This is a genomic window from Phormidium sp. CCY1219 (assembly GCF_055795085.1).
This window is the reverse complement of record NZ_JAYFEQ010000724.1, coordinates 57,672-104,859: the sequence shown is the minus strand read 5'-3', so window position 1 is coordinate 104,859 and position 47,188 is coordinate 57,672. Positions and strand designations below refer to the sequence as shown.

The following is a 47,188-nucleotide window of genomic DNA, read 5'->3' as shown; positions in this document are numbered from 1 at the left end:
TCTACTAACCCCACGCGACCTGATTCTTGTAACAACACATAAGCTCGCGTTGCATTGTTGGTGGCTACCAATTCTACGGGTTTATCTTCCCGGTCTGGTGTTCCTACGGGAATGTTAGCACGCAATAAATCTGAGCTACTGCCTGCTTCGATTACTGATTCGGGTGCATGGGCATTGATAATCCCAATCGCATCGGCTGTTTCTTTCGCCACTAAAGCCAGTTCCACACAAGTGGGAGTCAACTGGATTGGGGTGCTTTCTTTTTCGACAATTTCCGAATCCGTTGGTAGTGGATTCATCTGTTCTTTTTGTCGTCGAATTAAGACGATTTCAGCTTCGCCCAGAACCACTATATTGGGAACTTTGATGGCAATTTCATAGCGATTGTCTCCCAATTCAACAGAGCGTTCGGGGATTAAAATGCCGGGATAGGATTTATCTCCCACTCGAAACTCCACCGCCAAGTCTTCAAACGAACTGCCAATATCATTGAAATCGTTGAGGAAATTACTCCCATTGAGGACAACAACAGGTTCGTTATTACTAAACGTGAGTTCTGCTTGTTGCAGAACGGGTGGTGCCAGTGGGTCAGCAGGTCCAGGTGGTGGGGTATCCAGAACTGCGGTCACAGAAGGGATTCCTTCAGCGGTGAGTTCGACTCCGGCTGTTGTGACTACAGGTAAACCGACTTGGGGAATGCCGATGATTTCGAGGTCGGTTTGCAGATATTTAGCTAAGTAAGCCAACAGGTAGGTTGTGGCAACGAATTGACCGTATGTTAGAGCGGCTACACTGAACCACCCCGCATGGGCGATAAAAGAGCTAGTTGCGAGACTCAGGTTGCCAGCTAAGTTGATTCCTCCAACGGTGCGAGTTGTCAATTGACTAGCGGTGATTTGTGAGATTCCGGTTTCAACAAATCCTAAAGTGCCTAACCCGGCAGAAGGCCATGTCAACACTGCATACTGACCGCTGGCTAAAATCCCATTAAACGGCCAGGAAGTGGTTCGGATGGTGCCTTTTTCGTCTACGACACCTGCTTCTTCAATCGACCAAGTAGGATTCCATGTGCCGGTTTCATCTGGGAGGGAGCTTTTTCGCAGGAACAACACTTCGCTACCAGCAGACAAACCAGCAGGAGCGGGAATTGCCAGTTGAGCGGGTTGAGTGAGGGGTTCATCACCTAAATTCAAGCTGAAGGCACCCACTAAATCCAAACTTTCCGGTAGGGGTAGTGAGAGAGACTCTCGAAGTAAGGGGGTGAGACTGACAGCGGTTTCGGCTTCTAACCCACCGGGAGGAATCATCACCAGTGAGCCATCAACGGCTTCAACGACTCCCCCTTCTTCTCCCAATGTCACGGAACCGGCTAAGGGTTTCTGGATTGAGATGGGTATTGTCACCATCTGCGCTCCATGAATCATCGTAATGGTGGCCTCTCCTTCATCGAGTGCGGTGACTAAGCCATCTTCATCCACTTCCAGCAAGTCCGGATGGCTCACAAAGTAGCGGGTTCCGGTTTCTGTGGCGGTGATATTGGGTCGTGATTCCAACTCGTTAATGGTGAGGGAGAGTTGTCGAGTGGTTCCGGCGACTAGAGTGAGACTGTCGGGATAGGGGTCTAACCCATAAAATTCAGCTAGTGCCTGATTCAATTCTGCATCGTTTTCTGGGACTAAATTACCGACCCGAATGGCCTTGACTCCCATTAATCTGCCCGCATCTTCGGAAATTAAGTGGAGTACGTGACTGTTTCCAGCCAGGGAATTTCCCAATATTTGTTCTAAAGTCTGACGGTCTAACTCAAAACTTCCATCGGCTTGCAAGTATGCAGTTATATCGACAAATTCCTCTACTGGAGTTTCATCAAATCCAGCCCGTAACCGGATAATTGGACTGGCATCGGTAATACTTCCTCGTACTACTGGATTGAAGGGTTCGTTGCCACTATTGTCGGAGAACAATTGTGCTGTAACTATCGGGGGTTCTTTATCTGAATTGGGCGGTTCTATCTGAACTTCATTGAGGATTTCCCGTCCCACCTCAGAATCGCGCCAATCTGAATCCGGAGCAATCACTTCATACAGGTTAGTCACGATTCCGGTAGCACCAGACATCTTGAAGGTGATATCGTTAAAGTCAGTATCTCCTCCAGGGGAGCGTAAATCTTCCCAGGCAAATAAGCTTCCATCTCCAGTAACATCAACGAGTTGAGTTTGATGCAACGCGCGTTCGGGGTCAGTGGGAGTTAACGAAAGGAAAGGTTTTTTGCTCCCAGTTGCTTGCGGGTTGTCAAAGAGTTCTTGCAGAGAGCCATCGGGAATTAAAATTAACCCAAACTCGGTTCCTTCAGGTAAAGAAAAAGTTTTCTCTCCTTGTTTGATGCCGCGATTCCAATTGTACTCTTCTAATTTTCCATCGAGTTTGGCTGCTTCTGTAGAGTCGTCCAGGAGAACGTAACCTTCCTCAGAATTGGACAGGGAACGTCTGGCAATTTCTTGGAAGAATTCAGGAGACCCCCATTCATACTCCGAGAGTCCAGCCATATTGAACAAACCCACCGTGCTTTGATAGTAGCCGCCATCGAAGATGTATTCGATGTTAATCGAACCCGTTTCTCCTACGAGGAAAACCCCTTGAGAGAAGTTAGGGAAGGTCGGTTCGATTTGAGGAGCTACAGTTTGAGCAACGACGTTGATGGCGATAGAATTGTTAGAAGAGGGCGATTCCCCATCTTCTAGAACCACTGGTGCGGTTTCTATTGTTGACGATTTGGTTATCGATGAGTTAGATTGTGAAGGGGTATCGATAATAAATTCCGTTGAAGCTGATGGAGTTGTAGAGGTTACTAAGTCTGACTCAGATGAATGGAGAGATGTACTTTCATCTAAGTTCAATTCAGTTTCGGTGGAAATGTCTGAAGAAGTAATTTTTGTGGGATTGAGGGAAGATTCAGAAGAGTCAGAGGTTTCTTCTAAGACAACTGAGTTGCTTGATTCGGACGAAGCGGTAGATTCACCCAGTATATCCTCATCCGATTCGGTGGCGTTAGATTTTGGTTGTTCGCCGCTTTCATCAGGAGATTCGGTCGGCTCAACTGTATCGGAATCGGACTGAATTGAGAAGGAAGTTTCTAAGTTGGATTCGGTCGGTTCAACTGTGTCGGAGTCCGTTCCAGAGTAAGTTTCATCAGAAGATTCGGTTGGTTCAGATGTTTCAGTTGAAACTGAAGTGGATTCTGTTGGATTGGATGTGTCGGAGTTGCCAACAATTGACGGTGAGGTATCGGTTGAAACTGAGGTGGATTCTATTTCGTTGTTGGTCTCGTCAAGTAAGAAAGTTTTTGATTCAGTTTCTTCGAGGCTTGAAGTGGATTCAGTTGGCTCAACTATTGTTTCGTCAGAAAAAATAGTTTCTGATTTAGTTGGTTCGGCAATTGAGGTGGATTCTACTCCACTGTCAGTGTCATCAATGTCAAGGGTTGAATCGGACTGCGCTATTTCCTCACTACTCGGTTCTAATGCGTTCGTTGTTTCTGAAACTTCTTCTAAATCGCTCTGATGTGTCGGTTGGAATAAAGCGGATTGTTCTTGAACGTAAGTGATGATTTCCTGAGCAGTGTCAGTCGTGCGCCAATCTAAATTAGGATTGATTAATTCATCAAGAACTGTGACGGTTCCGGTGGCTCCAAAGAGGGAGAAGATGAGGTCATTGTAATCGCGATCGCTTCCCACATCCACTCGCAAATCTTCCATGACAAATAGGTTGCCTTCTCCAGTGACGTCGGCAATTTGTCCCACATGAAAGGCATCTAATGGATTGGCGGTGGCGAGGGAAAATAAGGGTCGTTTGTTCCCAGTTATTTCGGGATTTTCTTGGACTTCTTCAATCGTTCCATTAGGAACGAGAATGATGCCAAATTTATCTCCAGGCTGCATGGAGAAAGTTTGATTTTCTGAGATTTCTCCTCGATTAAAATTGTTGACTTCTCCTAAGTCTCCGGTAAATTTGGCAGCTTCGGTGGCATCAGAGATGACGATGTAACCTTGTTCGGAATGACTTAATGCTCGCTTGGCGGCTTCTTTAATAAATTCTGCACTTCCGGGGATGAGTGTTTCCATCCCGGTCAAACTAAAAATGCCAATTTCACTTTTGTAAGCACCTCCATCGTAGAGGAATTGGATGCTAACTTTTCCGGGATTGCCAACGAGGAATGTTCCGGAGGTGAAGTCGGTATTTTGGAGGGAGGCAAGTGGTTCGCCGGTGAGGGGATCGATTGCAGAATTTTGATGAGAATTGGGGAGGTTGCCTGAATTAACCCCATTCACCGCGCCTGGGTCTGAAAGCTCGGCATTCCCGACTTCATAAGGGGAATCTATGCGGGGCAAATCGCTGCCAGTTGACGGAGATTCTAAGGGTTTTATTGGGTTGTTAAATGGGTCTGCGGGCTGGTCAGCCAACCCGAATAGTAAAGGGTCTCCCTGGGAGTCAGGGAATAAAGATTCATTGTTTAAATTTGGCATGACGAGTTGCCATCCATGATTGGGGTTTAGATGGTGCTGCGTCCTGTCTTTTTTAAATAAAAAGTAGGATGCCCTGAGTGAATTTGAAATCGCTTGAAAACTACCTTAACAACTCTATTCGGTTTTTACTATCCGCAATTTTACTGAAGTTTTTTGGGAATTTTGGAGAGGTTTTCGTCACGGCGGTGTAAATTTCTCAGTGATTTTACGGAAAACAGGGGCGGTTTTAGCAATTAATTTGATAGATTTTTCTTGACGGGCTGGGGAATTGAGGCGAATTTTAATTCTTTCAAGTTAAGGCAAAGAGTGAGGGAAAACTATTTTTATTTTGGCTCGGTCAATTTTTATTGAGTAATAATACTGAAAAGTGATGCAGGATACACAATGAGTGAGAAAAGGGTGATTTAATCGCGACTGTGGAGTTGGGGGAGTTGACGAGAGAGGAACGACTCGATTGAAAAAGTGGGTGAGGTTAGCGCTCTTGGAGTCGCTTTCATTGACGAAGGATTTTGATTGCGTAAGCGATCGCCCACCAGAATGCGATCGCCCCCATGCGATCCCACCGTGAAATGTTTGCCAGTAGCCAGCTTTAGTTTCTCTTTACCTGCGACGATTCCCACCCAAGTTTGCCAACAACGACACCAGCAGGAACTGAAAATGGCAACATGAGAATCCGATCGCATCGCAACTCATCCTGTCTCGCTCGCGCCCGATATTGCGCTCCAGCTAGTGCGCTGAATCCCAAATCACTACAACCCACCCACAGCAAGCATTTCCAGGGTGAGCAGAAGTCCCCTGAAAAATGCTTTGCTTATAAATAACCCGACATCTGCTCACCCCTGCCCCAACGCATCCAGGCACGAGAGAGCGATCGCCATTGCACGGGAACGCGATCGCACGGGAACGCGATCGCCATTGCACGGATCCATCACCACATTTATGCCGATCGTCCCAACCCCGACAATGGTGCAACAAATTTCCGTCAAATCCCCGAAACCCAGTCAAAGCAATAACTTCAAGGGTGAACACAAGTCCCCTAAAAAATGCTTTCCTTATAAATACACCGACTTGTGTTCACCCTGCCTCAAAGCTGTCATGTTGGATCCTGAAGCGTGGCAACCAGAATGCGATCGCCTAACTCACTCATGGATCCACAACCAGATTCGTGCCGCCGATCGCTCGCAGCAGCAACAACGCGATCGCAACTACCCGAACGCGATCGCATCCAACAGGCGATCGCATCTCAGTCATGGCTCCACACCCAGATTGGTGCCGCCGATCGCATCGCAATAACCAGAACGCGATCGCATCAAATCACGGATCCCTTTCGCCAACATCCCCGCCGCACTCAGCCAATGGTGCAACAAATTTCTGCTAAATCGCTGTAACCCAATCAGAGCAAGCATTCCCAGGGTGAGCAGAAGTCCCCTAAAAAATGCTTTCCTTATAAATACACCGACTTGTGTTCACCCCGATCCAACGGCAAAAAACTGGCTCCCTCTTCCCACCATCACCGGCGACAACCTGCAAGACTTTGCAGTTTCCTCAGCACTCGCCTCAGTTGACCTGCCCGGTGGGTCTAAGCAAAATTTCATTCACGTTCACCCGCTGGGGTTAGGGAAGCGATCGCACTCATCACGAGGGCGCACTCAAATTAACCGCAGAGCGAACCATCAACAATTTCGGTTCAGCTTTCAGAGTGCCATCAGTGTGTTGATATTCCGGCTGCTGTTCGAGTCCTGGCAGTTCCACAAACCCCAGCTTTTCATAGAGTCTAATCGCTTCCGTCTTGCACTCGCTCACCCGCAATAGCATCGGTTTTTCGGGATACTGCCGCAATCCCAGACGTACCAACTCAGTGGCGATTCCCTGTCGCCGGTGAGTGGCTGCCACACATAAATCTGCCAAGTAAGCGCAATCGGGACTCAAACCGAACTGAGCTAAAAACTCCCAGTCCAGCCGCCGCCATTGTTGTTCGGTTTCAATCCAAGTGGGCTGACCGATGATGGAAGCGCAGGCTAACGGTTGCACTACTGCAAAAGCGATCGCCCGCTCATTCTCGAACGCCCCCAGCACGGTTCCGGTTTGGAAGTAGCGATCGAACATTTCTGCCACCGAGCGCCGCGTCCACCACTGACATGAAGGCGGTTCGGCGAACGCAGCGCGGTAGAGGGCGACCAACTCATCCAGCTTTTCTTGGAAGCGATCGCCATCCAATGTTATCCATGCAATCGAACGGGCAATCATCGGCCTACACCGGCATCGCTTCCTTAACGATTTCAAACCGGCAGACACGACCGAGGAAATCCACCTCCGCGTAGTCCACCGTGAAATCGTGCTTTTTGCGGAGCCACACCTCAGTACCCGGCTCTTTATGCCAGCGGTAGCCTCGGTTGGTATGCTCGCGCACGAGAGTATCCCGGTGAACCAAATCAGTCAACTCTCGCAGGGGTTCTTCCTCCCACAACGCCGAGATATCCTTCGCCAGCACTTCTCGCGGCGGCTTGCAGTTGGCATCGAGCGCAAACCGATTGGCTAACAGCACTTCTTGGGTGGCTTGGTCGATAATCCAGGTCGCGATATTCTTTTCGCCCAAAGCCAGCGCCGCTAACTCTGCATCGCATTCGCCAGAATGATTTGCCAACTCTGCAACTTGTTGTAAAGATAGCATATTGGTTTGACCTCCCCTATGATTTTTTTTGCGTTTTTTTGCGTTTGATTCTGATAGTTGAAAAGCTTGGAAATCTTTTGCAGTAATATTTTGGGGCGAGTCTTCCACCGTTGCCGTGCCCGGACTAACTGACATTTCCACCCAAATGGGAATGAACGGTTTGTTGGGAGTATTGTGGACGAGTTCCACCACATTCTTGCCAAAACATTTTCCCAAATTGGTCAAGTAAGGCAGATAAGACTGATTCAGCTTCCACGCTTCATCCCAACTGCCGACGCGCACCTGGAGCGTATCTCCCTTGATACCCAACCCCACGCATCTAGGAAACAACGGCGAACAAATCGAATGCTCCACACTACACCTCCTTACCGATGGCAATTTTCCGGGCAATCTTCGGAATGATTGGACTTGTCCCCAAACTGTTTTTGCCGCATCTGCTCTAGCTGCTGTACCGGAATCCCCAGCGCTGCCGCCAGCAACGTCACCTCAGTGCAAGCCGGTTCCTCTCCTCGGGCGATCGCTTTCAGCCGATGCAACGGCAAATCCACCAGACTGGCAATTTTTTCCAAGTTTTTATCGCGCAACACTTCCGCAATCGTGGGCAGCGAATCTCCCAAAATCGTCACCCGCGCTGACTCCGAACCGGCTTGCGATCGCAATCGTTCGGCGCGGTCTCGGGCAAGCGATCGCAGCGCATCGATGGTGTCAATTAACCCCTCCAAAGACAGATGCTCGCTGAGTTGTTCGATCGCACTTTGCACCGCCACCTCGGAATCCAAATCGACACTGGCCTCCCACCGTTGCGGCGTGGTGAACTCTGGAGGAATCGGGGGCAAAGCCGCCAGAAACTCGCTCGTTTCCGGGACGCCATGCAGCAAAAAGCTCTCCAATGCCGCCGCCTCCACACCGATCGCGCGAGCCAACAGCGGACGACGCGACACCCAAGGAAACTGCTGACCGAGAAACCACCGGCGCAAAGAACTCGCGCTCGTCACCGGCTCGAATCGATTCAGGTACGCCAACAACGCAGCTTCAGGAGTGCGATCGCCCGGGTGGATGCGATCGCTAAGGTAATTGAGCAAGTCGCGAAGGCGTTGCTGTTGGGATTCTTTGGACTCCACAAAAAACAAGGGCAAAAACGGCTGTTCACCCTCATTCTCTCCACAATTCGCTAAAAACGCAAAGCGCTAAAAGCACATCGGTGGTAAATCTTTCTAATTTCTTAACATTCGCCACTGCACCGCGCTCTTGCCGAAGCAGGGTGAAAGCACTCTGGTTTCCCCGTTTCTCAGGCTATTGACACTTGCACCTTTCCCGTCTAAAATTATGCCATAAACAAAAAGTGCTTTTTGCGCTTTTCGTATTTTGCATAATTGATTCCCGGTTTGAGGGATTCTCTCAGATTGCGAGTTAATTGTTTGCAACGCTTGACTCACAAAAAAAGCGGGGACTATCCCGCTCAACCAATTAAATTACTATTTCCAAACTACCATGAGCATTGCGAAATCCGCTACGGCTGTAGCGTTGAGCCAGCTTCCGCTTGATTTGCGCTTCGAGTACGACTACACCAGTTTCGGCTCGGAGATCCTGCAACGCCAAGCTCAGCAAACTCTTTCCCAGTTCCTCGGCTACGTCCGCCACACCTTCGTGACTGGCCTCGAAATCGGTCGCAGTTTCCGGCACCTTCTTCACCAACTTTGCCTGGAACGCGGCCTTACTGAAGGGGAACACCTGTTCGATCGCTGGCTGGATTCTTCCGATTTCGGTGGCTCCAACTCGATGGCGCGAGCCTTAATCCAAATTTCCGAATGGTTCGACTCGCAGCGCCAACGCATCCAACGCCTCATCCTCAACTCCGTGCAGTCCTGGAGCGTCAGTGCCCTCAAGGAACTGACGAAAATCTCTGACGACCACCTGCTTGTCAAACTCCTCAAAGCAGGCAAGCAAACCGTCAACAGCATCCGCCAAGCCCGGAGCAAATCCATCGTGCTGGGTCAGCCCGTCACAGATGCAGATTGGGAACTCGTTGTCAAGACCTTTGACGCGAACGACGATGCGATCGCCACGCTCAAGGCTGAAGCCGAACGACTCGCCCACGTTTACGAGAACCCGGTGGTGCTAACCGATTACCTCATTGAAGCGATTGGCGACCTGAGCGATTGGGACGTTTCCAAGCTGCTGGCTCCCAAACGCAGCACCCGACCCACCCAGCAAACCCAAGCCATCGCCTCGTTCATCGCCAACAGTGCCGCCCCTGAAGATGCGATCGATGACGATCGCCTGAGTTGGATCGAGCGCGGGTTGGGACTGGATGACGCCGAATCCGAGCAGTTCCGGTCTTGCGTTCAGAACTTAGCTCGTCAAGATGCCCCAGAGGAAGGCGAGGTCATCCGCCAGCACCGCCACGTCCAAAAAGCACTGCAACTGCAAAAACTCGCGCCCACCATTGCGCAACCCCAGCAGAGCGATCGCCTCGTCGAACTCGAACGGCAGGTGCGCGACCTCACCGCCCAACTCAAGGAAGCGGATAAAGCGGCGGCCATTATCAACGGACTGCAAGCCCAGCGCGATCGCCTCGAACGCGAAAACCTGAAACTGCAAGAACTCATTCAGGAGAGCGCCCAGAAAGACCTGCGGATCCACCTGCTCGAACGGCAGCTTGAGGAATTCGAGATGGCGCAATCCGATTCCGTGCTGGAGCAACTCGCCGAGCAAAACCAACAACTCAGCGCCCAACTCGAACAAATGCAGCAGCGCTACGAGGTGTTGGCCTCCGAGATGGCCGCCAAAGAGCGCAGCATGAAATACACCGACAATTCCACGTTGGTGGCTAAAGTCATGTCCTTGGAAGCGCAGTTAGCAGAAGCTCAAAATGCTCTTGTTAACAACAAGCAACAAAAACCCGTTGACCCTGCACAGCTAACCGTTGGCACCTACGTCCGCGTCGTGAAACATGACACTCCCAAATATCGCGATCGCATCGGTCAAATCCTGCAACTGCCGCTCAGTGACGACACTCTGAATCGCTACAAAGTGCGGTTCTCTGGTGAGAAATACCTCGTGACTTGTTACGCCGAGCAAATGCAGCTTGTGGATGCGTTCTTGCCGCCCGCCGACGACTATTTCACCGAAGCGCAAGTTAAGGAAAAAATCTCGCGCATCGCCGATGAAAAACAATCTCAAATCGAGCAATTGCAACAATTTTTGAAGGAAGCGCAAACTGCGATCGCGCAGTACAAAGACCCCGCGAACAACCCTGACCTGTCGCGCACTCAGCAGCAGCTTTCCGACAGCACCCTCAAGCTGCACCAAACGCACCAGCAGTTGCAGCAAATGACCGAACGGTTTAACCAATTGCAGCACGAGAATCAGAAACTCAAGGAGCAGTTGGACTGGGCATCGTCGCCGTTGGGTCAAATGCAACGGCATCAAGAGGGATAGTAAAAGTGAGAGTGAGAACGGTATAGTGAAACTCTCGCGGTGGATAACACTCACATTGAGGTGAGATTATGCAACCGATTACCCAAGCAGATTTAGCCCGATTCCAGGGCACGACGAACTACTACCGCCATTGGCTCAACCAGTTCAAATATACCGATGGCGTCAAGTATCTCGCAGATGCAGCCGAAGCGCATTGGCTGATTGATGCGATCGCCTCCTATCAACGCGACGAACGAGTGACGGGTGACGAGATGTTGCAGGAATTTCAAATCTGGCAACTTTCGGTGTCCGACGGGCGCGGCACGTTAACGCTGCTGCGCGACACCGATGACCCCGTGCTGAGCCAAGACATCGAATACACCGACTTTCCCCTAGATGAAATCAAGCTTTACCTCAGCGGTGGCGTGTTGATGCTGCCGAGCGAATACTAACGCTTTCATCCCGACATTTTCTGGCGGTTGTCTCCCCAGGCAATCGCTCCATCAACCTTGAATAAATTGCCATGAAACAATCAGAAATTAGCTGTTTTGAGACGGGCTGGCAGCAACATAGCGCACCGACTCCCGAAACGAGCATCCCTCAAATTACGCTCGTTCCTGTTGGCATTCCACCCAAAATGCTGGCGGCGTTGCAGGTGCCGAATAAACCCTCAATGCGCTACGTTTGCCTGACTTATCAAGCCACCAATTGCTATGTCGAGCATATCTGCGGTGGGCATACCAATTCGTTCTGGGTTTATTCCGCATTCATCGACCATTTTGCCGTAGCCATTCACCTGATTGGCTGCGATTTAGGCAGTGACGATAGCTATCCAACTTACGGTTTATTGCTCGACCAACAGCAAAACCAAGTGTGGTTGGCGCAGTATTCGCACATCAAAAAGTTCTTGAAAAATTGGCAAAGCTATGCGTATCCCGAACCGAAACTCACTCGCGAACAACAAGAGCAAATCTCGAAGAAAGGTTTTGAAAAGCTCATGCAAAGTGTCAAAGAATTCCGGCAACCTTCACCGAAAGAACTCTCGGCAATCGTGGAAGCGTCAATGCACCAAGAACAAGATGCGATCGCAGCGATTACCGCCTATCTGGATGCGTACCTTCCTGAAGCGATAACCATCGCCCAACGCCGAGTAGCAGCCGCAACCCAAAACCAAGATCGGGAAGTGATGAGTTACCTCAGTTTGCTGCTGGCTCGCTTCCTTAACAAGTATCAAAACAATTGATGCCAAACGTTGCAATTCTATCGTTGCTGATTGGTGTTACTTGGGTTGCCGACCTGCCGGAACCAGTGACACCAATCGCACAGGAAATCAGACCGCATAACACTCACAGAGGAAGAGGGAGAAGAGATGAAAGTTATTACCAAAAATTATCCGAGTCCGCATTTGAATCGTTGGACGACAATGGTGGTGCGTGAAGGCAAACGAGCCTGCATTTATTTGCGAGAATTGGTTGGCTTGAAACCCGGCACGGTGTTTTTGAAACTGACGGACTATTCTTCAGTGCGAGAAGCCCATCAAGCGGCGCGATAACTGCGCGTTAAACACCGCAAGAAAAACGCATTAGAAGTGATGCTGGCTCTCAAGGAAGACTTTAAAACCTTAAATCAAAACTCGAACAAAAAATCGAGAAAAAAAGGTCGATAGACAAGACCCAAACTTGATTTCGCATTGATCTGGAGAATCGCGATGTTTTGGATTGTTTATTACCTGTTTCTAATTGGCGTTGTTAGTTTAGCGATGCGGTTGCGGTTTTATCGAGGGCACTAAAATGCAACAACTTCAGTTCAATTTAGGCACTCACTTTTTGCCTGACGTTGCCGATATCAAAGGGAGCCACCAAGGATTGCATCCGGAAGCGTTACGGTTGCGGCGGGTGTGGGATGCGATCGCGTCCTCTGGGCTGGAGTATTCCAGACCAGAGCTTCCGGCTAAATTGGGAATCGGTCGCGTCCAATTTGCCAGTAGCGTTTACTGGTTGGTGGTTCTCAAGCTGGCAGAGTATCGGCAAACCAGTTTGGTGCCCACTGTTAGAGGTCGTTGGCTGTTTGAAGAGTTTGACCCCTATTTGGAATATCCAGAAACCCCTTGGCTGCTGCATTACTAGGGATTGGAACCGCCGTGCAAGATGCCAGCGTGGTGGTGGCTTTTTAACCCGTTGAACCAGCGCGAGTTTGAGGAAGATGTGGTGCGATCGCAACTGGCTGATTTCCTCCAGACCCAAACCCAACGGCGCAATTCAGCAGCCACCGCGCAGAAAGATTTGGCGATAATTTTAACTTGCTACCAACCCCCCAAACGTTTTGCTGTGGGTCGAGCGAGTTTGTTCAGTCCGCTCAAACTGATTCGCTCGACTCAACTCGAATATTTCAAGCGCTCTGGCAAGAAGGGATTTTATACTCAATATTCCTTTGCGTTCAATCAACGTCGCGTTCCTAGCAAATGGATCGCGTTGGCAACCGTGCAGTATGCCGCTCGACACAGAACCGAGCAAATCCCCCTCGCAGAACTCACCTACAAAGCGAACAGCCCCGGCCAAATTTTCAAGCTATCCGAGGATGCGATCGCCAACCATTTGGAACGAGCGGAAGGCATCGAATTAATCCTCAATGCGAATCATCGGCTGGAGGTGAAAATCTCGGATCCCTCTCGCCATATTATCGAAGAAATTCCCATAGTTTAGGAGCAATTACAATGTCTCATTCTGAATTTTCTACTGAAACTTTCGAGTCTGGCACTCGCCTCACCTGGAAGCACCGCAACGGCAGCCTGACCGAAATCAATCTCGCTCAAGGTCATGCGCTCGTTCAGTTCACCGAAGTCAGTGGCGCAAAGCATACCGTGCAACTCACCCCGGAAATGATGGCAGCGCTGGTAGCGATCGCGTCACTGGGTTTAACCTAGAATTAGGTGTTTTCTGCTATCCAGCAACAGCAGAAGCCATTGTCAGTTAACAATCTAAGGTATAAGCATTATGGCTAATTTCCAGCGAAAACGGCGCAGTCACCGCCACTCTATTTTACTCTCTCTTGGTTTACTGCTGACCGTTGGGGGCGTCAGCGCCTGTAGCCAATCCACCAACGAGGTTGGAGAAAACGCCACAACCACCCAAACCGACACCGAAAACGTTGCTAGAACTGCTGCAGAAAGCCAAGCGCCGCAAATGCCTGCCACCGCGAATCATCCTGCCCCAACCCACAACGATTTCAAATCGGTGAAAGTATTTTTTCCCGAATCTCCAGACGGGGACGGACAAATTGCCGAAGTCGAACCGGTATGGCGCAGCACCGATCGCATCGATGTGGCTGAATTTGCGATCGAGCAACTGATTGCCGGTCCGAGACCCGAAGAAAAACAACAAGGGTTAACCGACCCCTTCGAGTTTCAAGGAGAATCGAATTGTGGCGGGCAAAATTTCACCATCGGCATTTCCGAACAAGGGGAAGCCACCCTGCAATTTTGTCGCACCGTTCCTTCCGCTGGCGTAGGACAGGATGCGCGAATGACAAAGGCGATCGAAAAGACTCTCAAGCAGTTTTCTACCGTTGATTCTGTCACCATCTTGAATCAATATGGCAACTGTTTTAAAGACCTCAGTGGCAGAAATCTGTGTTTAAAAGAGGAAGACGAACGTCAGGTGAAAGTATTTTTCCCACTGACCTCGGAACAGAGCGATCGCCCCAACGAAGTACAACCCGTGTGGCGCACCACCGATCGCGTGGATGTGGCTGAATTTGCGATCGAGCAACTGGCTGCCGGTCCGCAACCTGACGAAAAACAGCAAGGCTTTATCGACCTCATCAACTTTGATGGGGAATCGATTTGCGGGAACCAAAATTTTACCATTGACATTTCAGAAGGAGGCGAAGCCACCCTGCAATTCTGTCGCACCGTGACCGCATGGGGTGTCGGTCAAGAAGCAAAAATGAAAAAAGCCATCCGCAATACTCTCCAGCAGTTTTCTACCGTCGATGCTGTCACCATTCTCGATAAAAATGGCGACTGCTTCAAGTCGCATACGGAACGGAATCTTTGTTTGGAATAATACCCGTTTTTTGTGGGATTCGTTGTTGCCCGATCGCCCAAAAAATGAGGGAGAATTGCGTGGCAACAACGAACTTTTTTCGGGATGAGAAAGACGAAATTAGTACCGAGGAACCGAGGGATCTACCATTTTTGAATAGGCATCGATTCCCCCAGCGATATTTTTAACGTCGGTGAATCCCTGCGCTTTGAGCCACTGGCACATCTGAGCCGATCGGATACCGTGATGGCACAGCACCAGGGTTTCCGCTTCCGGATCCAAGCGGCTGTAAATTTGACCGGACCATTCGGCAAATTCACTCAACGGCAGGTTATCGAACCCCGCGATCGCGCAGATCGACACTTCACTGGGTTCGCGCACGTCCACCAGTTGCAGGGTTTCCGCGCTTTTCAGCCGTTCGGCGAGTTCTTCTACAGTAATTTGGTCGATGGGTTGACGGGCAAAAGATTGAGACATGGGCTTGCATTACAGGTTAAGAGCAAACAAAACAAGTTCTTCTCTGCAATTGTGCCGCTTTTGTGCATGATTGGCTAGGGTGTTTGTGAAATAAAGCCATAAAACCCGGGCGATTGAAATCGCGCCTGGGCAGGTATTAGCGTAGCCATGCCCGAAGCGGGCTATAGTCCGCATGACAAGGACTATTTTTTAAACGATTCTTTCGGAGGCGATCTTACGCAATTGGCTGCCAATCGCTCGTTTTAACTCTAGGCGATGGTGGGCAATCCCATCGCGGGGAAAACCCGAACTATGAGGGCTGACTCTCGTTAGTTTCGCATTCAGCCAGTCGATTCGCCATTGCTTCTGCATGTCGCCACCATTTCGTGCCCCCAGACCAGACCCGGGAGGGCAAATGGCCGATTGGCGCTGTGAGAGTAAATTTTATCCCTTTATAGGGGACTGCAGGTCGGTATGTTACCCAGCCGATGCGATCGCAGAAAGTGCCGTAATTTTTCCCACATCCCTCGTAGATGCGCGCCTGCACGCTAAACCCGAACCGGGCATCGCTATATTTCACCCACAGGCGATCGATGGTGTGCAAATCCGCGCAGGGAAGTTTGGCCAAATCGTCCTCAAACAGATATCCCCGGGGCGGTTTGCCCACGGCCTGACATAACGCGGCACGAGTTTCTTCGTCGGCCAATTTCCACTTTTTCCTTGCCAACAAGTCCCGCAATTTGGTATAATCAATCCCCACTTCTGAAGTGAGAATATCGGGAGTTTCGTCCGGGGTGGATTGACCTGCCATCAGGGAGAAGAGATTGCCGATCGCCCGCTTGAAGGTTTTTATCGGTTGTGCCGGGGCAGAAGTTGGGGAAACCGGCTGAGGAGAGGGCGATCGCGTTACTGGGCGTGGGGGCGATTGTGTAGCGGGACTCGGCGAAGGAGCGATCGCGGGGGACGGCAAAGGCTCCAGGTCGCGCAACACTTGTGCCGCCGAGGCATAGCGCACGCGCGTCGCAGCTTGCACCATTTTATCCAGAATGCGACCCAGTTCGGCGCTGACGAGCTTATCGGCAGTTAAAAAATCTCGCCAAATCCAGCGATCGCGACCCTCGTCGTATAAATTGGCCGGCGAAACGCCCGTCAGCAAATGCAAGCAAGTCACCCCCAAACTGTAAATATCGCTTGCCGGAACCACCTTACCGCGCGTTTGTTCCGGTGCCATATACTCCGGCGAACCGATAATCGTCCCGGTTTGCATCATCGCCGTGGCACTGAGCAACTTAGCAATCCCAAAATCGATTAAAATTAACTGGCCCTCACCTGCACCCGCCGCACCTGTGCGCCGGATAATATTTGCCGGTTTGATATCCCGGTGGATAATTTGGCGATCGTGAATAAACGCCAAAATCCGCAGCAGATCCGCCAGCGCTTGACGAACCTGCGCCTCTTTAAACGCCCCTCGTTCTTTCAGTTCCCGAGATAACGTCGGTCCGGCGATAAACTCCTGCACTAAATAAAGCCATTGGTTCTGTTCGAAGTGCGCCAGCAGGGTGGGGATTTGCGGATGATGCCCCAACTCGTCCAGACGAACCGCCTCTTGGTAGAATAATTCCTCCGCCTTTTTGATATGGCGCGTCTGCCCTTGGTTGAAGAACAGTTGCTTGACCACGCATTTCGGTTTCGAGGGGATATCCTCATCCAGAGCCAAAAACGTGCGACCAAATCCTCCTTGTCCGATCGCCTGAATCGGACGATAGCGCTCTTTCAGCAACAGTTTGCTGCCACAGGATTGGCAAACCTTCCCCGTTGCCGGGTTTTGCGGTTGCGGACATCCGGGCATGACACAGTAGCTCATGCTGATTTACAATTGCCTGTTGTAGAGTTGATATTAAAAACCGCAGCCAAAACTGCTAGTCATTTCCATAGCATATAGGAATTGGCCGGGGTTGATAGGGTCGCGCCACCAGAGACGCGATCGCGAGGCACACCCCTAGAAATTCCCCGGCAGGCTTGACAAAATTAGACAACTATGGTAATAAACCCAGGTAGAGACCCCGAGGCTAATCTTTTTGGAACTCATAGGTGTAGAAGCTTTGGAACGCCCCCACGGTTTCAAACTGGTAAGCCGGCAGCAACGGCAAAGAAAACTCCGTTCTGTAGACACTCCACAACAGAAAATTTTGCCGTTCGGTACTCTCGCGGATCAGTTCGGCGATTTGAGGTTGCGCCGATTCCAGCGCCGCGACGCACTGACGCTGACCGAGCAGCGCCTTTTCGCAACCTTCTGCTTTTAAATATTCCGTTAGCCGTTCCGTAGCATAGTCATTATAAGCAGACGGACTGGGATTCGTGACCACCATTGCCACCCCTAGTCCCACCAATACCGCCCCTGCCACAGAGGCCACTACATTAAGATTTTTCATGGAACCTGCGTGCCACTCTCTATGCTTTAGATTACCCTAGTTTTTCCGTAAATTCCGCATCCCAGGCACCCCCGCCCAAAAAAAATTTGATTTTTTTTCAAAAGGGGTAGACCGAATCGCCAGACTATGCTAATGTAAAAAATGAACCAAATGGCGAGCGTAGCCAAGGGGTTAAGGCAGTGGATTGTGGTTCCACCATGCGCCGGTTCGAATCCGGTCGTTCGCCCTCCATCTGAAAATCAAAATAGAGACCGGGCTTGTGCCTGGTCTCTATTTTATCGATTCGATTTGCCATCGAACCTCAGAATTTACACCGTTTTTCACCGATTGGGTGAGAGAGGTTTCCGCTTCCCCCTCTTGCTTGTAGAGACGCGATTTATCGCGTCTGTGACCCAGGTCCTACTGTGACAACCTCTAACATCCCAATCGAAAAATGGTATTAGCCCCCGTCGGCGGGCGAAAGCGCGATCGGGCGGGCGCGATTTCCATCCAGTGCGTTTTATCGGCACGCCACCGGAGATGAGATTACACCCCATAATAGGAGCGATACCAGGAGACAAACCGGGGAATGCCCACCTCAAGCGGCGTCGTCGGGCGAAACCCCACATCCCCTTCCAGTTCCTCAATATCCGCATAAGTGGCGGGGACATCTCCCAGTTGCATGGGAAGAAACTCCTTTTGTGCCTTCTCACCCAGACAATCTTCCAGAATTTCGATAAACCGCAGCAATTCCACCGGCTGATTGTTGCCGATATTGTAAATTTTATACGGCACATCCACCGGTGGGGAGTGAAGGTTCGCCCCGGAGGTTTGGGGAATGCGATCGAGAACCCGCACCACCCCAGTAATAATATCGTCCACGTAAGTAAAATCCCGTTTCATCTTGCCATAATTAAACACTGGAATTGGCTTGCCTTCTAAAATCGCTTTCGCGAAGATAAATAATGCCATATCCGGACGACCCCACGGGCCATAAACCGTGAAAAAACGGAGTCCCGTAGTCGGCAACCCATAGAGATAGCTGTAGGTATGTGCCATCAGTTCGTTGGCTTTTTTGGTGGCTGCATACAAACTAATCGGACAGTCTACATTATCGCGAACGGAAAACGGCATTTTGGTATTTGCGCCATAAACCGAACTGGAAGAAGCAAACACCAAATGCTTTACATTTCCGTGACGACAGCCTTCTAAAATGTTGGTAAAGCCGACTAGGTTGCTATCCACATAGGCGTGAGGATTGGTTAAAGAATAGCGTACCCCAGCTTGAGCGGCTAAATTCACCACCCGATCCGGTTGGAACTGGGCAAACAGGTTCGCCATTCCTTGGCGATCGCTCAAGTTTAATTTGCAAAACTGAAACTGCGGGTTTTCTTGCAACTGCGCCAATCGTGCCCGTTTTAAATTCACATCGTAATAATCGTTAAGATTATCCAGACCGACAATCGCTTCCCCCCGCGCCAACAGCCGTTGACACAGATGGAAGCCAATAAAACCCGCAGCGCCCGTGACTAAAATAGGTTTCATTAACGCTTACAAACTCCAGTAGACTATTTTCTCGGGAAAAATAGTGGGTTCAAATGCCGATTTCACATCCATGAAAATCGCCTCCGGATTCATGCAGCGGATTAATTGGTTCGGCGAGAGTTCTAAATACTGGCGATGTGCCACAGCCAGAATTATGGTATCGAGAGCGAAGAGTTCTTCCCAAGGAGCGAGGGTAATGCCATATTGGCGCGAGACTTCTTCCGGATTGGCGATCGGATCGTGAACTAAAGGCGCAATGCCAAAGTTTTGGAGTTCGCGCACGATATCCGGGACGCGAGTATTGCGAGTATCCGGAACATTTTCCTTAAATGTAATCCCCAAAATCCCCACCCGAGCTTTTTTCATGGGTACGTTCTCGTAATTGCTGAGCAGTTTAATCGATCGCTCCGCGATATAGCGCCCCATGTTATCGTTGATGCGACGACCGGCGAGAATCACTTCCGGACGATAGCCCACGGATTTCGCTTTTGCGGTGAGATAATAGGGGTCAACGCCAATACAATGACCGCCCACCAGTCCCGGTTTAAACGGCAAAAAATTCCACTTGGTTCCCGCTGCAGCTAACACTTCGCGACTGGGGATATTCAGGCGATCGAAAATTAACGCCAGCTCGTTCATTAAGGCAATATTCAAATCGCGCTGAATGTTTTCGATGACCTTGGCGGATTCAGCCACTTTAATCGAAGGGGCGCGATAAACCCCCGCATCAATAATCGTTTCATAAACTGTGGCGACCCGTTCTAGGGTTTCTGGATCTTCACCGGAAACCACTTTGACAATCGTCTCCAGTCGGTGTTCTGGATCCCCGGGATTGATACGTTCGGGAGAATAGCCTAATTTGAAATCGATGCCTTGGCGCAAACCAGATTCTCGGGCTAAAATTGCGCCGCAAGTTTCTTCGGTGACGCCGGGATAAACTGTGGATTCGTAAACCACTACCACACCGGGTTGAAGCATGCGCCCGACAATTTCCGAAGCACGGATCAGCGGCGTCAGATCCGGGTAATGATTGGCATCAATGGGAGTGGGAACGGCGATAATAAAAAAATTAATGTGGGTTAAATCGTTAGGGTCGCTGGTGAATTGGAGTGTGGTGGCAGTTAAGTCATCTGCAGAGACTTCACCAGTGATGTCGATTCCCTGTTTGAGGTCGCTTATTTTTTTTGAATTGATATCAAACCCAATGGGATTGGGGAATTTTTTGGCTATGGCGATGGCTAAAGGTAGCCCCACATAACCGAGACCGATAATCGCGATTTTTTCCTGCATGATTTTTCTGGATTACATAGGGGGTTGGAAAGGTAGATGCTCCTAATCTCAGAAAAAAAACGATCGCTTTATTGCAGTTGGAGAAATGGTGGAACTGTTACAGTTCCGAACCTTCGTAAACTTGGGCAGACCGTAAGGTTTTCAATTCAGAAGCGATACCGGGAGTGGGAAAGGGAAGAGTGGATTGTCCGGTATCCGAGAGATCCACTTGCTCGAACCAGAAGAATGCCCCGATCGCCAATGTGCCGATCGCGATCGCACTCGGTAGCGCGATCGCCGGGGATGGGTTAAGGGCGATCGCCATTCCCACAACCCCACAAATGCCGGCCACTTTGTACAGTCGTGCCACCGCTTGCGGTACGCTTAAGCCAATTTTCACCAAGCGATGAGAGCTATGATCCCGACCGCCATCGGTAATTTTCAGTTGGCGACGCAGGCGCGAGAAGGTTACGAGGGTGGTGTCGAAAATCGGTACTGCCAAAATGAATATCGGCACTAACCCGATCCAGGAATATTCCGACGTGGGGGAAACCACCATCAACCCCAGTGCGGCGACCAGAAATCCGATGACCAGACTGCCGGCATCTCCCATGAAAATCGTGGCGGGATGCCAGTTAAACCGCAGGAAACCGACGGTGGCACCGAAGAGAGTCGCACAGAGTACGGAGACATGGAGCTGCCCTTGGGAGAAGGCGATCGCGCCGAAACAGAGGCAGGCGATCGCCGCCACGCCACTGGAAAGACCATCCATATTATCTAGGAGATTCATGGCGTTACAGATTCCCACCACCCAAAAGAGGGTGAGGCCGATATCCAGGGGGTCAATCCCGGTGAGATGGAGGGAAATGCCGCTGTAAATGAGGGCGATCGCCGCCACCAGTTGTCCGGCGAGTTTGGGCAGGGGATTGAGTCCGCGCAAATCGTCATACAATCCAATGCCGGCGAGCACCGTGGCCGCGATCGCCAGGGTCAACCCCTCCGACAGCAACCAGTGCGAGTCCAGAATCAATACCGTGGCCACAAATGCCCCATACATGGCGATCCCGCCCAGGACGGGAATCGGTTGGTGATGGGCCTTGTGCCGTCCCGGTTTGTCCAGCCACCGAAACCGATTTGCCGCATTGCGGGCGATATAAGTCCCGGCTAAGGCGAGGGAGACAGAGAGAATGAATCCCTGAGTTAACAGCCAATGTTCGTTCATAATTTTCCCCATGCTGGTACTTTTGCATAATTGGGCTGGTGTGAGGGGGCTGGGGGTCAGAGAAAACTGGTTAAATTAATCTAAAAAAAAGATTGATTCTGCCCTTTGAGTGTGGTATAATTCAATCTTCAGGTTAGGCTTGTGCGCTACGCGACAAAGGTTTGCGAGGTTGGCAGATGGCCAAGTGCCTTGTGGGCGCGATCGCATGGTTTCAACTCACCCCGGTTGGGCATCTGGCTCGCTCTATCCATTATATTTTTCGGGATAATTTTGTGAAGCCAGTTTTCTGACACCTGCACCCAGATGATAGCTCGTTCGTCTCATTGGAAGAGAGTCCGTGACTTTTTTCTCCCAAAAGATAAATCGATTGCCAGTAATTTCCCGGTAGATGCAGTCCAAACCTCTCACTTATATCGCAAATCACCCATTGCCTGTCCGTAAATCCACGATGGCTTCATTTCTGTAGGCTGGGCATTGCCCACCACAACCTAGATAGAGAGACTAACCCTTCTGGGTTCTCAAGACGAACTGCGTTTTGATGCGGATGCGTTCCCTGTGGCCAATTGACGATGCTGGGGCAGGTGAAGTAAAGTTTTGTAAAGCCCGTCCATGTCGGTGACTAAGCGCGCTGAGTTATATTTTTTTACCGTAAGCGTTTGTGCCTGCTGTGCCATTTCAGCGGTACGGGTTGCCTCGGCAAACCGATTGAGAATCGCGTTTGCTAAGGCGGCGGGGTCGCGCGGGGGCACCAGACGCCCGGTGTCGCCATCCCGGATCAAATCCGGAACGCCGCCGACCCGGGTAGAAATCACCGGACAACCGGCAGCCATTGCTTCAATTAACGAAGCTGGGGTGCCTTCATTATCCGAGGAAATCACCACCGCATCTAAGTCCGCATACACTTGCGCCAAATCCCGCCGCCATCCGGTGAAGATGACCGCCTTCTCCAGATGGAGTTGTTGGACGTAGGTTTCCAGGTCCGCGCGCAGTTCGCCGTCGCCGACGAGCAAAAAGCGGAGGTTGGGGTTGTGTTGATGGGCGATCGCCGCCGCATCCAGGAATAGATGCAGGTTTTTAATCGGCACCATCCGCCCCACTGCACCCACTAAACCGATATCGGGGGTTAAGCCGAATTCGGCACGAAACCGATTTGTTTCTGAGACTGCTTTGAGGCGATCGAGTTCCAAGCCTAAAGGAATGACTTGGATGTGGGTGGGATGGGTGATGCCAAACTCGAGGATTTCCGATTTGAGGCGATCGCTAATGGTGATAATGCGACTGCTGAGCTTCGCACAAATTTTCTCTAACTCGATAAAAAAACGAGTTTTTGCCCGACCGAAATATCCGTGAAAAACATGGCCGTGAAACGTATGCACCACCAGAGGCACACCCGCCAACCGCGCCGCAAGTCGCCCCACAAACCCCGCCTTCGCCGTATGGGTATGGACGATATCCGGTTTCCACTGTCGCATCAAGCGATAGAGTTTCATCAAGGTGACGATATCCTGACGGGGATCGATGGCCCGTCCCAGATCCGGAATGATTTCCATCGAGAGGTGACGGGCGGCGAATTCATCTTTCAGGGTGCCTTCGCGACTGGTTTCCATTCCCGTGACCAGGAGACATTCGTAACCGAGACGAGTTAACCCTTCATTGAGTAAGGTGACATGGGTAGCAGGCCCACCGATATTCATGCGGGCGATAATTCGCATCACGCGGATGGGGGGGGAGGGAGAGGAAGAAAGCATGGTTATGTGGAAGTTATTAAAGGTAGTTTGAAAACCAGACGGTTAGTAATGAATTGGGAGGAAAAGATTCTCCCGGGTTCAATATTATTTATTTTTGGCTAGAAATTCCCAACACCTCCTCGTAAACGGCGATCGTTTTTTGTACCATGCGTTCTACAGTAAATTCTTGTTCCAATCTTTGCCTTCCAGCTATGCCAAATTGCTGGCATAAACTTGGATTTTCTATCAGCTTTAATAGTGCTTGCGCTAAGGCATCAGCGTTGTCCGGGGGCACCAGCAATCCCGTTTTTCCATCAATAACAATTTCAGGGATCGCCATAACATTGGAAGCAACGACGGGTTTACTCACAGCCATTGCCTCTAGCAAAACCAATCCAAATCCTTCGCCAAAAGTAGGAAAAGCAAAGATATCAAACTCTGACACCACGGCACTTAGTCTGGGTTGATGGACATAGCCAAGAAAATGAGTCTGTTCTGCAATTCCCAAGGTACGAGCTTGTTCTTCCAATTTGGTGCGATATGGCCCGTCCCCAACAATTACGAGAGAAGCTTGTGGGTGCTGTTCGAGACATTTTGCAAAAGCATCAAGCAGAACGTGGACGCCTTTTTGGTGCAGCAGACGGCTGACTGTGCCGACGATCGGTTTGGGAAGGTTAACCAGTTCTGAATTACCTTGAGTTCCCGCCAGGAATTGTTCCATTTCTAGGGCATAGTGAATCACCCGCATTTTTTGAGAGGGAAGTTTTTCGGTTTGCACCAGCCATTCACCGATCGCTTGAGAGATAATGATTAATTGTTGTTGCCATTGGGCAGCCATTCGGTCTAAAAAACCGTACAGTTTTTGAGAACGCCAAGGATTAAAACCATGCTTCGTGGAAACAATGGCTTGAATCCCTGCTAATCTTGCCGCCAAAGTACCGTAGATATCGGCATGAAATAAATGAGTGTGGATTAAGTCAAAAGAGTTGGATCTCAAATAGCGTGTTATCTGTGTCACGATAAGGGGGTCTATATCTCCCGACATAGAAATTAGATGAGTCTGAATTCCAGAAGCCTGCATTTGTTCGATGAAAGGTTCGGGACGGTCTTCTGAGTCCGCCAGCACTAGCATAGTTTGCTCGTAACCGTGCTTTTTGATCTGGGGAAGTAAGGTTAGCAGGTGGTTTTCCGAACCGGCAACGCCTGCGACTTTTTGAATGTGTAAAATATTCGCCATATATAGCGAGCCTAAATCAGTTGTGCAAAAATTTCGTGTTTTTAAAATTATAACGATCGAAAATATTAAATTTAAATAAAGTTTGTAAAATTTGTTTAATTATATAAAAAATTGTGCATACAGGGTAAATAATTCGGATAAAATTTTTAACTTGCAACCAGATTCCTTCGACCGTATTTTATTTGAGAGCATAAGGATCAAAAAGTTCACAAGCGATCGACCTTTTTTTATCTTTACCGTCATTTTCGGCTCTCAAAAACTCTTTCATTTCTTATCCTCTATGATAGCTGGCACCCTCCCCAATCAATAAAAACTTCTGGTGAGGCGGATGATGTTTTTTAAGTTCCTCTAAAAATTTCACTGTGTTTTTTCCATTGCCTCCTTCATAAGGACTCACAATAAAGTTGTTGGTCAGCAAGTTTAAGGCTTTATAATAAGTTTGACGATCGCGTTGATTGGGTATGTCTACAAATCCTCTATCTTTTTTATCTGCCCATAGGTATCCAACCCCATCATCTCCCAAGAGGTGACATTCATTTACTGAATACACAGCAAGCTCTCCAGACTCTATCTGTGGTTTTAGTTCTTCCAGTAAATCAGCTATTTCTTGATTTCTTGCTCTGACCTGTTCCGGATCCTGTCTGGGATGCTTTTGATTGGCTTTTTGCCAAGTTATTCTGGCAGATTTTAGAATGTTATAATAACTTCCTCTTGATTTAAAGACTGCATCATACTTTTCCATAATATACTGTTATATCTCAAAAATATTTTGTCTCCATGAAAGCTCTATAAGCCAGTGAATATTTTTTATTTTACCTTGCTTTGAATAAAGTTTTTACCTATTGCAAGCAAGTTTAAGTCCGGAAATACTTCGTTTTTCATCGTTTTTTTGCTGGACAATAAAGCTCTGGAACACTCTTACTCTCTCTTTATTTTTTTTATAAGAGAAGCCCGAACATCTTAGTCTAACTGCCTCCGCTCTCTTCCATTTTCTGATATCTTTACAAGTGGAAAGAAACTTTTCCACTTCCTGAATATGTTCTTGTACATCGAGATAATCCTTTTCACCAACCATGTTGCACCCTAAAAAAATCACTCGATCTTCTATTGTATTAGACTCATTCCCAAGTTGCATAAGTGATTTTGAATCGCTATAATTTAGAACTTGGTTACAATATAAATTGCAGAATAAGCAATGGCTGCGATCCACCATCCCTTGAGAATAAAGTTGTATTTTTGGCTAGTTTCTTGACCCACACTAGACAAAATGTATAAAAGAGCAAAATGAGGTATGCTTTGACGATGTATAGTCAACCCCAACATCAGAGACAAACCAATCGTCACTTGCATGGCTATTTCTACTAGACCAACAACACAAAACTCACTGTTTTTCCAAAAGCATAAAATTCCTTTTAAAAAAAATGGCATCATCAAATATTGAGTCAACCCAATTAAACCAATTACAAACGTAGAAAAATTGAAGTCTCCAAAAATCACCAGAGGAGATGGAGAAAAAGGAGCGCGACTTACTTGAATCAGAATATTTCTCAAAGACCAAGGCTGGTCAATATCGAGGAAAGACCTGGTTACTGATGAATTGGCTGTTTGCAAAGTGCCCCAAGAAGCTGTAGCACCGATAAAGATTCGATTATTAATGTGTTCTATAGCCGTATTTAAAAAAGGTCGCATTACAAAAAAAACTACTCCGCCAACAACCGCTATCATTAAAATTCGTTGCCAAGATAAAAAATTACGAATTTTCCATTCTCCTTGACCAAAAATTAAATAAAAAACCACAGCTATTAGAGGAAAAAGTGCCCAGCCCCCCCGGATAAAAGCAGTGATTCCTACGCAGAGCAGCGCAAAAATCAGGCGCGTTCCCAGCATCCAAGAGGGCACTAACAGTCCCCACAATGTTAGAATTAGCAGGAAAGCACAAGGCAATTCCTTGAGGTTCATGGCAGAATAAAATAACAGCGGCGGAAGAAAAATGCAAAAATTCAGCGCTCGACTGGCAGAGTTTATATCCGGATAAATTTTATAAGTTATATCGCAAATAAAAAAAGGCATCAGACTGCCCAATGTTGAATTGAAAATTTTGGGCAGCAGCAAGTTAGATCCGAACGCTATATATAAAAGTGAAACCACTGCAACATATCCATCTCCTAAGACATCTGTAAATGACAGGGAAAGGAGGTCTGTTGCCTTTTCGTGTAATATCTGCTCATCTTGTTCTTGATAAGCATAGGTTAACAATAAGCTAATAAGAATTCGCAAGAGAAAGGCAATTGTGAACAAATCTAGGGCATTTTTGGGCGATCGGCGACTGGAGACAATTCCCAATCCAATAGAATAGGCAAGTATTAGAGGCACAATTGCACCTTGAATAGAGATTTCTGTAGATGGCAGAAATGGAGACTGGGGATGTTCAGCAAAATGGGCGGCCATCGTTACTACTATCAGTACAAATCCCACCCACAGTGAAAACTTGGCAACTTTTCCGATCGCTTTGTTGAACATTCGATTAAATATGCTCGCTCGAAGATGGTTGGACAAATTTCAGCACTTTTTGAGTTCGTTCTATCCAGGTATATTCTCGGACTTGCCGTCTGGCGTTTTCAACGAATTTTTCACCAGTAGAGCGATCGCTCAAGATAGTTTTTAGAGCATTAGCCAATGCTAAGGCATCTCCTGGTTTCACTAACCAGGCATTTTCTTTATGTTGCAAGACTTCGCGAATTGATGGCAAGTTGCTGGCAACTATCGGTACTCCTGCTGCCATATATTCAAATAGTTTCATTGGCGAAGTAAAATAGGCGGAAAATTCCGTCCACTGCCAAGGAATTGTTACTACGTCACAAGCACGCATCCAAAGAGGCACCTGATTATTGGGGACGCGATCGACAAACTGAAGACGATGTTCGGGAACGCCTAAACGATGAGCAAGCTCAAGATAACTGGGGACAGCTTCCATCGGGCCACCCACGCATAACAGTAAAGGTTCTTGACCATCGAGAAGTGGCAACTGAGCCATTGCCTCTACCAGTTCCGGTATGCCTTTTTCCATTTCCATTGTGCGAAAGCGTCCGATGTAGCCAATAATCGGACGTTCTAAGGGAAGTCCGACGCGTTTTCGGCATTCTTGTTTATCTGGCAAATCGGCAAATAGAGACAAGTCCACTGCATCAGGATGAACGATAACTTTTTCAGCAGGAAACCCCATTGCCACAAATTCTTTTTTGATAAATGAGGTGAGTACGACCACAAGCTGCAATACTGAATTTTGAGTGAGTTGACGTAGGAGCGCTCGTTGCCCTCTTTTTGGAACCACATGAGCTTCGTAAATCGTTGGTAGTCCTAGTCGCACTAACCAGAAAGCCAGACTAATGTCGCGGGTATAATACAAATCTGCTTTTTCTCGGCCAGCTACCCAGGCAGCATAAAATGCCCACAGAAAAGCATGAGTAAAAAAGAACAGTGCAAAAGCTCGATCGGGAATAAATTTAATTAATCTAACCACGTCCCAATTAGGAAGCGTCTGGATCTTAAATGTGGATGTAATCCCGTAGTAATCAAACACGCTGGTAGTTTGCAGACTGCTATTGGGTTGATGGCGATCGGGGTGCAGTAGTAGCACATCTAAACCTTGCTGTCCGAAGGCTTCGCACATTTTGCAAATTTGATAACCGTGTGCTTTTTCCGTTGGCATTCGAGCATTTGCAATGTAAACCAGTCGTTGGGAAATCATACTTTTTTTGAGATAACAAATAGATGGTGGATTGGGTTTGAAGGAACTCTGTAATGGTTTTGTAACTGGAGAGATTCAACTGCTGCGATTTCCCTCAAAATTGTTGCTAACGAACACCCCGGACGTCCGATTTCCCAATGATGGTCTTTGGCACTTTGTGGAACCTTCAGGACTCTGTTAGTTAGTCTAGGAAAACTGACAATTTGTCGGATAGCGTTACGACTGGAAAAAATTCTGAGATCCAGACTCAGAAACCAACGCACATCTGGAACGCTAAACAATAGGTATTGTTTAGAGACTCTTAACATTTCTATTAAACTCGGTTGAAGTAGTTCAAAGGGCTGATGTTCTAGTACCTGAAATGCACATACGCAATCAAATTGGTTTTCTTTACAAGGTATTTGAGTGACATCACCAACATATGTAGGATTGGTTTCTGTTATGATATCTAAGGTTTCAACTCCAATGTTTCTTTGAGATACATAGTGACTCATAAAATTGTTTCCTGGCCCTACCTCTAAAATGGTTTGCCCAGGATTAACTAAAGTGAAAATCTCATTAATTTGATGCCAATATGACCCAAATCTACCTTCGTAGTCGTAGCTTTTTTTTAAATAATTATTTTTCTTCATAATAAATCGCTCCAACTAACGTATCGCCAATAGTATATAGTATAATAAGATTCACGAATTTATTATTTTATTTTTTTGCTGTTAAGTAGTACATAAGCACCCATCTGTTTTCAAAATTACTTTTTTTGAGATTTTTAAGTACATTATCTAAACCAATTGCACAAGTTCCACCTATAGTATTTAAAATTTTGCCTTTAAATAACGGGTGGATTATCTGAAATGCTGATTGGAAAATGCCCCCCAATGGGATTACATCAATTTTGGCAAAACCAGCGTGTTTGAACAATTTATTTAGGCTGCTTTCAGTGTATCGAAAATAATCATGAGGATCGCCATGAATATTAATAAGGAATGGCACCATCACTTCACAATTACCTCCGGGTTTTAGTATTCGGTACATTTCGCCAATCAACGGCTGGTGATTGTAAATATGCTCTAGAAGATTAAACGCAATGACAGCATCAAACTCAGAGTCTTCAAAAGGCAGAGGTTGTTCGAGGTTGCATAGGACTGTTGGTTTATTATCAGGCACAATATCAGCCGTGACCCATTCAGTTACTTGAGATTCTAACAATAGCCGATATGACGGTCGATCGCCTCCACCCAAATCCAATATCCGACCCTGTATTTTGACTCGTTCGCGAATAATCGAGTTCATTCTAACACGGGCGATTGACTTGCCTTTCCATAGCCAGTAAATAACTTATTTAAATTTCATAAAAACCCCTCAAATAATTTTGATTATTTTTTCATGTGACAAATTGTTCAATTAAATTTGCTACTAATCCAGTTAGGCTGTGATGAGTAACTACGATATTTCTCAGTTTTGTAGCCATTTCATTTTGGTAAGTTTCAGTCATGGATAATAACAGCAAGAGGCGATCGCACAATTTTTCTGTACTTCCATCAATTACCCAGGTATTCGCTAATGCTGTTCCCATAACTCGAATAAAGGTCTGATTAGCGACAACAACAACTAATTCGCAACTCATCGCCTCTAAAACCGCCTTATCCATCCCACCAGTAGGGCACAAGTTGACAAAGCAGTCAGCTTGTTGATAGTAATCAACGACTTGGGGAAAGGGGATACTTCCCGCCCAAAACACTGTATCTTGCAACTGATACTGCTCCACCTGATTCTTTAATTCATCTTCATAAAGTTTGTCTGACTCGCTTGCTGGTCCCCCGACGATTTTTAGGCAAACAGACATATCGGGCTTTTTTTCGCGCAATAAAGCGATCGCTTCAACCAGTAACTCGACTCGTTTGATAGGGGACAGACGCCCCACGGTCAGAATTGTAAAAGGACGTTGCCTTGAACTTCGATCCCCCCCTAGCCCCCCCTTTGGAAAGGGGGGAACAAGAGGCACAGACAAATGATCTCGTTTAGGAACAAACTTTTCTGTGTCGATGCCATGACCAATAACTCTAACTTTACTGCTGGGAATCCGAAAACTTTCTTTGGAAGCCGTGACCACGCGATCGACACAAACTGTTGCTAAACGTAGAATTGGCGTTACTGATTTATGGGTGTACCATAAAACGGTATGAATCTTTTTTAAGCGAAGAAAAGGAGCGGCCATCACCGCAAATAGAGGCATCATGTGAGCAAAGCAAGCATCATAATGCTGCTCTGCTAGTAACCTGCCTAAAATACGATAGAATTCGATCGCCCTTCGGGGTTCGCTATATCCTTTTTCCTTACCAACGGAGTGTACCCAGACATTTTGCGGAACTTCAATCTTGCCCGATCGCATGGTAATCACGTCAATGGACTCCACGTGTTCTGCCAGGGCCGCTATCCAACGAGTGGCAAACCCTAAAATGGGGTCATCAACATCAGTTGCCAAATTAAAAAGTAGAAGGCGCATGATTCATTCCTCCTTGGTTTAGCAACTCTTGTGCGGCCTCAAAAATCTTGCCATATCCTTGCACGTAGCCTTCTGTGGAAAAGAATTGCTCTGCAAAAGCACGAGCATAGCGTCCCATTTCTTTGGCCTCAGTGGGATGTTCTAGCATCCAGCGCAAGCGTTCGGCGAGAGCTTTTTCATCTCCTGGAGGCACGAGAAATCCATTAATGCCTTCCTGCACTATGTCGGGAATCCCACCCACCTTACTGGCGATCGCAGGTGTCCCAGTTGCCATTGCTTCTAGAACGACTCGTCCAAGTCCTTCCGAGAGGGAGGGCAGCACAAAAACTGACGCCTGACTCATGTACTTTGCTAACTCTGGCTGCTCCAGTTGCGAGATAAATTGAACCTGACTTTCTAACCCCAACTTGCGAACTTGCGCTTTCAACTGGTCAGCATAGGTTTTGTCATCCTCACGTCCAATAATTACTAACTTTGTTTGCGTAAAATCTTGGGCAATACTGGCAAAAGCGTTGACTAGATGAGTAAGACCTTTTAAATAAGTTAAGACGCCAGCATAAACAACTTTTGGGGATTCAGGCTCATTCCTTGGAACGCTAACATTTAAAAATGTTTCTATGTCTGTCCAGGTAGGAAATTGTACAATTGACTTGTCACTCAACCATCGCTGTAATTGTTGCCCCGTAACATGAGACACTGAGCGGAGTAAGTCAGCACTGTTCAGGGTAAAATTCGCCGCATATCTCATCAATAAGCGATAAATGCCCGTGAATCGAATCTGCTTTTGTAAAAATAGGCTTTCTTCAAAATCACCGTGGCTTTCCACCACTAACACTACCTTTCGCCCAAAGCAACTAGCCATCTTTTTTGCTAAAGCAGCGGCCACCCCTTCATAGGGACTTTGAGCCACCAAAATTTGTACCCGATTTCGGAAAATTATCCACAGAGTTAGAATTGTCCCCAGAATTAACATTTCTGCATAGCGCAGGATAGCCCAAGGTAGCTGAGGCATTAAATAAAAGTGAGCGTGTTCGGTAAACTGGCGCGGGAGAATGTTTGGAGAAAAGCCGATTATAAATAACTCTCCTAATGGCTTGAGAGCGCGAAATTTTTTTTCGCTCGTTTTATCTAGGGGATGGCTATAGCGAGCGCCACCTATCCAGCAACAAGCTATGTTTGGGGAATTTTTGCTGTTTCCCAAGGTTTGTGTGCGAACATATTCTTGATTTTTCACGGCTTTATTTGGCGATATTAGCTTTAAATTAAGTTAAACAAATTATCTAGTTTACGCTATAGATTGATAAAGATTAACGTAGGATTCAACTACTTTGTTCCACGACATACTTTGAGCGAAATTTATGGCATTACGAGACATTGAAGACCAGTCAAAACTAGGGTCTAGTAACTTCATCATGGATTGCGCGATCGCATCAGTATTTCCTTGCTCTACTAAAAAGCCACTGTATCCATCTTTAATCGCATCTTCATTGCCGCAGTCTAACGATCCTATAGAAGGCACTCCAAATGAATTTGCTTCTAAGTGAACCAGACCAAACCCTTCAAAACTATTACCGACATTCATCGAAGGCATCACCAGACCGCGAACTCTACTGTAGTAGTAATTGAGTTCTTCTGTGGAGACAGTTCCTAAAAAATATACATGGTTTTCAAGATTGTTTTCATTAATCTTATTTTTCACTTGTTGGACATAGTTGGTCTGAGCAATAGAGCCAGCAATATACAGTTTAGCCTCTGGAAACTTCTCAACCACTTTTGCCAGGGCTTCAACAGCTTGCAAGGTTCCCTTCCTGGCTTTGACTTGACCGACTGCTAAAAAAGCGTTCTCGCGTTTAGGGAACTGCTGATGGTTGGGAAATAACTGAATATGTTCTGTGTTGACTCCTAAAGGAATTACTTGTAATTTATCCGCAAATTCTGGTAGTCGTTCGTTTATTAGTCTGGCGACATAATGACTGATAGTCGGAATACTCTCTGCTAATTTATAAGCTTGGTAGTAGAGATTACTATTTTTTTGATTAAGACTAGAGAAAGCATAGGTTCCGACTGCATTAACCAGCAATTTTTTTGGATTTCTTGAAGCCGCAAGATAGGCTAAAGGCATAAAGGGTTCGGCAAAACAGTGGACTATGTGACAGTTGCTAATTTTGGAGCGAATTTTCAACCAGTCCCATTGTAAATTAATCGGTTTGCGGATGCCGTTGGAAAAGGAACGGAGAACGGAGTAGCTTTTGAACCCATCTTGATTGGCTTTGGGAGCAGAAATATCCAGAAAAACGACAGGTTCTATTCCATAGTCAGGAAGCCGTCTAATAATTTCGTAGGAATAACGCCCCCATCCGTTATCAAGGGACAAGCTGGTGGTCAGACAAGCAATTCTCATGGTTTCATTTCAGCTAAAACTGCTCCTAAAATTTTGAGGATGAATCACTGATGCTTTTCTTGTAGCAAACCGCCATACTGCCATAGCCAAAGTTATGCAGTAACGGTCGATCGCGATATGTATCTATAGCAATCTGAACCGACTGCAATGGCGGAATATATTGTGTTAGGTAAGGAAAAATAAGTGGCCCTGCTTCAAACTTCTCAATTTGGAAACCAACACTTTCTATTTGCTGACGCATGACCCAAGGGAAGCGCCAAATATGGGGTAACTCGTTATTTCCTGCATATCCTTCATCGGGACCTTCTTTTCCTGATAACCAAGCAACAATTGTTTTACTCAAGCCAATGGGCATTGCCATGAGCGATCGCCTGCCTAATTTCCAATAGCGATCGCCACCCAGCAGTACCCAACAAGCCGGATTTAAGCAAGTAGGCATGGCAATCAGCGCCACACTCCGGGTTACACGGTACAACTCGCGCAATCCCTGATGCAAATCGGGTAAATGTTCGAGTACGTGGGAACTAATTACTACATCAAAGCTATTGTCTGAAAAGGGGATATTTTCCGCGTCTCCTTGCAAAAACTTAGGGTTAACATTCCACTGATAAGCTAAACGACCAGCCGCCTCGATATTGGGTGCAGATAAATCAACTCCAACCACATCAATCCCTTGCTGTGCGATTAAGCAACTGAGTACGCCTTCTCCACAACCGGCATCAAGTACCTGCATCCCTTTTTTGAGATAAGGTAAAAATTGGTCATAAATTTGGCGGTGAGTATAGCTTCGCAGCCAGTAAGGCGAATTGTATCTTTTATCAAAAATGCGATCGGGATAAGTTTCGTAGAAGTTTTTGACTTTTGCGCTCATTTTAACTCTCCAGGAACAGCAGTAGCGTTTTTCCACTTGTAAAGAAGATAAATGGTGGCAAATAAATGCCCTCCCAACCCACCAGTAATCAGCCATACCCATGCCAAACCAACATATCCGCCTAAAGGAATTGCCATCGCAAATCCTGCTAAAGTAAGTATCACAACTAAGGCGGAGTTACTCGCCCAAAATTTCATTTCACCGGTGGCCATAAACACTGGTTTTAGCCAAAAGAAGGTTAGCCAAATCGCGGCACCTAAAAATAAAAGCTGGATAGCTTGAGTAGCCGGTTGGTATTCATTCCCAAAAAATATGGTTAATCCCCTAGGTAGGATTAGGGTGAAAGCCAAAACAGTCAATCCCAAGGGTATTCCTATCTGAAAGGCTAGTTTTTTAACTTTATTTTGAATAGCAGATATCTTGCCTAAGCCGGAAAGTCTTGATAATTCTGGATAGGTGACAGATTGTAATGGTCCGACAAAGTAGCTAACGATGCTGCTTAATTTTTTGGCTAGTTGATAGTAGCCAACTTCTAAGGGACTGCGAAAGTAGCCTAATAATAAAGTATCGATTTGCTTGGGAATAGTTCCTATCAGAGCTGTGATATTGTTGTAGAACAAAAATTTGAATATTTCTTGACTCTGTTGTTTGAGATGTTGTAATTTTCCTTGAGTCAGGAATGCCCCCCAGTGGCGATAAATCATTAACCACCCGATCGCCCCTTTAACTAATCCCATTACTGCCATAGCAATGGTATTTCCCCAAACAACGCCTGCCACTTGCCAACCAGCGCTCGCTAACCCCAAAACTAACATCACGCGCAAAAATGTGGTGAAAGTTTCTATCCAGGCAATCAAAGGAAATTTTCCCAATGTCACCAAAACTGCACGAGAAGTACCGACTAATCCTCGGGGAATAAATGCCGCTGCATAGATGACAATGAGTCCCACTGCTTCTGGACGATGAGCAATGGCTTCAGACGCCCAAGTCGCGGTGAATAATATGGTTAAAAAAGCTATACAGGCAATTCCCAAATCAATTAGATATCCTAATTTGCACATCGCCAGCACCCGATCGCGATCGCCTTGAGCATGAAATTCGCTTAGGTATTTGACAGATGCCTCAGAGGATCTCGCATCAAAAAATGTAAATACCAAACCCGGATAGGTCATCACTAATGCCGTTACTCCATAAAGTTCTGGCCCTAGCCATCGGGCAATCAAAATTCCCTGAGCAAAACTTAACCCCGCTCCTACAAAGTTGGCGATCGTCAACACTCCCACATTTCGCACAAATTTGCGTCCAATTACTTTGGCGTAGAAGTTTGCACAGATTGCTCTGAGTGAGAACCAGAGTTTTCTCATTCGTTTGATTGTCCTGGTTTCCGCGTTACTAGCCGATAAGCAAAAGCAGCGGGTCGGTTGTGATTTTGTGTAAATCGCCGATCTAACCAATTGCATCCTGCTTTAATCAGTTGCTCTATAAGTTGAAATCCGAGTCGCTTTGCAGCCTCGGTAACGGCTGAACCAACAACGGTAAACACCCATAAGGGACTATCAAACGAAATTATTTCAAACTCATTGAGCAAATGCTGCAATCCTAATGGGCTATATCGCCAATAATCATCCCCATGAAAAGGATGCATCCAAGGAACCCAAATAATAAATAATCCTCCCGGTTTTAAAATTCGATACACTTCTTTCACTGATTGAAACGGATCCAAAAAATGCTCCAAAGTATCCTTACTTATCACTAAATCAAAGCTGGCATTTTCAAATGGCATGGCATGAGCGTCGCCGACTATTGTCGGTTCTCCATTGTCAAACTTTCGAGTATCAAGGTTGATATAAGAATAACCTAATTTTTCTAAGGGTTCTCGAAGTTTGCCTCTACCGCCTCCTAAGTCTAGCGCATCTCCCTTACCGGAAGGAATTACTTCTAAAATTAACGAATTATCTGTAGTCATACATCTTTAACGATAGTTGTAAGTTTCCTTTCCAGCAATGTTGCACAATCGTCTACCATTTTCTGTAAGCTAAATTCTTCCATAGTCCGTTTTGCTCCTTCAGCAAGCTGCTGTCTTTGGGAAGTGGATTCAATTAATTCGGCCACAATTTTTCCAAAAATTTGATAGCTTTTCGGGTCGGTTAACCGTCCGTTTTCCCCATCCCTGACTAATTCTGGGGTTCCGCCAACGGCTGTTGCCACTACGGGCAATCCGACACTCATGGCTTCGAGTACCACATGGGGCAAGCCTTCGTAAGTGGAATAAAGGACAAATAAATCCGACGCAGCCATGAAGCCCAGCATTTCTGTTTGACTGCGTTGTCCGGCAAAGTACACCCGATCGCCCATCTCCAAATTTTCCACCAAGCGTTCTAAACCTCCGCGTTCTGGCCCATCTCCAATGACAACCAATCCGACTTGCTTCAACGGTGCGATCGCTTCAACAATTTTATCCACCTGTTTCCAGGGAACCAGTCGCCCCACCGTCACCACCTTAATCGGTGTAGTCAATGGCAGGTTACCGGGGTGAATTTCTGGAAATTGCTTTACCGCATTATAGATAACAGAAATCCTGTCTTTATCCACCCCCCACCCAGCAACCCAGCGAGCCAAGTAGCAACTCGGAACGATAATGCGATCGGCTTGTCGGACACTCCAAGAGCGCATCCACTTGAGTGTTTCTACCTTCAGGTTATATCTGTGTTGTTGAAACTCCTCAAAATTGTCCTGCACCCAACCTCGATTGGTCGCTCGTTCCCACGCCGGATCGCCAACCACCTTCATCACCAACGGTTTGTGCAATCCCCAATTTGCCACTGCGGTTTCCCAAAATATCCCATTGGCATAGATGACATCTACATCCGCTCCATAATGCCGAATCTGCTGGATATACTCCCAAGGTCGTCGCCACAGGGGCACCCGGCGATTCATCCGCACCACTGGAAAGGGATACTCGCGCTCATCGTGAGAAAGATTCTCCGGTTCGCTGGTGGTCAAAACCCGCACTTCGTGACCGCGTTGCATCAATCCTTTGGCGATCTGCGGCACGTAGGTAGCTGGACCGCCAATATCTGGAGGAAAGATGCCGGTGATTAGCAAGAGCTTCATGCGATAACCACCGTGTTTTGAGTCTGAAAACTCTCGATCGCATCCTCCAAAATCTCATCCAGCGATCGCGTCGGTTTCCAGCCAAGATACTGCTCAATTTTGCTAATATCCGGGAAGCGTCGCTGCATATCTTCAAACCCAGGGGCATACGCTTGCCCATAGGGAATCACTTCGATTTCAGACCGCCGGTCATCTCCTTGAGTTCCCACGCGATCGATAATTTGCTGGGCTAAATCCAGAATCGAAATCTCCTGTTGTGACCCCACATTAAACACTTCCCCGATCGCCTCGGGAGACTCCGCTAAGCCAATCAGCGCCCGTACTGCATCCTCTACGTGCAAGAAACAGCGAGATTGTTGTCCGTCTCCATAAACCGTCAGGGGTTCTCCCCGCAGTGCCTGCTGCACGAAGCGCGGAATCACCATCCCATAGCGCCCGGTTTGTCGCGGTCCGACGGTATTAAACAGACGGGCGATCGCGACTGGCAATCCTTTCTCGTGATAGTACGCCAACGCTAAAAACTCATCCACCATCTTCGACGCGGCATATCCCCAACGGTTGCGACTGGTTGGCCCGAGGACTACATCATCGTCTTCGCGAAACGGAATGCTGTGTCCTTTCCCATATACCTCTGAGGTGGAGGCAATTACCACCTTCGCTTGATAACGATGGGCGGTTTCTAGCACTTTTTCCGTCCCCATAATATTGGTCTGAATGGTGTGAACCGGATTTTCCACTACCAGCTTCACCCCCACTGCGGCAGCTAAATGAACGATAACATCCGCTTCTGATGCCAATCGGTCTAAGACCATTTCGTTTGCGATATCGGAATACGCAAAGTGAAAATCCGGGCGATCGAGTAAATGTCGAATATTCTCTAGGCTGCCGGTGGATAAATTATCGATAACCAGCACCCGACAGCCTTTAGCCAAGAGGGCTTCCGCTAGGTGAGAGCCGATAAAGCCCGCGCCGCCGGTGATTAAATAAGTGGGGTTTCGCTGTTTATAGTCATTTAAACTCATCGGAGTACCATCTCTTTTCTATTTCATCAGAGCAATTTGTCGCACCCGATTGATTCTAACCCTGCGGTTAGGCTTCTCTAAAACTGACATAAAATTCGGCAATTTTTGTGACAAATCGTGCTTATAAACTGCAAGATATGCAGTTTGTTGTGCGCGATTCCTTTATAGTACAGTCTTGACTCTTCGTTTCTGGAAAGGTTCCGAGCAGCCTCAGAAAATTTTAGGGAGACTCCATCGGTAAAAAGACTCCTTAATATAAAGGCTCCCATACGGCTTTTGACTACCTCAATTATCGTATGGTACAGCTTTGACTTTGAGTTTCCGGAAAGGTTCCGATAAAAATTCCTTACCTCGACATTTACGGTGTCAAGCATTCACTTAAAAAGTAAAAATATGGTAACTTTCCGGTCAGAATAGCATAGAAAATGCTTTTCGTCTATTAGCCTTTAGGCAAGTTAACCAAACATCACCGACGATTACTGTTAAGTTTTGTGAATTTTTCATGTAAACTCAAAACAAATATTTTTTTGTCATGGAAGTAATGTATGCCAGCCTCTTACCTGCCTGCACAACCCCTGATTTATTTTCAGAAGAGCTACAAAAAAGTAACAAGTTTAACAAAAACAGTTCGGTAAATTACTCATTACTTTTTTCTCTATACAAGTAAATTTATAATGGTAAACTAACGATGCCATTGGGGATATTTTACTCTAAGATTGAGAAAATATATGGGTATAAGTTTTTCCAATAGCAGCATGGAGAAGTCTGGATAAAAATTGCATTTGATTTGCCTGTTTTGTGAGGGTGAAAGGAGCCATAACGAAACATTTTCCCGATAGTTACCCTCTATTAGAGTATGAGTGGTTAGCCGAGCCACCCGAGAGGAAGAAGGAGATCGGGGAAGACATCGTAATCATTTATTTTTTCCTTTTCAATTTATCGGCATGTTTATCTCTGATTAACAGAAATACTGAGATTATGCGACTTGTACTTGCTACGGCTACCCTATTTACCGTTGCTTTTCTAGCAACATCAATGTCGAACACCGAAAGTGCGGATCGCGCCAATGCGAACCTCGCGGTGAGTCCGACCACTGATGATGAGATGGCTGCGGCACCAGATGAGGAGGATCCGGCGTTAATGGCATCATCTGCAACCCAGGTGTCCTCGCCTGAGCCAGAGAATGCCACGGATCTCGCTTCGTCTGTCGCTGCTGCAACAAATAAACAGACGGCTCAGCAAATGCTTGCCGAGTCGCTTCGTCGAGACCTAGATAGCGTTCGAGAGATTCGCTTACAAGGCGAAAGCCGTTCTCCGGTGTTCATTCCAGAGTTTAGCGCCGCTTCTCCTTGGGCGAACGTGGCACCTCCGGAAACCCTGGGTGCCGAGCCATTGCAGGAGAGTGGTGCCTTGGCTCGAAATTCGCCGGTATCTAGAGCAACGGTGGCGATGCGAGACCGAGGCGTTTCCCCCAGAGCTGCCGCACCAGCCGTAACGAATTCCGTACCTGAAATCATGGAACGGCCTGGGGTGAAAGTCGAGCGGGTTAGATCGGGGGATGCTAGAGATTTGCTGCGAGTTCCGCAACGTCGCGCGAATCCCGCACCGGCGATCGCTGCCGTTCCGGATAACCAGAATTGGGTTCAGCCTGCCGCCTCCACGCGGGTTGCGGTAAGACCGAGCGATCGCACCCGGGTATTGCCGGTTCCGGAGCGTCCGCCGAGTTCCTTACCCACCCTTTCATCGGGACAATCGATTCCGGTGCCGACGCCGCAACCTGCCCCAGTGAGCGATCGCGCCAGACAAGGCAGTGCTAAAGACCTTTTACCCATCGCCCAACCCGAATCCAGATCCGATTCATCGGCGATCGCTGCCGTACAATCTACTCCCGATTACTCAGAAACCATAGCACAAACTCGCACCGATATCTACCGTCCCGATCCACAAGCCGTTCAAGTTTTTGAACAAGAAGTGCAAGAACTGCAAGAAAATGCCGTGGTTGAGGATATTATTGAAGCCTCACCGTCGCTCACCATTGTCAATCCCACGGGATATGGTGCCGATCGCAACACCGGCTATCTTTCTGCCACCTATCAACAACGGGTGCGAAACACCGAGTCCGATGATGCAGCCTTTGCCCTGGGGTTTGGATTTGGTGATGCTCGGGAAACCGTTGGGGTGGAACTGAGCTACACCTTTGCCAGCTTGGGAACGCGGCGAGACTTTGGCACCGGTGGATTCAACGTCAAGGTGCATCGCCAATTTCCCGATGATTGGTCTGTGGCGGCGGGATGGAATGGTTTTGTCAGTATAGGCGACGATCTGGATGGATTTGAAGATTCGGTCTATGGCGTCGTTAGCAAAGTGATTCGCACCCAAGAATCCATTAGTTCCCCCTTTAGTCGAGTTGCACTGAGTGCTGGAGTTGGAAATGGGCAATTCCGCACTGCAGATGCACTGGAAGATGATGAGGACGGAATCGGGGTTTTTGGCAGTGTTGCCGTGCGGGTGGCTAAACCCGTCAGCGTCATTGCCGAATGGACGGGTCAAGATTTAGCGGTGGGGGCTTCGATCGCCCCGTTTAAAAATGTTCCATTTGTGATTACACCAGCCGTGCGCGATATTACCGGGACAGGGGATGGAGCGCGGTTTGTATTGGGTGCTGGGTTGGGTTTTCGCTTTTAAGGAGAAAACATAGGAGAACAGATGACGATGAAACTTTACAGAAAGTGGGCGCTGGGTTGTTCTGCGATCGCAGCCGCTATGTGCCTGGTCACTGCTAGAGCGGTTTTTCCCCAGTCCGATGTGACCGGCACCAATACCTGGAACGATACGACTCCTATCTTTGAAATCGAGAGCCAACTCGATCCGGAAACCCTCGCGCAAGCCCGAGAATTTTCACAAGCCTTAAATGACGCTTATGCAGCTTGTGTTGCTTCGGTGGAAGAGGTCTCTACTCTTCCCCGACGGTTTACGAGACAGCCAAGGGAAGAAGAGGGCGTCTGTATTAGCGCCGAGTGCGTTGAATACAATCGCTTGCTTGAAGAAGCGAAAACTTTCTTGAGTCGTCTCGATATTCCCGAAGAAGAACGACTCAGAGCAATTCAAAATTTACGGACTTGGTAACCAAAAGGAAGTGTAACATCATGCAATGTCACCTTGGGTTGAAACGCACCATAAGCCGAGTTGCGATCGCCTCGGTTGCTGCGATTTGCTCGTTCAACACTCTTTCTGCTCCTGCATTCGCTGAAGATAGATTTAACAATAATAGCATCCTGTTTGAACTCGATACCATTATTGAATTTGAATTTCTCGAATCCAACGGTGCCTATCAGTCCACCTTTGGAGTGGTTAATTTAGAAACCGGGGAAAAAACGCCCCTGCTGGTGGAAGTTAGACCCTCCGATCGCATACAGAGTGTGGAGCGCCCATCTAACTACCAGGATGACGCAGGTCAAGCCAACCCCGATGACTTTAAAGGCACTCCCGGAAATGCCGTTCCCCAGCCCTTAGTCGCTTTTGAATTTAAGGCCAATACCCCCTATGCATTTTACCTGGAATCTTCCTTAAACGGTCGCCCGGTGGGTATTCTTTACTCCATCAATCGGGAAAATCCGGGTGGAAACCAGCAAATCAGATTTCAGGGGAACTTTACCGACTTGGGAGACGGTGGAGTGCTCCTGCGTTGGGACGATACCGGCTCGGCATTAGTCAGAAGTGATTTACAAGACGTTGATTTTGATGATTTTATTATCGGTGTAGGCGGTTATTTAGACTGTCCGTTTTAGCTAATTAAATCTGAGCCTTTTTGAGTAGGGTGGGCAGTGCCCACCCTACTCAAATTCACCGCCCCAGTCCACTTACATTGAAGTTCTATTGATTTCGTTTAAATTCACCCTTTTACCTTGCAATATTGACCCCGTAGCCCTAGTTAACACTGACGCTTGAATTATGGATACAGAAGCGAATTCTCAACCTTTACTCCCTCAGTGGAACGGCCACCCGTCTCCCTCACAATCGCCGATGTCTGGGATGATGTTGCCGCCCCTGAATGAAGATGTGGATGCGTTAAATCTTCATCATTTGCTGTCTGTGGCGCGTCGTCGGTTCTTTTTGCTGGCGGGCGTCAGTATCGCTGTTGCTTGTGGCGTTGTGATGAAGGTTTTGACCCAAACTCCGATTTATGAGGGACACTTCCGTCTGTTAGTGGAGCCAATCAAGGGACAAGAAAAATTCGATAAAATCAATCAAACTTTAGCCATATCTGGGCAACCTGGGGAAAGCCTGGATTACGAAACCCAGATTCAGGTTCTCTCTAGCGAGCCAGCGATCGATGCAATCCTGCCCAACATTCAAGCTCGCTATCCGGAGGTTAACTCAGAAACCATTGCCAGTCAAGTCAAAATTCAACGATTGCGCGATACAAAAATTTTAGACATTCGCTATCAAGATACGGATCCAGAAAAACTAAACTTTATATTAAAAAAATTGGCAGATGGATACATAAGCTATTCCGAAATAGAGCAGCAAACAAGCTTGCGGCAGGGCTTAGAATTTGTTGACGAACAGTTGCCTTTGTTGCAACAGCGAGTTGACGCCTTGCAAGAATATTTAGAAGAATTTCGGCAACATTATAATCTCATCGACCCGGAACAGCGCGGCCAGATTTTATCGCAACAAATCGGAAGTCTGGTGAACGAACGACAGCAAACCGAATCGCAAATCGTGCAAACGCAAGCCTTGTATGGAAAATTGCAAGGACAGTTGGGGTTAGAGGTGGAGCAAGCGATGTTAGCGGCGTCTCTGAGCGAAGCACCTCGCTATCAAGCATTGCTCAACCAGTTACAAGAAATTGAAGGAAAAATTGCCCGGGAGTCCACGCGGTTTACGGGGCGCAGTCCAGCGGTACAAGCTTTGATCGCTCAGCGGAATAATTTATTACCGTTATTGCAGGAAGAAGCATTATTGATTTTAGGCCGCAATGCTTCTCGAGTGCGCGGAGATATTCGTGCCATCTCTTCGCCGAATTCGATTCGCCTGGATCTGACTAATCAGCTTATGGAAGCTGTGAACCAGATGGAAGTGCTTCGGGCGAGACAATGGGCGATCGCGCAAGCGGAAAAGCTGATGCGCCAGCAAATGCAAGAACAAGCCACCCTGATGCGGCAGTACACGGATTTACAACGGGAACTGCAAGTGGCTACCGAGAGTTTAAATCGCTTTCTGGCAGTGCGCGAAAACCTGCAAATCGAAGCGGCGCAAAATGCCATGCCTTGGCAACTGATTTCCGCACCGGAAGTCCCGGAAAATCCGATTTCGCCTAACGTGCCGCGCAGCATACTCCTCGGCGCGATCGCTGGCATCCTTGCCGGCATCGGTGCTGCTTTATTAGCCGAAAAACTTGACACCAAATTTCACTCTCCCGAGGACATCAAAGACACGATGGGCGTTCCGCTGTTGGGCGTTATTCCTTTTCAAAAAGAACTCAAAGACCGATCGCGAGGCGAAATCTCCGACGGCGAACCGTTACTTCCCTCTACTGGCGGCTATCTCTTTTCTCGGTTTTTGGAGGCATTCCGATCGCTCCATGCTGACCTCTATTTTATGAGTCCGGATAAGCCCCTGAAATCGGTGGCTATCAGTTCTGCACTGCCAGCAGAAGGGAAGAGTACGATCTCGATGAATCTCGCCCAAGCTGCTTCGTCAATGGGCAATCGGGTCTTATTAGTGGATGGAGATTTGCGCCGTCCGCAAATTCATCACCAGATGGATTTGCCCAATGTGTGGGGACTGAGCAATTTGATTTCTACCGATTCGCTCAATTCTAATGACATTATTCAGCGATCGCCCCATGACCCCAACTTGCATGTTTTAACCGCCGGCCAAGTGCCGCCAGATCCGGCGCGACTGCTCTCGTCCCAACGGATGAAACAATTAATTCAAGAATTCCAAAGCGAATTCGATTTGGTGATTTTCGATACCCCACCATTGGGAGTGATTGCCGATGCCAAATTTATCGCGGCTCATACCGATGGATTGGTCATGGTAGTCGGCATCGGACAAAGCGATCGCGGGCTTTTGCGCGAGGTTTTCGAGGGCTTAAAAATGTCTCGCACTTCCGTACTCGGCATTGTCACTAATGGGGTTAAACGACATATGCCAACCTCCTACAACTACTACGATCGCTATTACCTTTCCGAGGATCGGGAAGTCCAACGCCAGTAAGCAGCACTTTGCAATTTGCTCAAAATAATCGGCAACGCCTCTCTCTGGAAAAAACCAACCTAGAGACGAGAAATTTCTGCATAATACCCTTTTTCTCAAACCTCGCTCGCGATCCACCGCCTGTAGGGATATGGCATGCCATATCCCTACATTTCATCTGCATCCTTCCTACATGAAAAACGCTATAGCCTCATTTTTACCTCCCTTCCACAGCACAGCAGTGCGTGGCAATCCCGTTGATTCACCCGGTGAAATACCCGGAATATTTGTGGGGGGAAACTTAATCGGTGGCGCAAGTTATAGACATTATGCGCCACAAATAAAACATCCTAGTTCACCCGCTCCGTCAACAGGTTTGCAGCGGAAAGGAATCGAGCAAAATTCAAGTGAATTGCTGGTGCATGACCTGCCATTTTAGAAGCTACCAATCAGATGAGTGCAAATATATTTATCTAGGTAAAATAATCAATTTTCGCCATTAAACTTAGAGTAAAAACGCAATTAACAAAAGTGTAGACAACCCAAAATTAAACCAAATAGTCTTAAATTTATGAATTGTATAAGTGCCGGATAATATGTCGAAGCAATTAGTCGTTATTTCTTGTCTAAAAACATCCAATAGTTTTAGGAATCAAAAGCCGATTCTAATAAATATTAAAAACGCCTAAAATTTAGGTTACGCAAAAAGTATTTACAGATATGTCTTAAGCTTTCTTAGCGGGGTATCGAAGTAAGCAGGGGGATAAATTATTTTGCACATTTATTGGGGGGAGGCGGAGGGGTGGGACGTTCCCAGGCAGGAGCCTGGGAACGAGTTAAACGAGTTAAGCCTGGGAACGAGTTAAAGGAGTTAACGAGTTAAAACCTGCAAATTATTTTGCATAAGTGCTTAGCATCTGATGATGCCGATGAAACCATTTTTTTTAATGGCGATGCGTCTTCAAATTGCCCTGGCATATTTGTAGGAGAACGTGGCGTTAGACACTGAAGAAGAGGGGGAGTAAAAAATTTGGGGCGATCGCGTTCCTCGGGGACAAACATCGAGTAAAATGGTCCTGCATCCGGCACTTACACCTTCTGTTAACACCCATGCATTCTGATTATCTCGAACGAATCCTCAATGCCCGCGTGTACGATGTTGCCCAAGAAACGCCCCTAGAGTTTGCCCCCAACCTCTCGGCGCGACTGAACAACCAACTCTTGCTAAAGCGAGAGGATATGCAGTCCGTTTTTTCCTTCAAGCTGCGCGGCGCGTACAACAAAATGGCGCAATTGCCACCGGAACAGCTTGCCGTGGGCGTCATTGCTGCCTCGGCGGGGAACCACGCCCAAGGGGTTGCTCTGGGGGCCTCGCGCCTGGGAACCCGGGCCATTATCGTCATGCCGGTCACCACGCCCCAAGTGAAGGTGGATGCGGTGAGGTCCCGAGGCGGGGAGGTGGTGTTGCATGGGGAGACCTTCGATGATGCCTATGGTTACGCGCGTCAACTGGAGGCGGAAAAAGGCTTAACCTTTATTCATCCCTTTGACGATCCAGACGTGATTGCCGGACAGGGAACCATCGGCATGGAAATCCTGCGGCAATACCAAAAACCGATTCATGCGATTTTTGTGGCGATCGGTGGTGGCGGTTTGATTGCCGGCATTGCGGCATATGTGAAACGCTTGCGCCCGGAAATCAAAATTATTGGGGTCGAACCGGTGGATGCGAATGCCATGTATCAATCCCTGCACGCCGGAGAGCGGGTGCGCTTATCCCAAGTGGGGTTATTTGCCGATGGGGTAGCGGTGCGCCAAGTGGGAGAAGAAACGTTCCGGGTCTGTCAGGAGTACCTGGATGATGTGATTTTAGTGGGAACGGACGACACCTGCGCGGCGATTAAAGACGTGTTTGAGGATACGCGATCGATTCTCGAACCGGCAGGGGCCTTGGCGATCGCCGGTGCGAAAGCTTACGTGGAACGGGAACAAATCCAGGACGAAACCTTAGTTGCGGTTGCCTGCGGCGCGAACATGAATTTCGATCGCCTGCGCTTTGTGGCAGAACGCGCCGAACTGGGGGAACGCCGGGAAGCGATTTTTGCCGTCACCATTCCGGAAGAACCGGGGAGTCTGCGCAAGTTTTGCGATACAATGGGCACCCGAAACCTCACAGAATTTAACTACCGGATTGCCGATCGCCAGGTGGCTCACATTTTTGTCGGCATGCAAATCCAAAATCGCGCCGATGCGGTGCAGATGGTGGAAACCTTTGAAGCTCATGGGTTCGAGACGGTTGACTTAACCGATGACGAACTGACTAAATTGCACCTGCGCCACATGGTGGGCGGACATTCTCCCCTGGCACACCACGAACTGCTCTATCGGTTCGAGTTCCCCGAACGGCCCGGGGCTTTGATGAAGTTCGTCAATTCCATGAGTCGCAACTGGAATATCAGTTTGTTCCATTACCGCAATAATGGATCCGACTATGGGCGCATTGTGGTGGGCATGCAGGTTCCACCGGCGGAAATGGACGAGTGGCAGAAGTTTCTCGATACCCTGGGCTATCGCTATTGGGATGAAAATGACAATCCGGCGTATCAGTTGTTTTTGGGATAAGGGAGGTGGCTGACGCCTAACGTTTCTTTCCCGGGTTCCTCAACCTTCAGACGGCGCAGCCCCACGATTGGATGAGTCAGTCCCTTTCTGCAAAGCTAATTTGACTGATTTTGCGAAAATATTGCTCATAGCGGGGTACAATACATTCCGTTTGTCGCCTAGATTTGGCGCTTTCACCT

General features: G+C 47.8%; 40 protein-coding genes, 1 tRNA gene and 1 pseudogene. 14 read left to right on the top strand and 28 right to left on the bottom strand.

Going from position 1 to position 47,188, the window contains the following annotated elements; all coding sequences use genetic code 11:
* From AC0QH1_RS22000 to AC0QH1_RS21990, 3 genes are all read right to left on the bottom strand, one after another.
* Positions 1-4,388: DUF4114 domain-containing protein (locus tag AC0QH1_RS22000; RefSeq protein WP_324633480.1), on the bottom strand; the 4,388-nt coding region annotated here is incomplete at its 3' end.
* A gap of 539 nt (positions 4,389-4,927) precedes the next feature.
* The gene (locus AC0QH1_RS21995) at positions 4,928-5,206 is read right to left on the bottom strand and encodes a hypothetical protein (RefSeq protein ID WP_324633478.1); all 279 of its coding nucleotides are present in this window, start codon (positions 5,204-5,206) and stop codon (positions 4,928-4,930) included.
* A gap of 150 nt (positions 5,207-5,356) precedes the next feature.
* Positions 5,357-5,509 (bottom strand): hypothetical protein, encoded by a 153-nt coding sequence (locus tag AC0QH1_RS21990; RefSeq protein WP_324633477.1) that lies wholly within the window; start codon positions 5,507-5,509, stop codon positions 5,357-5,359.
* Positions 5,510-5,668: 159 nt separating this feature from the next.
* Between AC0QH1_RS21990 and AC0QH1_RS21985 the strand changes: the two genes are divergently transcribed.
* A complete protein-coding gene (locus tag AC0QH1_RS21985) occupies positions 5,669-5,911 on the top strand; it encodes a hypothetical protein (protein ID WP_324633476.1) in 243 nt (80 codons plus the stop codon).
* A 247-nt stretch (positions 5,912-6,158) separates the two neighbouring features.
* On the opposite strand, the gene AC0QH1_RS21980 is transcribed toward AC0QH1_RS21985, so the two are convergent.
* Genes AC0QH1_RS21980 through AC0QH1_RS21970 form a run of 3 tightly spaced genes read right to left on the bottom strand, consistent with a single transcriptional unit; the run spans position 6,159 to position 8,315 of the window.
* Positions 6,159-6,770, bottom strand: coding sequence for a GNAT family N-acetyltransferase (locus AC0QH1_RS21980; protein ID WP_324633475.1), 612 nt, complete (start codon positions 6,768-6,770; stop codon positions 6,159-6,161).
* Between the two features lie 4 nt (positions 6,771-6,774).
* The gene (locus AC0QH1_RS21975; RefSeq protein WP_324633473.1) at positions 6,775-7,548 is read right to left on the bottom strand and encodes a hypothetical protein; all 774 of its coding nucleotides are present in this window, start codon (positions 7,546-7,548) and stop codon (positions 6,775-6,777) included.
* Positions 7,549-7,559: 11 nt separating this feature from the next.
* Positions 7,560-8,315, bottom strand: a complete 756-nt coding sequence (locus tag AC0QH1_RS21970) for a hypothetical protein (RefSeq protein ID WP_324633472.1) — start codon at positions 8,313-8,315, stop codon at positions 7,560-7,562.
* Positions 8,316-8,685: 370 nt separating this feature from the next.
* Here AC0QH1_RS21970 and AC0QH1_RS21965 point away from each other — a divergent pair, with 370 nt between their 5' ends.
* From AC0QH1_RS21965 to AC0QH1_RS21935, 7 genes and pseudogenes are all read left to right on the top strand, one after another.
* Positions 8,686-10,635, top strand: coding sequence for a coiled-coil domain-containing protein (locus AC0QH1_RS21965; RefSeq protein WP_324633471.1), 1,950 nt, complete (start codon positions 8,686-8,688; stop codon positions 10,633-10,635).
* A gap of 68 nt (positions 10,636-10,703) precedes the next feature.
* Complete coding sequence (locus AC0QH1_RS21960) at positions 10,704-11,066, top strand: DUF6876 family protein (protein ID WP_324633470.1); 363 nt, start codon at positions 10,704-10,706, stop codon at positions 11,064-11,066.
* A gap of 71 nt (positions 11,067-11,137) precedes the next feature.
* Positions 11,138-11,857, top strand: coding sequence for a hypothetical protein (locus tag AC0QH1_RS21955; RefSeq protein ID WP_324633469.1), 720 nt, complete (start codon positions 11,138-11,140; stop codon positions 11,855-11,857).
* Positions 11,858-11,983: 126 nt separating this feature from the next.
* Entirely contained in the window at positions 11,984-12,166 is a 183-nt protein-coding gene (locus AC0QH1_RS21950) for a hypothetical protein (protein WP_324633468.1), read from the top strand.
* Between the two features lie 238 nt (positions 12,167-12,404).
* Positions 12,405-13,316 (top strand): annotated as a pseudogene (locus AC0QH1_RS21945) (DUF4007 family protein).
* 11 nt (positions 13,317-13,327) lie between these two features.
* Positions 13,328-13,537, top strand: coding sequence for a hypothetical protein (locus AC0QH1_RS21940; RefSeq protein WP_324633466.1), 210 nt, complete (start codon positions 13,328-13,330; stop codon positions 13,535-13,537).
* Positions 13,538-13,607: 70 nt separating this feature from the next.
* Positions 13,608-14,678 (top strand): GerMN domain-containing protein, encoded by a 1,071-nt coding sequence (locus tag AC0QH1_RS21935; protein ID WP_324633465.1) that lies wholly within the window; start codon positions 13,608-13,610, stop codon positions 14,676-14,678.
* Positions 14,679-14,777: 99 nt separating this feature from the next.
* Here the strand turns inward: AC0QH1_RS21935 and AC0QH1_RS21930 are convergent, their stop codons facing one another.
* The 3 genes from AC0QH1_RS21930 to AC0QH1_RS21920 form a co-directional block, all read right to left on the bottom strand.
* Entirely contained in the window at positions 14,778-15,134 is a 357-nt protein-coding gene (locus tag AC0QH1_RS21930; protein WP_324633464.1) for a rhodanese-like domain-containing protein, read from the bottom strand.
* 289 nt (positions 15,135-15,423) lie between these two features.
* Positions 15,424-16,977 carry a protein kinase domain-containing protein gene (locus AC0QH1_RS21925; protein WP_324633463.1) on the bottom strand — a complete coding sequence of 518 codons (1,554 nt, stop codon included), beginning with the start codon at positions 16,975-16,977 and terminating at the stop codon, positions 15,424-15,426.
* 205 nt (positions 16,978-17,182) lie between these two features.
* Entirely contained in the window at positions 17,183-17,545 is a 363-nt protein-coding gene (locus tag AC0QH1_RS21920) for a DUF4359 domain-containing protein (protein WP_324633462.1), read from the bottom strand.
* Positions 17,546-17,698: 153 nt separating this feature from the next.
* Between AC0QH1_RS21920 and AC0QH1_RS21915 the strand changes: the two genes are divergently transcribed.
* Positions 17,699-17,771 (top strand) — tRNA-His (locus AC0QH1_RS21915).
* A gap of 299 nt (positions 17,772-18,070) precedes the next feature.
* On the opposite strand, the gene AC0QH1_RS21910 is transcribed toward AC0QH1_RS21915, so the two are convergent.
* The 19 genes from AC0QH1_RS21910 to AC0QH1_RS21820 all read right to left on the bottom strand — a co-directional run bounded on the left by AC0QH1_RS21910 (position 18,071) and on the right by AC0QH1_RS21820 (position 38,183).
* The gene (locus AC0QH1_RS21910) at positions 18,071-19,069 is read right to left on the bottom strand and encodes an NAD-dependent epimerase (RefSeq protein WP_324633461.1); all 999 of its coding nucleotides are present in this window, start codon (positions 19,067-19,069) and stop codon (positions 18,071-18,073) included.
* A 6-nt stretch (positions 19,070-19,075) separates the two neighbouring features.
* Complete coding sequence (locus AC0QH1_RS21905) at positions 19,076-20,359, bottom strand: nucleotide sugar dehydrogenase (protein ID WP_324633459.1); 1,284 nt, start codon at positions 20,357-20,359, stop codon at positions 19,076-19,078.
* A 97-nt stretch (positions 20,360-20,456) separates the two neighbouring features.
* The gene (locus AC0QH1_RS21900) at positions 20,457-21,560 is read right to left on the bottom strand and encodes a glycosyltransferase family 4 protein (protein ID WP_324633458.1); all 1,104 of its coding nucleotides are present in this window, start codon (positions 21,558-21,560) and stop codon (positions 20,457-20,459) included.
* A 518-nt stretch (positions 21,561-22,078) separates the two neighbouring features.
* A complete protein-coding gene (locus AC0QH1_RS21895; RefSeq protein WP_324633457.1) occupies positions 22,079-23,308 on the bottom strand; it encodes a glycosyltransferase family 4 protein in 1,230 nt (409 codons plus the stop codon).
* A gap of 88 nt (positions 23,309-23,396) precedes the next feature.
* Entirely contained in the window at positions 23,397-24,524 is a 1,128-nt protein-coding gene (locus AC0QH1_RS21890; protein WP_324633456.1) for a glycosyltransferase family 4 protein, read from the bottom strand.
* 271 nt (positions 24,525-24,795) lie between these two features.
* Positions 24,796-25,266 (bottom strand): winged helix-turn-helix domain-containing protein, encoded by a 471-nt coding sequence (locus AC0QH1_RS21885; protein ID WP_324633455.1) that lies wholly within the window; start codon positions 25,264-25,266, stop codon positions 24,796-24,798.
* A gap of 93 nt (positions 25,267-25,359) precedes the next feature.
* Positions 25,360-25,659, bottom strand: a complete 300-nt coding sequence (locus AC0QH1_RS21880) for a hypothetical protein (RefSeq protein ID WP_324633454.1) — start codon at positions 25,657-25,659, stop codon at positions 25,360-25,362.
* Positions 25,660-25,682: 23 nt separating this feature from the next.
* Positions 25,683-27,044 (bottom strand): hypothetical protein, encoded by a 1,362-nt coding sequence (locus AC0QH1_RS21875; RefSeq protein ID WP_324633452.1) that lies wholly within the window; start codon positions 27,042-27,044, stop codon positions 25,683-25,685.
* Between the two features lie 4 nt (positions 27,045-27,048).
* Entirely contained in the window at positions 27,049-28,233 is a 1,185-nt protein-coding gene (locus AC0QH1_RS21870) for a glycosyltransferase family 4 protein (protein ID WP_324633451.1), read from the bottom strand.
* Between the two features lie 35 nt (positions 28,234-28,268).
* Positions 28,269-28,904: a class I SAM-dependent methyltransferase gene (locus AC0QH1_RS21865; RefSeq protein ID WP_324633449.1), complete on the bottom strand. Its 636-nt coding sequence runs from the start codon at positions 28,902-28,904 to the stop codon at positions 28,269-28,271.
* A gap of 67 nt (positions 28,905-28,971) precedes the next feature.
* Positions 28,972-29,562: a class I SAM-dependent methyltransferase gene (locus AC0QH1_RS21860; RefSeq protein WP_324633448.1), complete on the bottom strand. Its 591-nt coding sequence runs from the start codon at positions 29,560-29,562 to the stop codon at positions 28,972-28,974.
* A 91-nt stretch (positions 29,563-29,653) separates the two neighbouring features.
* On the bottom strand, positions 29,654-30,775 hold the full coding sequence (locus AC0QH1_RS21855) for a glycosyltransferase family 4 protein (protein ID WP_324633447.1): 1,122 nt from the start codon (positions 30,773-30,775) through the stop codon (positions 29,654-29,656).
* Positions 30,756-32,009, bottom strand: coding sequence for a glycosyltransferase family 4 protein (locus AC0QH1_RS21850; protein ID WP_324633446.1), 1,254 nt, complete (start codon positions 32,007-32,009; stop codon positions 30,756-30,758). The genes AC0QH1_RS21855 and AC0QH1_RS21850 overlap by 20 nt, the downstream gene beginning before the upstream one ends.
* A gap of 51 nt (positions 32,010-32,060) precedes the next feature.
* A complete protein-coding gene (locus AC0QH1_RS21845; RefSeq protein WP_324633444.1) occupies positions 32,061-33,176 on the bottom strand; it encodes a glycosyltransferase family 4 protein in 1,116 nt (371 codons plus the stop codon).
* Between the two features lie 25 nt (positions 33,177-33,201).
* Positions 33,202-34,047 carry a class I SAM-dependent methyltransferase gene (locus AC0QH1_RS21840; RefSeq protein ID WP_324633442.1) on the bottom strand — a complete coding sequence of 282 codons (846 nt, stop codon included), beginning with the start codon at positions 34,045-34,047 and terminating at the stop codon, positions 33,202-33,204.
* A complete protein-coding gene (locus tag AC0QH1_RS21835; RefSeq protein ID WP_324633441.1) occupies positions 34,044-35,411 on the bottom strand; it encodes a lipopolysaccharide biosynthesis protein in 1,368 nt (455 codons plus the stop codon). The genes AC0QH1_RS21840 and AC0QH1_RS21835 overlap by 4 nt, the downstream gene beginning before the upstream one ends.
* Positions 35,408-36,013 carry a class I SAM-dependent methyltransferase gene (locus AC0QH1_RS21830; protein WP_324633440.1) on the bottom strand — a complete coding sequence of 202 codons (606 nt, stop codon included), beginning with the start codon at positions 36,011-36,013 and terminating at the stop codon, positions 35,408-35,410. Before AC0QH1_RS21830 ends, AC0QH1_RS21835 begins: the two co-directional genes overlap by 4 nt.
* Positions 36,010-37,161 (bottom strand): glycosyltransferase family 4 protein, encoded by a 1,152-nt coding sequence (locus AC0QH1_RS21825; protein ID WP_324633439.1) that lies wholly within the window; start codon positions 37,159-37,161, stop codon positions 36,010-36,012. Before AC0QH1_RS21825 ends, AC0QH1_RS21830 begins: the two co-directional genes overlap by 4 nt.
* Positions 37,158-38,183, bottom strand: a complete 1,026-nt coding sequence (locus AC0QH1_RS21820; RefSeq protein WP_324633438.1) for a GDP-mannose 4,6-dehydratase — start codon at positions 38,181-38,183, stop codon at positions 37,158-37,160. Before AC0QH1_RS21820 ends, AC0QH1_RS21825 begins: the two co-directional genes overlap by 4 nt.
* A 978-nt stretch (positions 38,184-39,161) precedes the next feature.
* Here AC0QH1_RS21820 and AC0QH1_RS21815 point away from each other — a divergent pair.
* From AC0QH1_RS21815 to ilvA, 5 genes are all read left to right on the top strand, one after another.
* Complete coding sequence (locus AC0QH1_RS21815) at positions 39,162-40,868, top strand: hypothetical protein (protein ID WP_324633437.1); 1,707 nt, start codon at positions 39,162-39,164, stop codon at positions 40,866-40,868.
* A 27-nt stretch (positions 40,869-40,895) separates the two neighbouring features.
* On the top strand, positions 40,896-41,309 hold the full coding sequence (locus AC0QH1_RS21810; protein ID WP_324633436.1) for a hypothetical protein: 414 nt from the start codon (positions 40,896-40,898) through the stop codon (positions 41,307-41,309).
* A gap of 20 nt (positions 41,310-41,329) precedes the next feature.
* Positions 41,330-41,971, top strand: a complete 642-nt coding sequence (locus tag AC0QH1_RS21805) for a hypothetical protein (protein ID WP_324633435.1) — start codon at positions 41,330-41,332, stop codon at positions 41,969-41,971.
* Positions 41,972-42,134: 163 nt separating this feature from the next.
* Complete coding sequence (locus AC0QH1_RS21800; protein ID WP_324633434.1) at positions 42,135-44,408, top strand: GumC family protein; 2,274 nt, start codon at positions 42,135-42,137, stop codon at positions 44,406-44,408.
* 1,089 nt (positions 44,409-45,497) lie between these two features.
* The gene (ilvA, locus tag AC0QH1_RS21795; RefSeq protein WP_324633433.1) at positions 45,498-47,009 is read left to right on the top strand and encodes a threonine ammonia-lyase, biosynthetic; all 1,512 of its coding nucleotides are present in this window, start codon (positions 45,498-45,500) and stop codon (positions 47,007-47,009) included.
* The last annotated feature ends 179 nt before the right edge of the window (positions 47,010-47,188 follow it).

What these genes read in the sequence shown, in the direction of transcription:
- AC0QH1_RS21995 (WP_324633478.1), bottom strand. Translation starts at nt 5,206, where the DNA reads ATGCGATCGGATTCTCATGTTGCCATTTTCAGTTCCTGCTGGTGTCGT.
- AC0QH1_RS21985 (WP_324633476.1), top strand. Translation starts at nt 5,669, where the DNA reads ATGGATCCACAACCAGATTCGTGCCGCCGATCGCTCGCAGCAGCAACA.
- AC0QH1_RS21980 (WP_324633475.1), bottom strand. Translation starts at nt 6,770, where the DNA reads ATGATTGCCCGTTCGATTGCATGGATAACATTGGATGGCGATCGCTTC.
- AC0QH1_RS21965 (WP_324633471.1), top strand. Translation starts at nt 8,686, where the DNA reads ATGAGCATTGCGAAATCCGCTACGGCTGTAGCGTTGAGCCAGCTTCCG.
- AC0QH1_RS21960 (WP_324633470.1), top strand. Translation starts at nt 10,704, where the DNA reads ATGCAACCGATTACCCAAGCAGATTTAGCCCGATTCCAGGGCACGACG.
- AC0QH1_RS21955 (WP_324633469.1), top strand. Translation starts at nt 11,138, where the DNA reads ATGAAACAATCAGAAATTAGCTGTTTTGAGACGGGCTGGCAGCAACAT.
- AC0QH1_RS21950 (WP_324633468.1), top strand. Translation starts at nt 11,984, where the DNA reads ATGAAAGTTATTACCAAAAATTATCCGAGTCCGCATTTGAATCGTTGG.
- AC0QH1_RS21940 (WP_324633466.1), top strand. Translation starts at nt 13,328, where the DNA reads ATGTCTCATTCTGAATTTTCTACTGAAACTTTCGAGTCTGGCACTCGC.
- AC0QH1_RS21935 (WP_324633465.1), top strand. Translation starts at nt 13,608, where the DNA reads ATGGCTAATTTCCAGCGAAAACGGCGCAGTCACCGCCACTCTATTTTA.
- AC0QH1_RS21930 (WP_324633464.1), bottom strand. Translation starts at nt 15,134, where the DNA reads ATGTCTCAATCTTTTGCCCGTCAACCCATCGACCAAATTACTGTAGAA.
- AC0QH1_RS21925 (WP_324633463.1), bottom strand. Translation starts at nt 16,977, where the DNA reads ATGAGCTACTGTGTCATGCCCGGATGTCCGCAACCGCAAAACCCGGCA.
- AC0QH1_RS21920 (WP_324633462.1), bottom strand. Translation starts at nt 17,545, where the DNA reads ATGAAAAATCTTAATGTAGTGGCCTCTGTGGCAGGGGCGGTATTGGTG.
- AC0QH1_RS21910 (WP_324633461.1), bottom strand. Translation starts at nt 19,069, where the DNA reads ATGAAACCTATTTTAGTCACGGGCGCTGCGGGTTTTATTGGCTTCCAT.
- AC0QH1_RS21905 (WP_324633459.1), bottom strand. Translation starts at nt 20,359, where the DNA reads ATGCAGGAAAAAATCGCGATTATCGGTCTCGGTTATGTGGGGCTACCT.
- AC0QH1_RS21900 (WP_324633458.1), bottom strand. Translation starts at nt 21,560, where the DNA reads ATGAACGAACATTGGCTGTTAACTCAGGGATTCATTCTCTCTGTCTCC.
- AC0QH1_RS21895 (WP_324633457.1), bottom strand. Translation starts at nt 23,308, where the DNA reads ATGCTTTCTTCCTCTCCCTCCCCCCCCATCCGCGTGATGCGAATTATC.
- AC0QH1_RS21890 (WP_324633456.1), bottom strand. Translation starts at nt 24,524, where the DNA reads ATGGCGAATATTTTACACATTCAAAAAGTCGCAGGCGTTGCCGGTTCG.
- AC0QH1_RS21885 (WP_324633455.1), bottom strand. Translation starts at nt 25,266, where the DNA reads ATGGAAAAGTATGATGCAGTCTTTAAATCAAGAGGAAGTTATTATAAC.
- AC0QH1_RS21880 (WP_324633454.1), bottom strand. Translation starts at nt 25,659, where the DNA reads ATGCAACTTGGGAATGAGTCTAATACAATAGAAGATCGAGTGATTTTT.
- AC0QH1_RS21875 (WP_324633452.1), bottom strand. Translation starts at nt 27,044, where the DNA reads ATGTTCAACAAAGCGATCGGAAAAGTTGCCAAGTTTTCACTGTGGGTG.
- AC0QH1_RS21870 (WP_324633451.1), bottom strand. Translation starts at nt 28,233, where the DNA reads ATGCCAACGGAAAAAGCACACGGTTATCAAATTTGCAAAATGTGCGAA.
- AC0QH1_RS21865 (WP_324633449.1), bottom strand. Translation starts at nt 28,904, where the DNA reads ATGAAGAAAAATAATTATTTAAAAAAAAGCTACGACTACGAAGGTAGA.
- AC0QH1_RS21860 (WP_324633448.1), bottom strand. Translation starts at nt 29,562, where the DNA reads ATGAACTCGATTATTCGCGAACGAGTCAAAATACAGGGTCGGATATTG.
- AC0QH1_RS21855 (WP_324633447.1), bottom strand. Translation starts at nt 30,775, where the DNA reads ATGCGCCTTCTACTTTTTAATTTGGCAACTGATGTTGATGACCCCATT.
- AC0QH1_RS21845 (WP_324633444.1), bottom strand. Translation starts at nt 33,176, where the DNA reads ATGAGAATTGCTTGTCTGACCACCAGCTTGTCCCTTGATAACGGATGG.
- AC0QH1_RS21840 (WP_324633442.1), bottom strand. Translation starts at nt 34,047, where the DNA reads ATGAGCGCAAAAGTCAAAAACTTCTACGAAACTTATCCCGATCGCATT.
- AC0QH1_RS21835 (WP_324633441.1), bottom strand. Translation starts at nt 35,411, where the DNA reads ATGAGAAAACTCTGGTTCTCACTCAGAGCAATCTGTGCAAACTTCTAC.
- AC0QH1_RS21830 (WP_324633440.1), bottom strand. Translation starts at nt 36,013, where the DNA reads ATGACTACAGATAATTCGTTAATTTTAGAAGTAATTCCTTCCGGTAAG.
- AC0QH1_RS21825 (WP_324633439.1), bottom strand. Translation starts at nt 37,161, where the DNA reads ATGAAGCTCTTGCTAATCACCGGCATCTTTCCTCCAGATATTGGCGGT.
- AC0QH1_RS21820 (WP_324633438.1), bottom strand. Translation starts at nt 38,183, where the DNA reads ATGAGTTTAAATGACTATAAACAGCGAAACCCCACTTATTTAATCACC.
- AC0QH1_RS21815 (WP_324633437.1), top strand. Translation starts at nt 39,162, where the DNA reads ATGCGACTTGTACTTGCTACGGCTACCCTATTTACCGTTGCTTTTCTA.
- AC0QH1_RS21810 (WP_324633436.1), top strand. Translation starts at nt 40,896, where the DNA reads ATGAAACTTTACAGAAAGTGGGCGCTGGGTTGTTCTGCGATCGCAGCC.
- AC0QH1_RS21805 (WP_324633435.1), top strand. Translation starts at nt 41,330, where the DNA reads ATGCAATGTCACCTTGGGTTGAAACGCACCATAAGCCGAGTTGCGATC.
- AC0QH1_RS21800 (WP_324633434.1), top strand. Translation starts at nt 42,135, where the DNA reads ATGGATACAGAAGCGAATTCTCAACCTTTACTCCCTCAGTGGAACGGC.
- ilvA (WP_324633433.1), top strand. Translation starts at nt 45,498, where the DNA reads ATGCATTCTGATTATCTCGAACGAATCCTCAATGCCCGCGTGTACGAT.